Below are 57,671 nucleotides of genomic sequence, written 5' to 3' on the forward strand. Positions count from 1 at the left end.
GGCTTTACATCAAGACCCCAAACTATCGAGGCTTGGACCAACTAAACCGTCATGGCATCTTGCACGGTATTTTTGATGGATATGGCGATGTCGTGAACTTCTATCGTCTCATATCTCTACTGGATCTACTGTGCTTCGCGTTGGGGTTGTTGCACGGAGGTTCAGGTTTTGCGTCGGACGACACGCCGGCATCACGCAGGCTTGCGAGCTACTATCGAGCCGCACGAGAACATGCAACGCAGCGCCCGACGGCATGATGTACTCGCAACAGGGATGCACTCGTTAGCAACGGTCTATCGCTCACAGGCGATCAAAATCAGTGGCAGATCGGACTCTGACGGCCGAGTTGGTCCAAGATCGGTTCATGAGCGCCACTCGCACCTCCGAAGCAAGTTAGACACCGCCCTTCAAGTTAGACAATCCAATATCTGGCGAAGCCACCAAAGCCCCGCCAGATAAAGCTCCGTCACTGAAACGCCACTTCCGCAAAGCTACGTAACTTGCGGCTATGCAGACGATGCAAACCGTTCATGCGCAGCAGTTCCATCGCCTTCACGCCGATCTGCAAATGCTGATCGACCTGTGCCCGATAAAACTGATCCGCCATGCCGGGCAGCTTCAGTTCACCATGCAGAGGCTTATCCGACACGCAGAGTAAGGTGCCGTAAGGCACCCGGAAGCGGAAACCGTTCGCGGCAATCGTCGCGCTTTCCATATCCAGCGCAATGGCGCGGCTTTGCGACAACCGCTGCACGGGCTCACGATGATCGCGCAGTTCCCAGTTGCGGTTATCGACGCTCGCCACCGTCCCCGTGCGCATCACGCGCTTGAGCTCGACGCCGTCGAGCTGCGTCACCTGCGCAACCGCCCGCTCCAGCGCCACTTGCACTTCCGCCAGCGCCGGGATCGGCACCCAGAGCGGCAGATCGTCGTCGAGCACGTGGTCTTCACGCACATAGCCGTGCGCCAGCACGTAGTCCCCGAGGCGTTGCGTATTGCGCAACCCCGCGCAGTGGCCGAGCATGATCCACGCATGCGGACGCAGCACCGCAATGTGGTCGGTAATCGTCTTGGCGTTCGACGGCCCGACGCCGATGTTCACCATCGTGATACCGCTGCCATCCGCGCGCTTCAAGTGGTATGCGGGCATCTGCGGCAGACGCGGCGGCGGCGTGCCCTCGTCGGCTTGCTCGCCGAGGTTCGCGTTGTAGGTGATCACGTCACCCGGCTCCACGAACGACGTGTACTCGCTGCGATAAGCGCGCAGTTCCTCGTCGTCGGTATGGGCCATCATCGTGCGGCCGAGTTTGACGAATTCGTCAATGTAGAACTGGTAGTTCGTGTACAGCACGTAGTTCTGGCAGTGCGTGGGAGACGTCGCGGTGTAGTGCTTCAGCCGGTGCAGCGAGAAATCGACCCGCGCCGCCGTGAACAGTGCGAGCGGATGCGGCTCACCTGGCCCCGGCTCGTACGTCCCATTGACGATGCGATCGTCGAGAAAGCGCAGGTCCGGCGTATCGAACACATCGCGCATGCCGAACAGCCGCTCGCGATCGAGATCGCCTTCCAGATGGATGCCTTCCGCGAACGCGAAATGAATGGGAATGGGCTGATCCGAAACGCCCACTTCGATCTGCACATGATGGTTCTTCGCCAGCAAGCGCAACTGCTCGCGATAGTAGTTGCCGAACAGGTCGGGGCGCGTCACCGTGGTTTCGAACACACCGGGGCCGGCCACAAAGCCGTACGAGCGGCGCGAATCGATATGCGTATTGACCTCGGTGCACACCCGGACGAACGGGTAGCACGCGCGCACCCGGCGCTCAAACGGTTCATTACGCCTGTAACGTGCAAACGCATCGCGTAAGAATGAGGTGTTCGCTTCGTAGATAGCAGACAGATGAGTCACGGCGTCCGCTGCGTCGTCGAAGGCCTCGGTCGGGAAGTCATTGGCGGGTGTCTGCACCGCGCGCTGATTGGTGTTGTTGTTCATCGTCATTCGCCTCGATTGATGAGACGACATTACCACGGAACCCTACCCGATTGCTCATCGGGGCCGGACCAGCCAGGGGGCTGGCGAGTTTGCGCGCATGTCGCGCACGCGTCGCGCGAAAGCAGCGCAAAATAAGGCCAACGCGCCCGTGAGCAAGGATGGATTTGCTAGAATCGGGGCACCTTATTGGAGAATCACCATGAAGCCGCTCCTTCCGGTCGCCGTTGCGCTGGCGCTTGCCATTGCCAACTCCGCAATGGCTGCCCAGCCTGTGGACGCACCGCCGCCCGCCGACAAGCCCATGTCCGCCAATGAACGGGCCGGTCTGCCGGACCTGGCTGCGATCAATCGTCCGGCCGCTGAGGTCAGCTCGAAGGTCGAGATCAATCAGCCGCGCGTGCCGAGCTTCTATGAGAAGAGCCCGAACGGCACCGAAATCACCGAATACCGCGATAAGGGCAAGCCGGTCGAAATCAATGTGCACTCGAACCTCGGCACGCGCTATCAGATGAGCGCGCCGCTCGACACGTCACCCAGCGCGAACAGCAGCACCCATCCGAGCAATCGCCTGCCGTCGGTTAGCCTGACCTACTGATCGTTTATCCAGCAGCGGGGTGCCGACCGCGCCCCGCAGCGCGCGCGGCCCGGCGTCCGGGCCTTCAGCCTGTTTGTCCTGCTTGCCCTGATTACCCATACGTTGCCGCACTGGCCGCACCGCGCCAGCCCGACCACCTGACCCGACGTTTCCCGCATGGCTGTCTTCACCGCTGTTACCGAACCCCAACTCGCAGAATGGATGCAGCATTACGATCTCGGCGACGTCGTCGAGTTTCGCGGCATTGCTTCGGGTATTGAAAACAGCAACTTCTTTCTGACGACGACGCGCGGCGAATACGTCCTCACGATTTTCGAAAAGCTGACGGCCCAGCAACTGCCGTTCTACCTCGACCTGATGCAACATCTGGCGGCGCACCGGGTGCCGGTACCGGATCCCATGCCGCGCGAAGACCGCGCGCTGTTCGGCATGCTGCAAGGCAAGCCGGCCGCCATCGTCACCAAACTCGAAGGCGCGCCGGAAATGGCGCCGGGCGTCGAGCACTGCATCGAAGTGGGGCAGATGCTGGCGCGCATGCACCTCGCTGGGCGCGACTACGCGCACCACCAGCCGAATTTGCGCAGCCTCGCGTGGTGGCAGGAAACCGTGCCGGCCGTGCTGCCGTTCCTCGCCGATGCCCAACGCGACTTGCTGAGCGCGGAACTCGCCCACCAGCAGGAATTTTTCGCCTCGGCGGATTACGCCGCGCTGCCCGAAGGTCCGTGCCATTGCGATCTGTTCCGCGACAACGTGCTGTTCGCGCATGCGGCGCCGGATAGCGGCCACGAAGTGCGCCTGGGCGGCTTCTTCGATTTCTATTTCGCCGGCTGCGACAAATGGCTCTTCGACGTGGCGGTCACCGTCAACGACTGGTGCGTCGATCTGGCCACCGGTAAGCTGGACGAGGCCCGTGTCGAAGCAATGTTGCGCGCCTATCAGACCGTGCGTCCGTTCACGCTGGAAGAAAACCGTCACTGGGGCGACATGCTGCGCGCAGGCGCCTACCGCTTCTGGGTCTCGCGCCTGTATGATTTTTATTTGCCGCGGGCGGCCGAACTGCTCAAGCCGCACGACCCGGGCCATTTCGAGCGCATTCTGCGCGAACGCCTTTCCGGCATTGCGCTTCCAGGCATCCATACCTCATGCAACTAATTGAAGTCCCCGCGAAGACCGGCTATGTATGGTTCCGGCAGGGCATCTGGCTGTTCCGCAAGAACCCGCTCGCCTTCCTGACGCTGATCTTCGCGTACCTGCTGCTGGTGACGCTAATCGGGCAGATCCCATACGTGGGCGGCGTGCTGCCGCTCGCGCTCGTTCCTGGCGTTGCGGTCGGGTTTATGGCTGCGTGCCGCAACACCATCGCCGGCAAGCCGGTGTTTCCGACGATATTGGCAGACGGTTTCCGCTCGTACGGCGCGGTCGCCGCCAAGCGTCTGCTCGCGCTCGGGGGGCTGTACGTGATCGCCATGGCGCTTGTACTCGCCGGTTCCGCGCTAGCCGATGACGGCACACTGCTGCGATTCGCGCTGGGCACCACGGCTCAGGACCCCGAGACGCTCGCTAACACCAACATCATGTCGGGCATGCTCGCGGCGTTCGTCTTTTCCATTCCGGTCGCCATGCTGTACTGGTTCGCGCCTGTCCTCGCAGCGTGGCACGATGTGCCGCCGCTGAAAGCGATGTTCTTCAGCGTGGTCAGTTGCTGGCGCAACCGCGGCGCCTTCATTGTCTTCGGTGCATTGTGGCTTGCGCTGAGCATGGTTGTTGTGTTTGCCGTCATGGCGCTCATGGCGGCGCTCGGCGCTGCCGACTACGCTCCCGCCATGGTGTTACTCGCCAGCATCGTCTTGATGACCATGCTCTATTGTTCGTTTTACGCGACCTATCGCGGCTGCTTCGGGGTGCAGACGCCCGAGGCGCCGGATCTGCCCAGCACGCCGGCCGGCTGAAATGCGGGTTTGCCGGGACGGTGCGAGCGTACCGCCCCCGCATACGCCGCGCGCTGTTCGCTGCGCCAGCAGCGTCCAATCTGGCGCAGCGCCCTCTCCCTCCCCACGTCGCGCTCGTCAGTCCAGCGCGAATGCGGCACAATTGGTTTGCGTGCAAGCCATTTGCACGCTCTTTTCCGATCGAGCCGCATCATGACCCAACGCCCCGCCCTTCCGCTTACTCTCGACGAGCAGCTCTGCTTCGCGCTCTATTCGACCTCGCTCGCCATGACCAAGGCGTATAAGCCGTTGCTGGAAAAGCTCGGGCTGACCTATCCGCAATACCTCGCCATGCTGGTGCTGTGGGAGAGCGACGACCTGACCGTCAAGGACATCGCCACGCGGCTGAATCTCGATTCCGCCACCGTCACGCCGCTGCTCAAACGGCTCGAGGCGCAGGGTTATCTGGAACGCGTGCGCGGTGTCGACGACGAACGGCTGGTTTACATCCGCCTCACCAAGTCCGGCGTGGCGCTCAAGCGTGCGGCACGGGAAGTGCCCGCCGAAATCTTCTGCGCGACCCAGCAAGCACCGGAATTCCTGCTTCAGCTACGCGACGATCTGACCCGACTGCGCGGCACGCTCAACGACTATCTCGAGCACTGACCCGAACGGCCGGTTCAGCACCATCCGTCCGATTCGCAATTTAATTTGCACGCTAATTATTAGTACGATATGTTTACAGCATGCCGGTTCGACGATGACCTTCGCGGATCCAGGCAATTTCCCCGACCCAGACATAGGAGCAGCACAATGAACGTACTTTACAAGGCAACCGCCACCAGCACGGGCGGACGCGATGGCCGCGCGGTATCGTCGGATCAGATACTGGACGTGAAGCTTGCCGCGCCGCGTGAACTGGGCGGCAACGGCGCCGTCGGCACGAACCCCGAGCAGCTCTTCGCTGCCGGCTACTCCGCATGTTTTTTGAGCGCGATGAAATTCGTTGCCGGTCAGCACAAGCAGGCATTGCCTGCCGACACCACGGTCACGGCTGACGTTGGCGTGGGCCCGAACGACCACGGCGGCTTCGCTCTGGATATCGAGCTGCGTGTTTCCCTGCCGGGCCTGGAAGCCTCAGCGGCACGCGAACTGGTGGACACCGCGCATCAGGTCTGCCCGTACTCGAACGCTACGCGCAACAACGTCGCCGTGCGCGTTCAGATTGCCTGAACTGGGTTAGTCACACCGAGGGTGTAAAGCGCTCCGGCATCCCACACGACAGGGGTATCGTCGGGCAGCCAACCCGTTGCCGCATCCAGGCGATGCGGCAGTTAAAGCAGACGGGTTACATACACCACCGCCTCCGCATGGTGAGCGCGGGTTTTCTGGTGATGGGCCACATCAATTAAAACGCGAGCATCGCACCACAATGCTATCGACGACAACGCGATAGCGAGCACTCACATGCTCAAACCCCGGCAGTGCCGGTGGCTCTAGCGATATCAGCTTAGTGCTGGGTCATCCACGCCGGATGACGCACCGCTGCTTCGCGGTCGAGCTTGCGCATACGGAACTCGAGATCGTACAGATCCGTGGCTTCGGCCAGATAAGCGTCGCTACGCTCTTTGGCCATCTGGTCAGCGGACTTCGTGAGGAACAGGAACAAGCGGCTCAGGAGATACATGATCAACCTCGAAAAGAATCTAGGGTTTATACTTAGTGAATAACCCTAATTATAGGGAAAACCCTAGGTGATGCCAAGATATCTTTTCTGAAGTGTTGCTCTATTGCTCTGCGGACCCGCCGGAGCGCCGCTAAGCCCCGCCCGACGCGGCTCCAGCCGGGACGCCCTCGGTCTCCCGCACCTTTGCCGGGCGCCGCTGATACCTGAAAAACTCCCAGATCAGCGCGCTCGCATCCGGCCCTTTGGACGAATGGAACGGCACGGCGTCGTCGCCACCGCTCCATGCGTGACCCAGCGCCTGGACCCGGCACAGGCGCACCACGCGCCGCCCGCCACGCAAGTAGTCACGCGTGATCACGCCAGCCTTGCGCTCCTCGCGCACTTCGCCGGCAATGCGTTCGCCCTCGGCGTCGATCAATCCGTTCAGGCGCAGAAACTGAGTCGCCAACTGCTCCGCATTGGCGGGTGCGACGACGTGATCAGCGTCGCCGTGGAGGATGACGGCAGGCATGCCGGGGTAAGCCGCGACATCGACAGCCTGGTCGATCAGCATGACCGGGTCGTGCCGGGCGCCACGCCGCATCACATCCATCGCGACGATCCCCGAATGGGCCTCGCCAAAAGCCGGTCCTGAATGCATGGCAACCGCCGCAAAGCGCTCCGGATAAGAGGCGGCCAGCAAGGTCGTCAAACCGGCCCCCGCCGACAACCCCGCGACATAGACCCGCTCGCCGTCGAAGTCATGCTCGTCGACGAGCGCATCGACCAGCGATACCACCGCGCGCGCCTCGGCGCCGCCTGCGGTATCGCTGGCGTCGTACCAGTGCCAGCAGCGATGTGCATGCACATGCTTGGATTGCTCGGGATACACCACCGCAAAGCCGAAACGGTCGGCCAGCAGGTTCATGCGGGTGCCTTCGGCGAATTCGTCGATCGATTGCTTGCAGCCGTGCAGCATCACGACGAGCGGCATCGGCGCGTCGGTCACCGCAGCCGGCACATACAAGCCGTATTGCAGATGATTGACGAGACGCCCTGGCGCTGCGGGCGCGGAATGGAACGAGCGAGTCCACGTCCCGCTCGCCCACGCGGCCGCCCGCGGACGGACCCGCGATTCGCGGGCACCCGGACGCGGCGCTTCGCGTTTGCTCGGCGAACGGAGGGTGGTGGCCGGTTTGACCGGCTTGAGCTTGGCGGATACTTTGCCGGTCGGCCGCGCGGGCCGTGCGGCGGTGCGCTTGACCGAATCGCGCGCATGTTGGGCTTGAATCGAGATCAGACGCTTCAGACCGCCCAGCCAGATTTTCGTCAGACTTTTTGCCATCGGATGGTGACCTCGCAAAAAGGGACCGATACTGTCCTGTGGAACGGATAACTTTGTGCATTGCACAATAACATCAATCCCGATGCCATGCCGAACGCATCGTCCGTCCTGGTTCGCCGGCGCGCACGAACTGCGCACTCACCTGGCTACCGCCGCTCGTCCCATTGCCAAGTGTTTTTGCTCAGTGTTTCATACAAACAGAGGCGTCACCGGCGGCCTGGCGCAATGCACCAGGGTTGGCGCCATAACGTCGCGCAACAAGCTCCGTCGGGCACTCCCGTCTATACTGACAGTCAGATGCATGAAACACGTATGGCGTGTCTCACTTGCTTGTCGGCCAGATGGATGGCTGGCGCGTTAAACAACTACGGTCCTGATTCCACGCGGCGCTTTTCGCGCTTCTTTCCATGCCTGACTTGCCCTCCCACCTTTGGTATTCGATCACCAGCCTCGGCGGCGCCGGTCTGACGCTGCCGCTCGCCATTGCTATCGCGCTTTGGCTGGCGCTCGGCTACTCGTGGCGGATGGCAGCGGGCTGGCTGTTGTTGCTGGGAGCGGCTATCGGCGTCGTGACGCTCACCAAACTGGCCTTTCTCGGCTGGGGCGTCGGCGTTCGCGAACTGGATTTCACCGGCCTGAGCGGCCATGCGGTGCTCTCCACCGCCGTCTATCCGGTCGCCCTGTTCCTGATGCTGCTGCCGGCGCGTCCGGCATTTCGCGTTGTCGGTGTCGTGCTGGGTCTGGCCGCCGGCATTGCGGTCGGGTTGTCGCGGGTCGTGCTCGATGCGCACTCGCCGTCTGAAGCCATCACCGGATGCATCGTCGGCGCGGTGACTGCGCTGATGTTCGTGCGTTGGTCGTGGGATGCCGAGCCAGGCAAGCTGTCGGCCGTGCCGGTCGCCGTGAGCCTGATGATGCTGACCGTCGGACTGCACGGCGTTCATCTGCCGACACAGCGCTGGGTCACCCACATCGCTCTCAAAGTCTCCGGCCACGAACGGCCGTTCATCCGCGCGCGCTGGAAGGCGGGCCACTACGACACACCGAGCGCGGCGCCGCTGTCGCAGACCCAAAACACGCTCGCGGCGCCAATTCGGGGCGACGCTGACAGCGTGTAGCAACGCGCGCATCCGACCCGCCGCCTCTCATCAACACCCTGCAGCGCCGCCTGATATTTTGGGCTTGCGCAGTCTGCGCAGCAGGCGTTCGCCTTCCTGCGCCGTGTAGCGTTGCGACGCCTCGCACCAGCCGCGAGCGAAACCGGACTGGTAGGGCGGCGCATCGATCTGCTCGAGGTGACGCAACGCGACCGCTGCGTCGTTACCTTCGCCAAGGACGCCCTGTATCCGCGAAACGGTTTTCACGCTTTCGCTACGGGTTTTCTGTGAAGCGATCGACTCGAAAAATTCCAATGTGTAGCGCAGGTACTTTGCCTGGATTCGTTCTGCGTGGCGGGCCGCTTCATCGAGCGTGGTGAGTTTCGGTGCGCCAACCAATCGTCTGTAGTACTTGTTCACGCGCTTTCGTGCGTACGCGCGCAGCGAATGACCCGACGCCCCTGCGGGCGGTTCGTTCGATGGCAAACCGCTCAGCCATTCGAGCCACGCGAGCACAAGCCGCGCGTAACGGGACGAGCCCACCGCGCCGCGGACACGCTCACGGGCTTCGAGACGCTGCGCCTCGGCGAGCTCGCGGGTCGTGTTCCAGGCGGCGCTGTCGAGGTCCGCGGCGGCGAGACCCGGCAGCGTCGTATCGACGAACACGTCCCAGTCACGCGCTTCGCCGAGGATCTTTCCCAGCCACTTGAGGTCGGGCGCGATGCGCGTCTTCCACGTTTCGTCGGCCCAGTGCGGGAAGATCCGTAGCGCCGTCCTCAGACGCCGCTGCGCGACGCGCATCTGATGAACAAACTCAGTGCTGACGGCATCGCGGACGCCGGCGTCGTTGCCGAACCAGTGCTCCGCAAGGTTGTCGCCGATGGCGATCAGGGCCGCATGCGGAGTCGAGATGCCAACTAGATGGATCGGGGCGGCGCGCACCGGCATAGCGGGGTCATGCACGGCATCGGTTGCGTCGTCGCGTGAACTGCCAAACGCTGAATGCAGCACCGGGAAGACCGGTAAAACAGCAACCAGCTCACAGGCCGCTGCGAAAAGCGCGCTCAGCGAAGGGGCTGCGGCGTTATCCACGCAAGCTGTAGTCAGGCGCACTTCGCGGTGCGGGGGCGTTTCGTCAGACGGGGAAGCCATCGGACGCTCGAAGACGACATTGACAGCGATCCCATCCGCCGCGCGCCATTGCCAGTGATCACGCCGGCAGGCGAGCCTTGTGAGCAGCGCGAACTCGCCCGCTTCGGCAAAGGTCTGGCGCAACTTTTCCGGTGCGTCAACGAGCGCCGTGCTAAGCGGCGCGTCCGCTTCCAGCCGCGCCTCAAAAAGAACCTCGCGCAGTGTGATGCCGGGCGAATAGCGTGCTTGCTGGCAAACCACAACGCGTCGCCCGCTCGCCGAAGTGTCCAGCATGACCTGCAAGCCTGCCGCAGCCAGTTTCTCGTTGCAGTCGGGAGCGCTGCTTGTCACCTGCGCACGGACATCGGCGAACTCGGCGCTGGGTGAGCCGCCGCATTGCATGCGCTCGCTTCCTGGCAATGCCTCAAGCGCCTTTACGAGAGCCGCATCGAGCCTATCCGCAGTATGAAGGCGCTTGCTCCGTTCGCGCTGCAGCAGCCACGCCTGCGCGGCGGGCGTTGGAATATCCAGTACAAGCTCGTAGACCCGGGCCATGAACGTCTCGATGTGTGAGAGGACGAGGTCGCGCGAAGAAGAACGCGTGGCCTATTGTTCATGTTACATGGACGGTAGATTAGGGGGCACTCCCCTCGTCAAACTCAAGAGAAGACGACATACGCCGCCGCCAACAATCTGCGCGGCGCCACATTGCTTCACAACGACGGGCCGAAGAGCGGCTAGCGGCGTTGGGGCGAACACGTAGGTACGACGGAAATCGATTTATGCGCAGGCGCCTCGTTCAACGCCGCGAAACAAGCCTAGGTCGCGTGCTGCACGATCCCGTTTCCAAAAGATACACAAAATAACATCTACCCCGATTAGCCAGAAGCCTTACCAGATAGGGCTTTTGGCGATTTTCGACAGGAACGATACGGCTCGGGGTAGCGAACAAGTATCACGCCACTAGCGCTACCCCTTGGCTGCCAGAGGCAGCGATCGGACCGCATCGGAGTTCGGCCACCAACAGCCTCTCCTGCCGGTTCGCGAAGGTCCGCTGTCGAAGCGCTACGGGTGCAATGTCCAAAGACAATCAACTGATTTCCGCCGATTCGTCCGAAACCGGTTCTAAGCGATCACGGATAACGACCCGCCATAAGTCCACTCATCAAATCTAGGTGGTGGGCAACGCTCCAACGTTTGTTTGTTGCTAACGAGATAGAAGATGCGGCCGTGTTAGCGGCAAGGTACCGTTCATAGGCAACAGTCTGCCCAAACGAATCTGATGTCCGCTTAGCGGTCTCTGCTACCTTGGCGATCGCCTGACGCATTTTTACTTCCAGATCGGGACCTGCGAGTGACGTGGAGGTTGAGACGAAATGTTCTACAAAGATATCTTGCGTCGCGCGATTCACGAAGACTAGGTGGATGGCGACAGCATCCGGCCTTCTTCCACCCTCTTGAAACGTTCCCGCAAGCATCGTGAAATCACCGAAGCCGGCAAAGCCTAGTGGTTTATACCGTTTGTGCATATCAGTGAATGACTCAATGCCAGCGTAGAACGCGTTCTTGGGCTGGGTCTGGAAGCAATCCTCGATTGGTACACAACGCTTTTCGGATAGCGTTTTCAGCGTGCTGCTCTTGGGTATTTCGCCTGTCAGGAAAAACCGACAGTCTAAGGCCGCTCTGTCTACAGAAGTCGCGACGTCGGCAGGGGAGATCGACGAGTTCCGGAGCACGATTCCTATCTTTGGAACATCCCACGTCTTCAGGAAAGCACGAAGTTCTGCAATAGTCGAGTGCCTCCCGGCGAGGAACGTCGGCCGGACCACATCGTGCATTTCGATTAGATTCGATGTCTCTCCAGCCCAAGCCTTGCTTTTCCCGTTTTCTTCTTTGAACTTCCCCAGTTCGGGGTTAACTACAACATAGACAGGTTGATTTACGGATTGCGCGGCTCCAGTTGCCAAGCGCAGGCTGTCAACGTTATGCGTTACCGGCTCAATTACCGGGATGACCATCTTGTCGCTTGATAAGCGTGCAGCAATATCCCGAAACGCAAAGAGCTCGCTTTGACGGGCGTACAGGTAAGGGTGGTACACGTGGATTCCGGTTGAAGAAAGAAGGTCCTTCTGCTTGCTTAAGACTGCGGCGAAGTGTTGCTTAATTCGCGCAAAGTTTGGGCGAGTAACCACATAACTTTCACGTCGACCGCCGGTATGGGTCTCTGTAGCGGCCTCAGCATACGCAATGTCTCCAAATTTTGCACACGTGAACGAACTTGGCGCGTCGCGTACCACACAATCTTAGCTGTCGGACGAACCCTCCGTCCATGATCTCCTGTTGCAGTCGGCTGCACTCCGAAGCTGCTCACCTCCCCAATATTTCCTTCGGAGTGCTCGCTTACGGCTCCGAATGGGCGTTGCAGAGTGACAGGAAATCTCTGCTTGAGAAAAAAGTTGGATGTGATGCATTTTTCAAATGAGAGATGGGACCTCCTTGATGCATCAGAGATGGCTGCCTCGTTTCAACTCGCCCCACTATTTGGCGAATTATGCCGTCGCTTGGGGCATTGGGAAATAAGCTCGTCGTTCACAGCGAACCAATTTTAACCAACTCTGATAGGATTGTATAATTTTCGATTTCAGGATAAATTGCAAATTCAAATAAAGGTTGAGATCGATGAAAGTATACATTCGGAATCGTCGTAGTGCGCGCGTGATCAACGACGGCACGTATCCTCATCTAGTGCTCACGCGCGACAGCTGGAATGACTACTTATACTATACGCTATTTGGTGTGCAATTGCGATTGGGGCCAGATTCCTCCGAGGAGCAAATTACGCTTAAATCGACATGTATTATGCGAAGGGGACAGCGAGAGGGTTTGGAGAATCGTCCGTTCGAAGAGTTAGGCGATGGCGTCGAGGTTCCGGCATCAGTGCTCCAAGATATTTGCTCGTTATCTAGCAGTGAGGAATATTACAACTCTCTCGAAAAACTTTCTCTGGACTTGGCTCGTGACGTTCTTACCACGTTGCGGGATGCTTCGTTAATGAAAGAAATTCGCGAAGAATTCCAATCCGAGCCGTGTTTCAAAATCTCACTATTGAGAGAATCAAGTGCGCGAGAGTTGCTTGATACCGCAGGTTCTCGCTTTGGAACCGAGCGGAAATTGATAAGCCGCTTTGAGGCAGAGATTCCACTTCCCGGTGCGAGTGCACCTCATCGATTCAACTTCGATTTTCGAGAACGACAAGGCGTCCCGCATCGAATCAATTCGATTGTGGGGCTAAATGGCGTGGGAAAAACTCAGGTTATGGCCCGCTTAGCAATGCTTTTGAGTGGCTTCTCGAAAGCTGCAACAAAGGAAAAACGAGCTACCTTAGGCACAGAAGGGATGCTAGAGCCACTTCCATCAATTTACACGGTCGTTGCGGTCTCATTTAGTGCCTTCGACGAATTCGATCGACCATCGAAGACTCAGGGGGAAAATTTTAAATATAGCTACTGCGGTTTGCAAAGCAACGGAGGGAAGCTCAAAAACAAGGAAACCTTGCTGGCAGACATTATGGCGGTGCTGTCAGACACTATGGAGGACGAGAAGCGGGCCCTTCTCAAGAGTGCTCTGCGGCATCTTGTGCGAGTTGACAACATTGACGATTTTGTCGATCAACCCGAACAACATGCTGGTCTGTATGAGCGATTGAGCGCAGGGCAGCGTCTGGCCTTGAATTGTATTCTCCACATCATCTCGAAAATCGGACCGCGCACACTCGTTTTGTTTGACGAACCAGAGTTGCATCTTCACCCCCAGCTGTTGACCGGCTTGCTTAACTCATTAGCGGAAATTTTGGAAAAACAAGATTCTTTTGCAATTATTGCGACTCACTCTCCGCTAGTGATTCAGCAGTTACCCAAAGAATGCGTGCATATCGTCAAAAGAGACCGAAGTACTCCTTTAGTCTTGAAGCCAACGTTTCAAACTTTTGGAGAAAGTGTATCCGACATCACGCGCTTCGTGTTTTCGGCAACAGAGTCGGATCGTGATTATCGAAGTATTCTCGACAAGATGTTTCTCGAAAAAGGAGGAGATATTGACGCTATCCGCGAATTGTTTGACGGCCAGCTTAGCCTGAACGCCAATATATATCTCGAATCGTTGCGGCGTTCGGAGGATATTCGCTAATGAGATTTCAGCCACTAGCCGACCTCGATGAAGGGACCTATCTCGCCGCAATTTTCAGAGCAAAACACCAGCCAAGACGAGATCTGCTGATTGCTGCGCAGGATAGAGTGCTCCGACGGTGTGAAGTTTACGCGGAACAACTCGCAGTTATGCGCCCTCCATCAAGAGAAGAGTGGTCTGAGGATGTTGCCGAGTCTCTTCAATCTTGTTATAACAGCGCGACCGAACCTCTCAACGTCCTTAAAGATGATATCTTGAGAGGGCTGCAGGCAAACTCGGAAGTTAATCTGCAACGCTGTCCGTATTGCATGCTCAACGAACCCAAAACATGGGATCACTATCTTCCGAAGACACACTATCCCGAGTACTCGTCATACCACGCAAATCTCGTATACGTGTGCTTTGGTTGCAATCATCGAAAGCACGACGAGTATCACGACGCAGAGCTCGTTTATTGTCACCCCTATTACACCGTCCTCGACGAGATAGCTGTACTGCACTGCGTTGTCTCGGTGGTCAATGACCGGCTAGCAATAAACTACTACTGCGCGGGCACTGGAGAGCACAAACATTTGGCGGCGATTGCACAGGAGCATCTTTCGAGGCTCGGGTTGAACACTCGTTTCAAGGGCGAAGCCGCAAGTTTGGTGAGTGGGTTTATCGGAGACATCCGAACTGCATTTCCACGGGGGATATCCGCACCATCTATAAGCAATCTACTTCGTGCAAAGTATGCGGAGGCCAAATCTAGATTGGGAGCAAATGCTTGGGACGCTCGGTTGTGGCATGGGTTGAATCAATGCGCAGAGTTCCTCGCTTACGTCAATCGACGAATTGTCCTGGATATCGGACCATCCGCCGCTGGATTTGATGTGCCGGCACCGCCTCCCGACGTCGCATTGACAACTTAGAGATCTGGTGATCGCCAACTCGCGCCGGGATCGAGGCGAAGCTGATCAAACAACTAAAGTTTGAACGGCTCGCCTTGCCGGTTTCCTCGTGACTTGACGGAATTCCGTCCGTTGCCAGCGTGCGTTGCAGGGTCTGCGCAGTGAGGCAAATCATCCTGACCGGGACCAAACGTGGCGCATTGGCCTCGCCCGTAAAGGCACCATCACGCAGATAGCACAAAGGACTTCTTTATCGGCGTTTCAGCTTGCTGCTTATACCCGTGCAGCACGAACACGCTGACTCGCCCCACATTCTGCGTGGGCGCAAATAGCTACTGTTTGCAAACATTTCCGAACGACCAGTTCTCCTTGGGAACGTCCACGGGGTTCGCAAACACGTCTTCCGGCCGCATGCCCGGACTCTCTGCCAAACGTTCGGCGATTCGCTTGTACAGGCTTTTCTTCAGTTAGACCGTGCGCGAGTTGTTCGCGGTGATCTAAATATCAGACAGATCACCGGATGATAGACAGGCTTGCGGGGCATGGGGTTTGGCCTGCTAAGTTGACATTTTCCGCGTTGGCGTCCGACCCGTGTCAGGTAGAGCAAAGTGCAATCAATTGCACTCCGAGGGCGGAAAAAAGCCCGCACCCCAGTGAGGTAACGGGCTAACACACTTGCTGATCGGGTAGGCTATCCAACCCGGATATCATTTAACTGCCATCCGGCCCACCATGCATATCCCCAATTCCAGGGATGCCCGTCTACCGACTGGAACGGCCCCCTGAAACTGCGGACACAAACACCCAATCCATCCTCAAGCGTACTGGGCAATTCCCAAACCAAAACTCCAGTTCTCTTTCGGCACATCCACCAGATTCACAAACACGTCTTCAGGCCGCACACCTGGGCTTTTAGCCAGACTCTCGGCTATGGCAGCGTACAGTTTCTTCTTCTCCGCCGCGCCTCTAGTGTTATTCGCAGTGATCTGAATCAGCACAAGGTCGTCGCTGCGGTGGATGTCCAGGTAGTGCTTGCCGTAAAAGAAGTTGTCCTCATCGTGTTCGGTGACGACCATGAAAATATCGTCTTCCGGCACGTTGAAGATTTCCATCAAGGAACGGTGGATACCCTGCGTGATGGCTTTCCGATAAGCCGCCGGCTTGCCGGCGCGTACTGCAATACGGGTGAACGGCATGACGAAAACCTCTTTTTGAAGAAGATGGAGTACACAGCTTAGGTCGCATCATCCATAATGAACAGACATTCATGATGATTTCATCTATTTCAAATCGAAATGAAAGTCCTCGATCTCGATGCCGTGCGCGCGTTCGTTCTGGTCGCCGATCTGCATAGCTTCACGCGAGCGGCGGATGCGCTCGATACCACCCAGTCGGCCGTCAGCCTGAAGCTGAAGCGGCTGGAATCGCATCTCGGCAAGCAGTTGGTGGAGCGCACGCCGCGCGTCGTGCGTTTGTCGGCAGATGGCCATGTCTTTCTGAACGCCGCGCGCGACCTGCTAAACGCGCATGAACGGGCGCTCGGTTCGTTGTCAGTCGAGCGGCGCAGGCTCACGCTGGGCCTGAGCGAGCACGTGGCCGGGGCGGACCTGCCGGATATGCTGGCCAAGCTGGATGCTTACGATCCGGGGCTCGTGGTCGAGTTGCACCTTGGCATGTCGGCGGCGCTGCTTGCGCAGTTCGACGAACGGCGGCTCGATGCAGTGATCGTCCGCTACGAACCGGATGATGCGCCGCGCGAAGACGCCACCGTGCTGTTCACCGAACCGCTCGGCTGGCTTGCCGCGCCGCAATGGCTGCTGCGGGTCGGCGAACCGTTGCCGCTCGCGCTGCTCACCGCGCCGTGCAACGTGCGCGCGGTGGCGATTCATGCGCTGGATGAAGCGGGTATTGCGTGGCGCGAGGCGTTCGTCGGTGGCGGGGTGGCGGCAGTCGGCGCAGCGGCGGCGGCAGGACTGGCCGTAGCGCCGTTGGCGCGGCGCGTGGCGCCGCGAGGGCTGGTCGACGTCGGCGCGCGGCTCGGCTTGCCGTCATTGCCGGAGTCACGCGTGACGCTGCATTCGCGGCTGCGCGATCCACGTTCGGTGGAGACGTTGAGGTTGTTGGCGGGCGGGTTGGGGAGTGGGCTTTGAGTTGTATTGAAGCCAAGTCTTCGCTACGGTAGTACAATCTCAAAAACCTAAGCAGCTAGGGTATACAATTCGAGGCATGCCCATCATTGCCCGAATCGACGGCCTGATCGTCGTCATTTATCCACACGACCATGCACCACCCCACGTGCAAATGCTCGGCCCTGATCACCCATGAATCCGCAAGAAGAATGGCGTCTCGCTCGCGAGCGCGGAGCAGAAACTGCAAAGCGACCTGCCGCCCGCACGGCTTGCTATAAGCCCCGGACGAAGCGTCTCGAAATCACGCTCACCAACGGCATCTCGTTGCTAGTTCCGATCGCCTATATCGAAGGCCTGCATCGGGCTGCGGCGGCCGACCTTCGTGAAATCGAGATTTTCGGCTTGGGCTCCGCGCTCGTCTTCCCCAAACTGGACGAAGTAGTTTCGGTGCACGGCCTGATCGACGGCGTGTTCGGCTCCAAAGCCTGGATGCGTGACATTGGGCGCGCAGGCGGGAGCGTCCGGTCCGAGGCTAAATCGTCCGCCGCGCGCGAGAACGGCAAGAAGGGAGGCCGTCCACGCAAAGCGGCGTGAAGCAGGCGTCCGACTTCACTGCTGTTTTGCCGCGCAGCGCTTGCCGCACTCCTATTCAGCCGTCGCTTTTAGCAGCTATCCCAAGGCACCAAGTGGACCTCGACCCCCGCCAAACCACCGCCGTTCGCGCCGTCATCGAAACCGGCAGTTTCGAGCAGGCCGCCGCGCGTCTGAACATCACGCCCTCCGCGGTGTCGCAGCGCGTGCGCGCGCTCGAAACCCGGTTGGGCAATCCGTTGATCGTGCGCACCCGCCCCTGCCGGGCCACCAGCATGGGGCAACGCCTGTTGCAGTACCTGCGCCGCACCGCGTTGCTGGAAGACGACTTTGCGAGCGATCTCGCCGGCGCCAATGAAGCACTGCTTAAAGTTGCCGCAGCGGTGAATGCCGACACGCTGTCCACCTGGTTCTTCCCTGCTCTCTCCGAGATCCTGCTGCAGGAAAACGTACTGCTCGACCTGACCGTCGACGATCAGGATCACACGCATGCTTTACTCGCATCTGGCCTGGCAATCGGCTGCATTACCACCGAACCGGCCCCCATGCGCGGCTGCTTCGCCGAGCGGCTAGGCGCGATGCGTTACCGTCTGGTTGCTTCGACGGCCTTCGTCGAACGCTGGTTTCCGAACGGCCTGACGCGCGAGGCAGCGCGCCGCGCACCGGTGATTTTGTCGTCGCGCAAGGATGCCTTGCAGGCGCGCTTCCTGGAGGCACGTTTCGGCTTGCCGCCGGAGGCGTATCCCTGCCACTACGTCCCCGCCCCGGTGCCGCGTTATATGGCGATCCAGCGCGGCCTTGCCTATGGAATGGTGCCGGAGCTCGAGTTCGGCGATGCGGTGCTGCGCGGCGAGCTGTTCGATTTGGCGCCCAGGCAGCCGACCGACGTCGAATTGTACTGGCACGCCTGGAAAGTGCAGTCGCCGCGGCTCGAGAAGCTGTCGGCACGCATTGTCGAACTGGGACGCGCGGCGCTTGCCGGGCCGGGTGTATCGGGCGCGGCAAACGCCAAGGGCAAACGCAAACGCGCCGCTTGAGTTCAGTGCAGGATAGGCGGTAGATTGCCACCGCTGGCGGCGGGCTTCGCCGCCATGCTGCCCATCGCGGGAGCAGATTGAGCCGGCGCGGATGCCGCCGCTTGTGTTGCGTCTCGTGTCGCTACCGGTTTCACAGCAGGTTTCGCCTGAGCGTCCGCCATGCCGGAGCCGGTATGCCCAGCCGTACTCCGCCCCGCCACTTTCTGCGCCTTCGGATGAGCCGCCGCATGGACATGCGCGCCGTTCGACTGCGCCACCTTTAACGACTTCTTCGGTTCACCCTTCACCGCAACCTTCGCATGGGTTTTCGCCGCATGCCCGGCATGTGTTGCCGTCTTACGCTCCACATGCGACGCAGCCTTGTGATCGGCATGCGGCACCACCTTCTTCGACGCGGGCTTATGCGGCTTGTTCTTGCCCTTCGAGGCGGCGCCTTTACCCGCCACTTTCTTACCAGCAGGCGCGTGAGCTTTCTCCTTCTTCGGCGCATGCCGCGCTTCAGGCGGATTCCACACCTCGGCGTACTGCGCCGCCTGCGCGCCCACTGCCCAGCACCCTACTGCCAACGCTACCGCTACTGCTCGCACCCACAACATCACCTGCCGCTCCTCGTCGTCTCGTTCGCTCGTCGGGGCACGATTATACCCAATCCGTCCTTGCAATAATCCATATCTGGACTATTATTGAGACAAAGTACAAATTAGGACCAGCCCCATGTCTCGTGCCGCCCACGCCCCCAATGACGATCCGCCGCTGCGCCGGCCCGTCACAGAACCCTCGCTGACCGAGATGTCGGCGGCAGGCTTGCGTGCCTTCTTCAAGATCGCCAGCGACTGGGATTTGAGCACCGAGGAACAGATCGTCCTGCTCGGTTCGCCAGGCCGCTCGACCTTCTTCAAGTGGAAAGCCGAACCGCAATCGGCGCGGCTGGGCCACGACACGCTGGAACGGCTGTCGCTGCTGCTCGGCATTTACAAGGCACTGCAGATCTTGCTGCCGCAACCCGCCGCGGCCGACGGCTGGATCAAACGTCCCAACAGCGCAGCGCCGTTCGGCGGACGGCGCGCGCTCGACCGGATGCTCGGCGGCAACGTCAGCGACCTCGTCGCCGTGCGCCAGTATCTCGACGCAATGCGAGGCGGCTGGGCGTGACTGAACCGACTTGGCAAGACCGCTGGCGCGTCGCGCCGCTCGACTGGTCGCCCGCGTATCGTGTGATTCCGACGCGCTTTCCGGCGGTGAACCTGTTCGACCGGGTGGCTTCGCCCGAAGACTTCGACGCACTCTACGCGCTCGAAGCAATGACCAACGACCGCCTGCGCACCGAGGTCGGCGAAATCGATCTGGTGCCGCGCGAAGAGCGCCGCTTCGGGCCGGGCTACGGGCCGATCATGGCGGCGCTCACGCATCTGAATCCGCTCGGCAGCCGGTTTTCGGACGGCAGCTACGGCGTGTTTTATTGCGCCCGTTCGCGCGCCACCGCCATCGCCGAAACGCGCTATCACACCGGCAAATTCCTCGCGGCCACGGCCGAGGAGCCGACACGCCAGCAGATGCGGCTATACACGGTGATGGCCAGTGGCGTGGTGGTCGATTTGCGCGACGACGCGTCGCTCGACGCCGCCGTTCTGTCGCCGCACGACTACGTTGCCGGCCAGTCGCTCGGGCGGGCGGTGCGCGCAGCCGGTGCGCCGGGAATCGCGTATCCGTCGGTGCGCGATCCGGGCGGCGAATGCCTGGCGGCATTCAAAACCTTGCTGCTGCGGGACTGTCACCATGCCGCCTATCTGGAGTACAACTGGAACGGCAGCGCCATCGATATGGTGTTCGAATTGAATCAGGTGGGGTAGGCGGCGCAAGGCGCAGCGTAACGCAACTCAAGGCGAAGACGCGAGCGCTCAAGGCAAGGCCAGCGCCGCAGCCCCTTCCGCCCGCGCCATATCCACCGACACGGACCAGCGTTGCGTCCGACGGGCTTCGACCATGGTCAGCTTGCCGCCCGGCCCGAACGCGCCGGTGTCGATAAACACCTGCGCGCCGATCTGCTGGATGCTGCGCATCGGCGTATGGCCGCAGTAGGTCAGCGACAGACTGCGCTGCCGCCCCGGGTCGCCGTTGCCCATCGCGAGCTGGCGGCCCCACAGCAGTTGCTGGCGTTCGTCGGCGGTGAACTCGCCGAGATCGAGTTCGGCGTCGGTGCCGAAGTATTCCGCATGGAGCACGTTGAAGCGCTCGTTGCCGCTGCCGATCACCCGCACGAGCGGCAAGCGGCTCAAGCGCTGCGCATAGTGGCGCAGTTTTTCGTCCGACAACTGCACCGCCCACGCGCCGCCAATGCCGTACCACCACTGCCGGCGCAGGCGCCCTTCGGCAACCGCGCACAGCGTGTCCTCGTGATTGCCGAGCACCGCATAGAACCAGGGCTTGTCGAGCAGCGCGAGCGCCTCTTCGGACTGGCTGCCGCGGTCGATCAGATCACCGACTGAGAACAGCCGGTCGCGCGAAGGATCGAACGCCACCTCACGCAACAGATAGCGCAGCGCATCGACGCAGCCATGCAGATCGCCGACGACAAAGTCGCGGCCGGTGCGGTTGACAGCGTGGTGTTCGACAGTGTTAACGAGTGCGGTAACCATTCGAGCATGATAGAACGCGAACGCAAAGTGCGTATGCGCGGTTTCCATCTTTTCTCAGACGCTTGGCCGCACCGTGGCTGTCCCTTTTAGCCGGAGCGGCAGCACGCCCGGAAAACCCTGCCGGATTACATCGCGTTCCCTCGATCCCGAGCGGTCATTGTTGCTGCGCGCGCAGCTTGGCCACCTGATCGACCGTCACCACAGCTTGCGGATTGCCGAACTGCCTGGTCACGTAGTTCGTGATCGCAGCCACCTGATCGTCGGTAAGTTCGCTGCCGAACGCCGGCATCAGCACATCGGCCTGTTTCGTCGTACGACTGACGCCGTGCAGAATCACCATCGCCAGGTTGTCGGGACTGCTGGCACCGGCGGTGCTGTTGTGAATCAGCGACGGATACGCGCCCGGCGCACTCGCGCCGATGCCCTGCCCGGTCCAATTGTGGCACGTGGCGCAATTGGCCACGAACAGTTGTGCGCCGTTCACCGCGGTAATGTCGGTGCCGCGCAACGCGGTCACATCATGCGCGGGCGCGCCCCACTGGTCGCGCGGATGCGTCTCGCCGCCGCTGACCGGCGCGACCGAACGCAAATACGTGACGATCGAAGTCAGATCTTCCGGCGTCAGATACTGCGTGCTGTCCGCCACCACCTCGCCCATCGGCCCCGCAGCATTGGCGCGTCCCGGCACTACGCCGGTAGACAGATAGCTGACCAGTTCGTCGTCGCTCCAGTTGCCGACCCCGCTGTTCTTGTCGGGCGTGATGTTAAACGCATGCCAACCGGCCTGGGTCGCGCCGGAAAAACGCTCGCTCGTCTTCAGACCTTGCAGGATGTTACGCGGTGTATGGCATTCCTCGCAGTGCGCCAGCCCTTGCACCAGATAGGCGCCGCGATTCCATGCCGCGCTTTGCTTGGGATCGGGCACGAAGCGGCCCTCGTTGAAGTTGAACAGATTCCAGAACACCATCAGCCAGCGCAGGTTGAACGGAAAGCGCATGTTGTTGCGCGGCGGCACGTAATGGATCGGCGTCAGCGTGTTCAGATAGGCGCGAATCGCCTGCACGTCCCGGTCGGTGACCTTGGTGTACTCGGCATACGGGAAAGCCGGATAGAGCCGCTCGCCGCTCTTGCCGATGCCCTCGTGCATCGCGCGCTGGAAATCGGCGTCGGTCCATTGACCAATACCGGTGTCCGGATCCGGCGTGATGTTCGGCGTATAGATCGTGCCGAACGGCGTGTTGATCGGCAGACCGCCGGCGAACGGGCGGCTCTTGTCGGCCGTGTGACAGGCGACGCAGTCGCCGGCACGGGCGAGGTATTCGCCGCGCTTGACGAGATCCTGATCGGCGGAGGCAATGCCGGCTGCAGCCGGTTGTGCAGCCGGCTCCGACTGGGAAGCGTCGTCGGCGTGCGCCTGCGCAATCGGCGATTCGTCGTCCTGACGCGCGGGCGGGTCATACGCCGCCTGCCACGCAACGTACAAGGCAAACAGCGAAAAAGCAGCGGCGCAGGTGGCCACCCGGATACGGCGGCGACGCGTGGCCTGTGCGGGCGAACCGGCCGGCTGCACGCGAGACGTCTTGTTCGTCATTGTGACTCTCCGTCAAGGCACCGGTCAGATTTCACGCTTGAGCTTGTCCGCCAGCTTCAGGGACAAGGCCGCAATCGTCAGCGTGCAGTTCACCGAAGCCGCCGTGGGCATTACGCCGCTGCTCGCAATGAACAGATTCGAGTGATCGTGCGTACGGCAATCCGCATCGACGACGGAATCCGCCGGATCGCTGCCCATGATGGTGGTGCCCATGATGTGATTGTTCGGCGCGAAGGTGTCGTCAAACGAGACTTCGGCGCCGCCGAACAGCACCGCGATCTGCGCATAGAGCTCGTGTGTGTTCGCTGCGCTCTTCTTCACGTAGTCGTTGATCGAGTAGTAGATCTCCGGCTGCGGAATGCCGAGCGTATCCTTGTGATCCGCCGAAGGCATGATGCGATTCTGCGGCTCGGGCAGATGCTCGTGAAAGCTGTTGATGTTCAGCGTCCGCGCGGTGCGGTCGCGGATCTGGCGGTCCAGTTCGGCGCCGGTGAGGCCCTGCTTGATGAGATCGGCGCTCACCGACATGGTCGGCACGCCGTTGGACAAATGCAGCTTCTTCGCCGCGTAGTCGGAACGGAACGCGCCGTCGCGGAAGTTCACCACCGAGGTCATTTCCATCGGCCCGCGTCCTGGCCACAACGGCTCGTTGGCAAGAAAGGTCACGCCCGTGCCCGGATGGTCCATGAGGTTGCGGCCTACCTGGTCGGAACTGTTGCCGATGCCGTGCGGGAATTTGTCCGAGGTCGACATCAGCATCAGCTTGGGCGTTTCGATACCGTTCGCCGCGAGCACAAACAGTTTGCCGCTGACCCGTGTGCTGTTGCCGCTCGGATCCTTGTAATGGACCGCGGTAATCAGACCTTTATTGTCCGCTTCGACGCGATATACCACCGCTTGCGGAATCAGCTTCGCACCCGCCTGCTCCGCCTTCTCGGCATGCACCACGCCGTTGTACATTGCCGCGATCGGACAGATCGGCATGCAGTTGTTGTTGCCGCAGCAGGTCGGTCGTGCATCGTACGGCCGGCTGTTGCGGGCCACCGGCTCGGGCACCACCTTGAAGCCCTGGGCGTTGAGCACGTCGCTAAAGCGCTGGTCCATATACGACAGCGGCAACTGGCTCATCGGATAGGGTTTGGAGCGCGGCGAGCCGAGATCGATGCTGCTGTCGGGACCTGACACGCCGAGTTGCTGTTCCGCAGCGAAGTACCAGGGTTCGAGCGTTTCATACGGATACGGCCAGTCGCGGCCCACCCCGTACAACTTCTTCAACTGGAAGTCCGAAGGCAGCAGCCGCCATGCGGCCGCCGCCCAGTGCCACGTGGTGCCGCCCACCAGCCGGACATACTGCGAGTTGTACGGATAGTCACCCTTCTGGATCAGATAGTTGTTGGCCGGCGCATACTCGGGATGCGGCGCGTAAGGCGTGGAAGGATACGGGGTCGCAAAATCGGACTTGGCCGGCGAATTGCGGAAGTTCTCGACAATCTGCCAGCGCGGAATGCGCGGCCCGGCTTCGAGCAAGATGACCGAGACGCCTGCCAGGGCCATCTGATGCGCCACCAGGCCGCCTGCCACGCCCGAGCCGACTACGACGACATCGGCGGAATTTGAGTTTGCCATTGTTGCCCTCTTGAGCTGGCTTATCGCTGCTTGCTTGTTTATGCATGCCGCAGTCACAACCGACGCGACCGGCGACACGCGCGAGAGGCATGCCGCGCTTCAAGCGCCGGCGGGCTTTTGGGTCCAGTAGAACGGCACGTCGCGGCAATAGGACGGAATCGTCAGCACGTCCTTCACCGGATCGAACATCAGCGCACTTTCGTAGGCCACCACCTGCACGTGCGGCATCTCGCCGACCAGGCCGAGATACCAGGCGCGCATGACGGCGCCGACGGTCTTCGCGAGCACCGGCTGGTCGGCCTGCAAGGCCTGCGTGACCGTGTCCGAAGGCACGCCGCCGTGACCTTGCAGCCAGGTGTTGAGAGCCGCGACATTCTGCGTGAACTGGCTGTCGGAGCGGGCCAGCGCATCGTAGACGCGCTTGCCGAGGACCGGGTCGAAGCCGGTTCGACCGGTGAGATGCTGTGAAAGAGCGAGGAAAGCATCGAGACCGCCACCGGCGGGTGCATCGGCAAAGGCCGGCGAAATCCCGAACGATGCGCCGGATGGTATGCCGAAGCGGCCGGCGCTCGTGAACGCCAGCACGGCAGCCGCGGCGCATGTGCCTAACAACCAGCTACGGCGGCCGGCGGAATGGGCGTGCGTCACCGCGCGGCGCGCATCGTTCTCATCGTTGTCTTGAACATCTGCCATGGGGGCTCCACAGATGACGAGTCAATTCTTTTCAACCGGCCAACTTTACAGGGTGCGGCATGCCGCTCTCTGCAAGTTGTTCCGATTGTCCGCCCCAAAACCTGGTCTGTGCCGCTTCAGCGGTCTCGTATGATTGTCGCGATACGGTGTGAAAGCCCGGCGCAAGGCCGTTGCGAAAGACTATAGCCGCCTCGCGGCCATTCGACAATTGGTGCCCAAGGGTGCCCGAGGCTCGCGGTAGAATCAGCAACGCTCAATTCTGCTTAGCAGTGCTGTGCCGACCCCGACGCAGCCTCATCTTGACCGCCCATGCCAACGAGTCTTTATCCGCAGGTCCTCCGCAACCGCCCGCGCATGGTCGCGGCGCTTGTAATCGGTATCATCGTCGCGCTGGCGTTGCCTTGGCACATCAGGCCGATGGTGCGCGTGCTGGCTGCATGGGACGTCTCGATATGGACGTATCTCGTGCTGATCTGGGTGCATATGGCGGGTGCGCATGAGAACAAGGTCCGCGAATTCGCGCTGCGTGACGACGAAAACGCCGGTGTCGTGCTGGTCGTGATCTGCCTGGCCACGCTGGCGAGTATCGCCGCCATCGTGCTCGAACTGGCGTCCGCGAAAAACCTCGGCGCCGCGTCGACCCTCGCGCACTACCTGGTCACCGGCCTGACAATGTTCGGCGCATGGTTCCTGATTCCAACCATCTTCACGCTGCATTACGCGCGGCTCTACTACGGCTCGGACTCGCACGAAACCGCGCTGCTGTTCCCCGATCACAAGCTGCAGCCGAACTATTGGGACTTTCTGTACTTTTCGTTCACGATTGCGGTCGCTTCGCAAACTTCGGACGTGGTTCTCAGATCGCGCTCGATCCGGCGCGCCGCGCTGGCGCAGTCGATTCTCTCGTTCTACTTCAACGTGGCCGTGCTGGGCCTGTGCGTCAACATCGCCGCGGGACTGCTTGGCTCGTGACGTAAGCTCGTGGCCGTAGGTAGACGGCAGCGCACCCGAGGCGCCGTGTCCACGCGTGCCGGCATCGTAGATTGTTAACTAACGATGCCCCCTCTCCCTTTCGTGTAAAAACCGCGTAAGGGGCACCCGAATTACACGCCGGCAGCGCACCTCGCCCGCCCTGTCTTGCACCACACACGCGCTGCGCCTCGCGCGCGTACTCCTGCATCGCAGCACCATCTCTTGGGAGAGGTTGCCTATTCTGAGTTCGCACAATTCATCCATCGCCCATAGCCGAACAGTGAGTCCACCAGTTAGCGTGAAAGTCCAACAGGAATACAGAGGACTTTTGCATGTCACAGGTGAATGAGTCAGACGGTGTTCGCGTCGTACTGAGCGCCCCACAACTGGCGGCGGTGCTGTCCCGCCAGTCGATCGACCAGACGGAAATGCTTTCCAACCGGCTATGGGGCGGCTTGCAGGTTGTCGGCGGTGCGCTGGAAATGGTCGGGGCAGCAGCGCTCTGCGTCGTCCCAGAACCGACAATGGCTAGCAAGGCTGGATGTGTTGTGTTTGGGGTGCACGGCTCAGACATGGCAGCGGCCGGTTTGCGTCAGGTATGGACGGGCCAGGATACGGTCACACTGACCCAGCAGGGCACGGCAAAACTGGCCGAGACGATGAAGGCCAGTCCAGACATGGCAAACAATATCGGCCTGTCGCTCGATATGGTGGTGCCGTTCGGCTTCGCCGGCTCGATCAAGGCCGTGCGGGCTTCGCGGATTGTGGTGGGTCGGATCAACCTGATGGAGCACGAAGCGAAGGCTGGGAGCAAGATTGGCGGGCATACATTCGAAAAGCATGTGGGGCGCACTGAGAAACAGTTGCGCCAGAGGCTTATTGATGAACCGGATAGGAAAGTAGTTTCATCCTTTTCCAACCTGCAAATGGCGGAATGGGCGCTATCAAAGGTGATGCAATCGAATTCCATGACGATCAAGGCGTGGTCTCAGTCATCTTCGGGCGTCCCTCTGGTCTTGAGAGAAAACGTGGGAAAAAATGTCGGTTACGGAATTGTTCGTGATTCGGGAAAGCTGGTCCAGATGAGCAAAGTGAGAATCATCCTGAAATGCGCAAGATTTAACGGTATGCCTTATTATATTTTTACATCTTACTTGGAGGGGTAATGCAGGAACAGCCAAAATACCCAAACCTCGAATTGCTCTTCGGTGCCTATCTCAATCAAGATTACGATTTGCACGGTGAAACGGTCTATGATGTTTTGCTGGTCTACCGTGGGGACATAAGCGAGGACATGCGCCAAGCCGCCGTTTTGGAGATAGAAAGATTCAAGGTAGACCATCGCGGCGACTTGGAGAGCGCGTTCGAATTAGCGTATGAGCGTGAGATATCCATCAAGTCACACGGCTATACGGCTCAGTCGTTCCTTGAAGAATTACTGAGTCTCCTGAGTGCGTAACGTTCCACAATCGTGAACTACGGCACATACGACAATCTCGAACAGTTGCTCATGGGACGATTCCATGAGGACTATTCGATCTATGGAAATTCGATTCCTGAACTCGTCCACTCTTACAACACGACGCCGGACGAACGGGCAGCAATGCTGGAAGAGATAACCCGATTCCAGCAGGTCAACTCGGACTGCCTCGATATACCGTTTGACAGCCTCTTTGGGTCTGATTGCGATCCAACTCTTTGGGGCCACACGACCGCCTCATTTCTTGAGGAATTGAAGCGATTCCTGAGTGAGTAGGCACCCCCCGACCGCGCCGTCTGGTGGCACGCCTCTATGCCTCAGAGTGGTGTGTTTGCCAAGCCATTTGGCCGTGCCTTGTGCACGGCCTTTTTTTCCACCCGTTCAACCTGACTCGCGGCGCGGTTGCAGAGCCAATCTTTGGCGAGGGTGCCGCTGCCGTACAAAACCCGTCGCGGCCCGGCATATTACGGTGCCGATGAGAATCTGCACCGCGCGCGCCGCTGGCACAACGCTTGCTGCAGCCTACTTTCATCTGACCCAGAACCGCACGGCTAACCCATTGCGAGCGTACAGTGTTCGTTACTGCCCGGCGGGCGGGCGATCTTTGCACTACATTGACCAGTACGCGCGCTGAGTTCATGCAACGCGCAGCCTCCGGCTCTGGAAGCCCCAATGAGCGGTGTGATCGCATCTCGATGCATCCACATCGCGGCAGGACGAATCTGGAAACGACCGATGGAACCTTCAAAAAGGTATGCGCCGCGGATCTATTTTCTCCACTCTCTCCTCGTCGGGCCGCTCGACGCGTGGCCTGCGCACTTCAGGCACGCCGCCGGGCTCGGCTTCGATCATGTGCTGATCGGGGCGCTGTTCCAGCCCGGACAGGCCGGACACGCGCAGATTGTCAGCGATCACCGTCACCTGCACCCGGTCTTCGCAGCGCAGCAGGGCGCACCCGAGGCGCTGCGCAGCCTTGCCGCGACGGCGCGCCAGCAAGGCGTCGCGGTGCTGGCGGACCTCGTGATCGATCGTTTCGCGGCCGACAGCGCACTCTTCGCCGAACACCCGGACTGGTTCCATCCGTTCGAATCGGAAGAAGCCCGGCTCGATCCGCGCCATACACATCGCGAGGACAACGTCGCCTATGTGAATTTCGGCAACGAGAGCAGCACCGCCGCACTGCTCGACTGGTGGACCCGCGAACTCCTCACGCTCGCTGAAGCGGGGATTGCCGGCTTCCGTTTCGATTCGCCGCACCGTGTGCCTGTCCAGTTCTGGCGCCAGCTTGGTGCAGCGCTGCGGGCGCAGTATCCGGAGATACGCTTTCTCGCGGCCACGCCGGGGATCGCACGCGCCGATCTGCTGCATCTCGAGGGCGCGGGTTTCGACAGCGTGTTCTCGTCGGTGCGCTGGTGGGATTTCCGCTCCAGTTGGTTGACCGACGAGCATGCCGCGCTGACCCGCATCGGTGCGCCGATTGCGTTCCCGGAGGCGCCCTACGGCAGCCGCCTCGCCGCCGATCTCGACGGCGCCCACGACGCCTCGATGCTCGAGCGGGCCTACCGCCGCGCGCTGTTCACCGCAGCGGCAACCGGCACCGGCTGGCTGATGCCGATGGGCTTCGAATACGGCATCGCCCAGCCGATGTCATATGCGCGCGGCAACGCCGCGCAATATACCGAGCTGTGCAAGGCGGCGCGCTTCGACCTGTCGGCGTCGATCAAACATGCCAACGGCATACTGCATGAAGCCGACGCGTTGCAGAGCACCGGCGAGCTGCGCGCGCTGAGCGCCCCAGGCGCGCCCGCTGCCGTCCTGTTGCGCGGCGATCGCCTCGATCTGCGCGACAGCCGGCACGCAGCCCTGATCGTCATCAACCCCGATCTCGGCATGCCGGTCCGGGTCGACCCTGCGCGCTTTCTGGCCGGCGTGCCGGGCAACTTCACGCGCTTCGTGCCGCTCGATACCTCCGCGGAAACGCCGCCCGCCGCGCTCGCCCCGTTTACGCTCGCACCCGGCACCTGCCGGTTGTTCGGCGCACAGGCCGAGAAACCCGTGCAGCTCGCCCCGCCCATCGACAAATCGGGCAGCAAGCACAGCGGCCGCACAACTGTGCTGGAGGCGATTGCCGCGCCGCGTGTGGCGATCGAAAGCGTCACGCCGTCGGTCGACAACGGCCGCTTTATCGTCAAGCGCACGGTCGGCGAACGGGTCGACGTGACGGCGGCGATCTTTGCGGAAGGGCATGACAAGATCGCCGCCTCGGTCATGTGGCGCGCGGCTGATGAAACCGCCTGGCACGAAGTGCCGATGCTGCCTGCGCCACCCGCCGGCATCGACCTGTGGCATGCGCGCATCCCGCTGGAACGGGTGGGCCGGCACGAATTCACGGTGAACGCATGGCGCGACGACTTCGCCTCGCTGGTCGAACACGTACAAAAGAAGCTGAAGGCCGGGCAAACCGTCGAACTGGAAATCGACGAAGCCACTCATCTGTTTGCGCTGGTGCTGGCCGAAGTGGAAACGGCGGAAGGCGCCGTCACCGAGCCGCTTGAACATATCGTCAAGGCCTTCGCCAAGGCCGACCTGGACACGAAGCTCGCGGTACTACTCGCACCAGGCACCGCCAAGGCGATCACTGCGGCCCGTCACCGGCCGTTCCTGACGCGCGACCCGGTGGTCTACCGGATCGATGCCGAGCGGACCGCTGCGCGCTTCGCAAGCTGGTACGAAATCTTCCCGCGTTCGATGAGCGACGACGAAGCCCGGCACGGCACCTTCGCGGATGTCACGAAGAAACTGCCGCGCATCCGCGACATGGGTTTCGACGTACTGTACTTCCCGCCGATCCACCCGATCGGCATCGCCAACCGCAAGGGACGCAACAACGCACTGGAGGCGCTGCCGGGCGATGTCGGCAGTCCGTATGCAATCGGCGCCGTGGAAGGCGGCCACACGGCCGTCCATCCGCAACTGGGCACGCTCGACGACTTCAGGCAGATGCTCGCCGCCGCGCATGAGCATGGCCTCGAAATCGCGCTCGATTTCGCGATCCAGTGCTCGCCGGATCATCCGTGGCTCAGGGAGCACCCCACCTGGTTTGCATGGCTCCCCGACGGCACGCTGCGCTACGCGGAGAATCCGCCGAAGAAGTACCAGGACATCGTCAACCCGGACTTCTATGCGCACGACGCCAAGCCCGACCTGTGGCTCGCCTTGCGCGACGTGATCCTGTTCTGGATCGAAGCGGGCGTGCATATCTTCCGCGTCGACAATCCCCATACGAAACCGCTGCCGTTCTGGGAATGGATGATCGCCGACGTGCGCGCACGCCACCCGGAGGCGATCTTCTTCGCGGAGGCCTTTACCCGGCCACGCATGATGTACCGGCTCGGCAAGATCGGCTTCTCGCAGTCTTACACGTATTTCACCTGGCGCGAATCGAAGCGCGATTTCATCGAGTACCTGACCGAGCTCACGCAGACGAACATCCGCGAGTACTACCGGCCGAACTTCTTCGTCAACACACCGGATATCAACCCGCGCCATCTGCAAGCGTCGGGACGCTCCGGCTTCCTGATTCGCGCGGCGCTCGCCGCGACGCTCTCGGGGCTGTGGGGCGTGTATAGCGGCTTCGAACTGTGCGAAGCCGCGGCGCTGCCGAACAGCGAGGAATACCTCGATTCCGAGAAGTATCAACTGCGCGCGTGGGACTGGAACCGCCCCGGCAATATCGTCGGCGAGATCAGCGCCCTGAACCGGATTCGCCGCGCCAACCCGGCGCTGCAATCGCATCTGGGCGTCACGTTTCTGACGGCGCACAATGAACATATCCTGTTCTTCGAGAAAGCCACGGAAGCGCGCGACAACGTGCTCGTCATCGCCATCAATCTCGATCCGTTCAACGAGCAGGGCGCGGATGTCGAGCTTTCATGGGCGACCTTTGCCCATTGGCACTTGAACGATCAGGCGGCGCTCGAAGTAGTCGACCAGATGAGCGGCGCACGCTTCGAGTGGTACGGCCGCTGGCAGCACGTGCGGCTGAACCCCGGCGCGATGCCGTTCGCAATCTGGCGGATTGCGCCGGCGGGCGGCCTGCCACCCGAGCCCCCCGGCGCAGAGGACGATAGCGGCAGCCATGCAGACGCTGGCTCCCCATTCCCGACTGAAGGTGCGTATGAAACGTGACGACCCGACCGAGAGCACGTCGCAAGCCCACGCCGCCGCAGCGGCTAGCAGCCGCGCCGCCAAACCGAAGCCGGCCCGGCGCGGCAAGGCGTCGGCGCTCAGCGACGACCCGCTCTGGTACAAAGACGCGATCATCTATCAGGTGCACATCAAATCGTTCTTCGACGCGAACAACGACGGCGTGGGCGATTTCCCCGGACTGATCGCCAAGCTCGACTACATTGCCGAGCTCGGCGTCAACGCGATCTGGCTGCTGCCGTTCTATCCGTCGCCGCGCCGCGACGACGGCTACGACATTGCCGACTATCGCAATGTGCATCCGGACTACGGCCACCTTTCGGACGTGAAGCACTTCATTCAGGAAGCGCACGCCCGCGGCATTCGCGTGATTACCGAACTGGTCATCAACCATACGTCGGACCAGCACCCGTGGTTCCAGCGCGCCCGCCAGGCGAAACCCGGCTCGAATCACCGCAACTTCTACGTGTGGTCCGATACAGATCAGAAATACCAGGGGACGCGCATCATTTTCATCGATAGCGAGCCGTCGAACTGGACTCATGATCCGACGGCCGGCGCGTACTATTGGCACCGGTTCTATTCGCACCAGCCCGATCTGAACTTCGACAACCCAGCAGTGCTGAAGGAAGTGCTGCAGATCATGCGCTTCTGGCTCGATATGGGCATCGACGGTCTGCGTCTCGACGCGGTGCCGTATCTGGTCGAACGCGAAGGCACCAACAACGAGAACCTGCCGGAAACGCACGCGGTCCTGAAGAAAATTCGCGCCACCATCGACGCGGAATATCCGAACCGGATGCTGCTCGCCGAAGCGAACCAGTGGCCGGAAGACGTGAAGGAGTATTTCGGCGACGAAGACGAATGCCATATGGCGTTCCACTTCCCGCTGATGCCGCGCATCTACATGTCGATCGCCAGCGAAGACCGCTTCCCGATCACCGACATCATGCGGCAAACGCCGGACCTGGCCGAGACGAACCAGTGGGCGATTTTCCTGCGCAATCACGATGAACTGACGCTCGAAATGGTCACGGATTCGGAGCGCGACTATCTGTGGAACACCTATGCGAGCGATCGCCGCGCGCGGCTGAACCTCGGCATCCGGCGCCGGCTTGCACCGTTGATGGAGCGCGACCGGCGGCGTATCGAGCTGATCAATTCGCTGCTGCTGTCGATGCCCGGCACGCCCGTGATCTATTACGGCGACGAACTCGGCATGGGCGACAACATCCACCTGGGCGACCGCGACGGTGTGCGTACGCCGATGCAATGGTCGTCGGACCGCAACGGTGGTTTCTCGCGCGCCGATCCTGAACAACTGGTGCTGCCGCCGGTGATGGGCTCGCTCTACGGCTTCGACGCGGTCAACGTCGAAGCGCAGAGCCGCGACCCGCATTCGCTGCTGAACTGGACCCGCCGCATGCTCGCCACGCGCCGCGCAAAGCAGACCTTCGGGCGCGGCACGATCCGTTTCCTGAAGCCGGCCAACCGCAAGATTCTCGCGTATCTGCGCGAGATGCCGGGCGAGCCGGCGATTCTGTGCGTGGCGAATCTGTCGCGCGCGCCGCAGGCGGTCGAACTCGATCTGTCCGAGTTCAGCGGCACCATGCCGATCGAGATGACGGCGGATTCCATATTCCCCGCCATCGGCCAGCTCACCTATCTGCTGACGTTCCCGCCGTACGGTTTCCTGTGGTTCCTGCTGTGCCCCGGTACCCAACGCCCGGCGTGGAGCCAGGCGGCGTCCGAGCCGCTGCCCGAATTCGTCACGATTGTGATTCGCGAGGGTCAGACCGGACCGACGCCGGAGAACGTCCGGCTGCTCGAATCCGAAGTGTTGCCGTCGTGGTTGAGCCGGCGCCGCTGGTTCGCTTCGAAGGATCAGAAGATGCATGCGGTGCGACTTGCCGCGTTGACGACGATCCCGAACGGCGGCTTCGCCTTCACCGAAATCGAAGCGGACGTCGGCGATCACACCGAGCGTTATGTGTTGCCGATTGCTATCACCTGGGGCGGCGAAACCACCACGCCCTTGTTCATGCAACTGGCGTTGGCGCGCGTGCGCCGCGGCCGCAACGTCGGCCACCTGACCGACGCATTCGCACTGCCGATCTTCGCTCATAACGTCTTGCGCAAGCTGCGCGAGCGCGCGGTCGTGCCGACGGTGCAGAAAAGCGAGATCTGCTTCGTCCCGACCGAACGTTTCGACGAACTCGATCTGGACGACCGTCCGGAGATTCGCTGGCTCGCAGCCGAGCAAAGCAACAGTTCGCTGGTCATCGAGGACACGCTGGTGCTCAAGCTGGTGCGCCGCCTCGTGAGCGGCATCCATCCGGAAGCGGAAATCAGCCGCTATCTGACCAGGATAGGCTACCCGAACACCGCGCCGCTCTATGGCGAAGTGGTGCGCGTCGATCCGGCCGGCGTGCCGCATACCCTGTGTATCCTGCAAGGTTTCATCGACAACCAGGGCGACGCCTGGAACTGGGCGCTCGATTATCTGCGCCGCACGATCGACGAGCTCGCGCTCGCCGTCGACGCCGACGACGCCGCACCGGACCCCGAAAAGGAAGCGCAAGCCATCGAAGGCTACCAGGAGATGGCCGGCATCATCGGCAAGCGCCTGGGCGAGCTGCACGTCGCGCTGGCGGCGCCGTCGGACGATCCGGCTTTCTCGCCCGAGCCGGCCAGCTCCGAGGACGTGCAGGCATGGATCGACGGCACGCAAACGATGCTGGCCACCGCGCTCGACCTGCTCGCGCAACGCGTCGATCAACTGACCGACGATACGAGGGAGCTGGCCCAAAGCCTGTTCGATCGCCGCGCGGCGTTGACCGAAGCCGTCGCGAACCTCGTCCCGCTCGATGCCGGCGCATTGCGCACGCGCATTCACGGCGATTTCCACCTGGGTCAGGTATTGGTCGCCCAGGGCGATGCGTTCCTGATCGACTTCGAAGGCGAGCCGGCGCGCTCGCTCGAAGAACGCCGCCGCAAATCGAGCCCGATGCGCGATGTCGCCGGTCTGCTGCGTTCGTTCTCGTACGCCAGCGCAGCGGCGCAATCCACCACGGAAAGCGCGCCGCAGCAAACCGCCGATCGCAAGCGCGCGCTGTTCGACCGCTTCCGCGGCTACGCGGCCGAGAGCTTCCTCGACGCATACCGCGCCGCGGCCGCCCTTGCTGCGCAACCGCTCGTCGCGCCCGCTGCGGAACGGGGCCTGCTCGACCTGTTCCTGATCGAAAAGGCCGCCTACGAAGTCCGCTATGAAGCCGCCAATCGTCCGACGTGGCTCAGCCTCCCGGTGCGCGGCCTGGCTGCACTCGCGAGCCGGCTGCTCGGCGATACCGGCACGCCTCACGATACATCGGCGCCGGTTTCTGCCGGGGCCATACCGCCGAACCCGGCCGAAGGCGATTATGAGTGAATTCGATCCGACCGCCGGCCTGCAACCGCTCGATCTCGACGCGCTCGTCGAAGCACGGCACCCCGATCCGTTTGCGCAACTGGGCCTGCATCAGAGCGACGCGGGTCCGGTGGTACGCGCCCTGCTGCCGAACGCCGCGCAGGTGAGCGTGATTGCGCGCGCCGATGGCGCGACGCTCGGCGAACTGCAAAAAATCCATGCCAACGGACTGTTCGTCGGCCGCGTCAGTGCGGCCGTGCCGTACCGGCTGCGCATCGACTGGCATGGTCCGGTGCAGGAAATCGAGGATACCTATTCGTTCGGCCCAGTGCTGGGCGACGAGCCGTTGCACCGGCTCGCCCACGGCGACCCGTATGCAGTGCTCGAATGCCTCGGCTCGCGGCCGGTCGAAATCGACGGTGTGCCAGGGGTGCGCTTTGCGGTATGGGCGCCGAACGCGCGGCGCGTCTCCGTGGTCGGCGATTTCAACGCCTGGGACGGGCGCCGCCATCCGATGCGCTTGCGCCATCAGGCGGGCGTGTGGGAACTGTTCGTGCCAAGAGTGGGCGCCGGCACGCGCTACAAGTACGAGCTATTGTCGCGCGACGGCCATCCGCTGCCGCTCAAGGCCGACCCCTGCGCGATGCAAACCGAACGGCCACCTGCGACGGCGTCGGTCGTCGCGCACGTCGACGAAATCGAGCAGTTTCCGTGGACCGACAGTGCATGGATCCAGTCGCGCGGCGCCAACCAGACGCCGCGTTCGCCGATCTCCATCTACGAGGTGCACGCGGAATCCTGGCTGCGCATCGCCGAGGACGGCCACCGCGGACTCGACTGGGATGAGCTGGCAGAGCGGCTGATTCCCTACGCGCAAGGCATGGGCTTCACGCACATCGAATTCATGCCGATTGCCGAGCATCCGTTCGGCGGTTCATGGGGATACCAGCCGCTCTCGCAGTTCGCGCCGTCGGCGCGCTTCGGCAAGCCCGAGCAGTTCGCGCAGTTTGTTAACCGGGCGCACGAAGCGGGGCTCGGCGTGTTTCTCGACTGGGTGCCCGCACACTTTCCGAACGACGCGCACGGCCTCGCCGATTTCGACGGCACGCCGCTCTACGAGCACGCGGATCCGCGCGAAGGCTATCACCAGGACTGGAACACGATGATCTACAACCTCGGCCGCAACGAGGTCAGTGCGTTCCTGATCGCCTCGGCGCTGGCCTGGCTCAAGCGCTATCACGTGGACGGCCTGCGGGTGGATGCCGTGGCCTCGATGCTCTATCGCGACTACTCGCGCGCGGCCGGCGAATGGGTGCCGAACATCTACGGTGGACGCGAGAACCTCGAATCCATCGCCTTTCTCAAGCGCCTGAATCACGAAGTCGGCTATGTGCCGGGCGTGCCCGGCGCCATCACCATTGCGGAAGAATCGACCGCGTGGCCCGGTGTGACCGCACGCGTCGAAGACGGCGGCCTCGGCTTCGAGTTCAAGTGGAACATGGGCTGGATGCACGACACGCTGCACTACATGCATGAAGACCCGGTGTACCGCCGCTACCATCATCACAACATGACCTTCGGGATGGTGTACGCCTACTCGGAGTGCTTCGTACTGCCGCTCTCACACGACGAGGTGGTGCACGGCAAGGGCTCGCTGCTCGGCAAGATGCCGGGCGACCGCTGGCAGCGCTTTGCCAACCTGCGTGCGTATTTCGGCTTCATGTGGACTCACCCCGGCAAGAAGCTGCTGTTCATGGGCGGCGAGTTCGGCCAGATGGCGGAGTTCGATCACGACGGCTCGCCGCATTGGCATCTGCTCGACGATCCGCTGCATCACGGTGCGCAGAAACTGGTGCGCGACCTGAACCAGCTCTACTGCGACGAACCCGCCCTGTACACGCTCGATTGCGAACCCGGCGGCTTCGAATGGCTGATTGGCGACGATAGCGAGAACAGCGTGTTCGCCTACCGGCGTGTCGACGGCGCCGGCCGCGAACTGGTCGTGGCCTGCAATTTCACGCCGGTGCCGCGCCTCGGCTACCGCCTCGGCATGCCGGTCGCCGGACGCTGGAGCGAAATTCTCAATACGGATGCGAGCGTGTACGGCGGGTCGAACGTCGGCAATGCCGGCTTGATCTACACAGAGAACGTTGCGAGTCACGGCAAGCCGCAATCGGCCGCGCTGATCCTGCCGCCGCTCGCGACGATCGTGCTGCGCGCGGACACCTGAGACACGTGGCTCGCAGCCACCCCCGATGCATTCGTTGAGTCAACGTAAGGAAGGAACGCAGCAAGCGCCCCGCTAAGAGACGACCAATCAGAACAAGGACGGGAACCATGTCGCACGTATTACCCGACCGGCTGTTGCCGGGCTCGCCCTACCCGCTCGGGGCGAGTTGGGACGGGCTCGGCGTCAATTTCGCCGTGTTCTCGGCCCATGCCCAGCAGATTGAGTTGTGCCTGTTCGATCCGACCGGCCGCAAGGAGATGAGGCGCTTCACGCTGCCCGAGTGCACCGACGAAATCTGGCACGGCTACCTGCCTAATGCGCATCCCGGCACTGCCTACGGTTTTCGCGCCCACGGCCCCTATCAGCCGCAGCACGGGCACCGCTTCAATCCGCACAAGCTGCTGCTCGATCCGTATGCGCGCAAGCTGGTTGGACAATTCCGCTGGTCCGATGCGCTGTTTGGTTACCGGATGCATTCGAACCGGCTCGACCTGTCCGTCGACCGGCGCGATTCGGCGCCGGCCATGCCGAAGTGCGTGGTGATCGACGAGGCTTTCGACTGGTCGCACGACACCCGGCCGAATGTGCCGTGGGGCGAAACCGTCATCTACGAAACGCATGTGCGCGGCGCGTCGATGCTGCGCCCTGAACTGCGAACCCACGAGCGCGGCACGTTTGCGGCACTGGCCTCGCCGGAATTCATCGAGCATCTGCAAAAGCTCGGCGTGACCGCGGTCGAACTGCTGCCGGTGCATGCGTTCCTGAACGACCGCTTTCTGGTGGAGCGCGGCTTGCGCAACTACTGGGGTTACAACACGGCGGCATTTTTTGCGCCGGAGCCGTCGTATCTCAGCACGCACCGGCTCGACGAAATGCGCATCGCCGTGCGCCAGTTGCATGCGGCGGGAATCGAGGTGATCCTCGATGTGGTCTACAACCACACCTGCGAAGGCGGCGAGATGGGCCCGACGGTCTCGTGGCGCGGTCTCGACAACGCCAGCTACTACCGCCTCGTGCCCGGTGACGAGCGCCACCATATCAACGACACCGGCTGCGGCAATACCCTGAACCTCGCGCATCCGCGCGTACTGCAGATGGTGATGGATTCGCTGCGCTACTGGTCGACCAAATTCAACATCGACGGCTTCCGTTTCGATCTCGGCGTGACTTTGGGCCGCGAACATTCGGGCTTCGATCCCGGCTCGGGTTTCTTCGACGCGCTGCGCCAGGACCCGATCCTGTCGCAACGCAAGCTGATTTCCGAGCCATGGGATATTGGCCCCGGCGGCTATCAACTTGGCAATCATCCGCCCGGTTTCGCCGAGTGGAACGACCGCTTTCGCGATACCGTGCGCCGCTTCTGGCGCGGCGACGCCGGACTGCGTCCCGATCTCGCCGCGCGCCTCACGGGCTCTGCCGACCTGTTCAATCGCCGCTTCAGAAAGCCGTGGGCCTCGGTGAATTTCGTCACCTCGCATGACGGCTTCACGCTCGCCGATATCGTCTCCTATGAGCAAAAGCACAACGAAGCAAACAGCGAGAACAACAACGACGGGCATAACGAAAACTGTAGTTCGAACTGGGGCGCCGAAGGGCCTACCGACGATCCGGCGATTCTCGAAACCCGCGCCCGGGTGGCGCGCTCGCTCGTCACGACGCTGTTCATCGCGCTCGGCACGCCGATGTTGCTGGCCGGCGACGAAATCTGCCGCACCCAGCACGGCAACAATAATGCGTACTGCCAGGACAACGAATTATCATGGATCGACTGGGGACGCGCAGGCTCGGAGGAAGGTCGCCGGATGAGCGGGTTTGTGTCGCGCGTCATCGCTTTACGCAAGCAACATCCGCTGCTGCGCGAGACGCGTTTCCTGTTCGGCGACCGTGAAGTGCTGCCCGGCGTGTACGACATCGGCTGGTTCGACGAGCGCGGCGAGCCCTTGTCCATCGAGGCCTGGCAAGACCCGGAAGGCCGCGCGCTGACCTTGCGCCGCGCGGGTCCGGGACGCCATGGCGAAACGGAAGTATTGTTGATGATGCTCAACGCGTCGGGCGACGCCTTGCGCTTCGCGCCGCCCGCGCCGCATCTGGAATGGCACGTGCTTCTGGATACCGCAGACCCCGATTCGCCGCCCCACCTGCTCGCCGTGCCGGAGGTGGAAGTGGCTGCTCACGGCCTGGTCATGCTGGGCGCGGAGCAAAACCGAATGGTGATGAATCATGTCCGAGAGTCCGATTGATCCTCATGCGCGCCATCATGCGCATTGCTTGCCGTTCGGCGCGCAGTTGCTCGGCGCCGCAAGCGCGAGTCCGCGCACGCGCTTTCGCTTTTGGGCGCCGTCCTGCCAGTCCGTGCAGCTAGCGATCGAAGGTCCGGGCGCCCCGGTCATGCTCGAAATGACGCCGACCGGCAACGGCTGGTTCGAGACCGAGGCCGAGGGCGGCGCGGGCACCCTGTACCGCTACCGTCTCGACGGCAAGCTGACGGTGCCTGACCCCGCCTCACGTTTCCAGCCGCAGGACGTGCACGGTCCGAGCGAGGTCATCGATCCACGCGCCTACACCTGGCAGCATGCGCATTGGCATGGCCGGCCGTGGGAAGAAACCGTGTTGTACGAGTTGCATGTCGGCGCGCTCGGCGGCTATGCAGGCGTGATGAAGCGTTTGCCCGCGCTCGTCGAGCTAGGCGTGACGGCCATCGAGTTGATGCCGTTGAACGATTTCCCCGGCACGCGGAATTGGGGCTACGACGGTGTGCTGCCCTACGCGCCCGATTCGGCCTATGGCCGGCCCGATGAATTGAAGACGCTGATCGATGCCGCGCACGGCCTCGGCCTGAACGTGTTTCTCGACGTGGTCTACAACCACTTCGGCCCGGACGGCAATTATCTGCATCAGTACGCGAAACCGTTCTTTCGCGAAGATACGCATACGCCGTGGGGTCCGGCCATCGATTTCGAGCGCACCGAGGTACGCGATTTCTTCTGCGACAACGCGCTCTACTGGATCAACGAGTATCGCTTCGACGGCCTGCGTTTCGACGCGGTGCACGCGATCGACAATCACGACTGGCTGCGCGAACTCTCGGACCATATCCACGCCAAGGTGCGGCATGGGCGTCACGTGCATCTGGTGCTCGAAAACGAGCACAACTCCACTAGCCTGCTCGAAACGCATTTCGACGCCCAGTGGAACGACGATGCGCACAACACGCTGCATGTGCTGCTGACCGGCGAGACCGAAGGCTACTACCACGCCTTCGCCGATCAGCCGATCCGCAAGCTGGCGCGGGTGCTCACTGAAGGTTTTGCGTATCAGGGCGAGCCCTCGCCGATCCACGAAGGGAAGCCGCGCGGCGAACCGAGCGGGCATGTGCCGCCTACCTCGTTCGTGATGTTTCTGCAGAACCATGACCAGATCGGCAATCGGGCGTTCGGCGAGCGGCTGCGCAAGCTGTGCGCAGCGGATGCGCTGCGCGCCGCCACTGGCCTGTTGTTGCTGTCGCCACAGATTCCGTTGTTGTTCATGGACGAGGAATTCGGCTCCGACCAGCCGTTCCTGTTCTTCACCGATTACAGCGGCGACCTGGCCGAGGCCGTGCGCGAAGGACGGCGCCGCGAATTCGCCCGCTTCGCGTCCTTCAGCGACGCAACGCGCCGCGCGCAGATTCCGGATCCGAACGCACCGCAGACTTTCGCCGCATCGTCGCCGCCTGCCGATACCGCTGCGCAACCTGACGCCGAGGAACGGCTCGACTGGATGCACTTCTACAAATCCGCGCTCACGGTGCGTGCGAAGCTGATTGCCCCGCGCCTCGCCCATTCGAAGGCGCTGGGCGCCACCGTGCTTGCCGCGCAGGACGGCAGCGACGCCAACGCGCTGGTCGCGCGCTGGCGGCTCGACGACGGCGAGACGCTGGCCATTGCGCTCAACCTGGGCGCCGCCGACGTGCCGTTTCCGCAAACGCCCGCCGGAATGATCGTGTTCGAAACGCCGCCACGCGTCCGCGACCGGCTCGGCGCGCAGGTACTGCCGCCTCACACGCTGGTGGCATGGCTGACCGGCGACGTCAGCGAGTACGCCCATACGCACGATGCGCGCAAGGTCGTCGAACGGGAGTGGCACGCATGAACTCCCCGCGCCGCCCCGCCGACACGATCGACAGCCTCGCCGCCCGCGCGGGTTTCGAGGTTGAATGGCAAGACGCACACGGCGTTACCCAGCACATCCCGGAACGCACGCTGACGGTGCTGCTCGAACGCCTGGGACTGCCGTGCAACAGCGCGACCCAGATGCGCCAGAGCGCCGCCGCGCTCGAAGCGGAACTGTCCGGCCGCAAACTGCCGCCGCTGATGACCGCCGAATGCGGACGCGGTATCGCGCTATCTGCGGCTGCGGTCAAATCGGGCAGCCACTACCGGATCGAGCTCGAAAGCGGTTCGCAGATCGATGGCCGCTTTACTGCGCCCAAAGGCGAAGCGGCGCTGCTGTCGCCCATCGACGAGCCCGGCTATCACACGCTCTTCCTCAACGACCATCGCATCACGCTCGCGGTGGCGCCGCCGCGCTGCTATACCGTCGCCGATGCGTGGCGGGCCCTGCAGGACACCCCCACTCCGCCGATGTGGAGTATCGCCGCGCAGCTCTACGGCTTGCGCCGCACCGGCGATGGCGGCATTGGCGACTACTCCGCGCTCTCGCGCCTGGCGATTGAAAGCGCGCAGCGCGGCGCGCACGCGCTTGCCGTCAGCCCCACGCATGCGATGTTCAGCGCCGAGCCGGAACGCTTCAGTCCGTATTCTCCGTCGTCGCGCTTGTGGCTCAACGTCACGCATATCGATGCCGCTGCCGTGTTTGGCGCGGACGCTGCGCGCGCCGCGATCGATGCGGCCGGGGCGAGCGAAACGTGGTCGCAACTCGAAGGCCTCGCGCTGATCGACTGGCCACAGGCGGTCAGACTGAAGCTCAAGGTGTTGCGCACGTTGTTCGAACAGTTCTGCGTGCATGACCGGGCGCAGGACGCCCCCCGCGCGCTCGAATTCAACGCATTCTGCGTACGCGGTGGCCGGTCGCTGGAAGACCACGCGCGCTTCGAGGCGCTGCAGGCGGTGCAACTTGCCCAGCCGGAGCGCAACGGCCACTGGCGCAACTGGCCCGAGTCCTTGAGCGACCCGCGCAGTGCGGAAGTCGAAGCGTTTGCCAACGCGCATCGGCACGAAGTGGAGTTTCATCTGTTCCTGCAATGGCTCGCCGCCAAGGGTTTGTCCGATGCCCAGCGCGCAGCCCGCGAGGCGGGCATGGCGGTCGGCCTGATCGCCGACCTTGCAGTGGGTTGTGACAGCGCCGGCAGTCACGCGTGGTCGTATCGCGACGAGATGCTGCAAGGCGTCTCGGTCGGCGCGCCGCCGGATCTGTTCAACCAGGCTGGCCAGGCATGGGGGCTCACCACCTTTTCGCCGCGCGCCATGCGCACTCAGGGCTTCTCTGCGTTCATCGACATGCTGCGCGCAGCGTTTGCTCACGCGGGCGGCGTCCGTATCGACCATATCCTCGGTCTGCGCCGTCTGTGGCTCGTACCGGATGGCGAAAGCGCGCGCAACGGCGCCTATCTGCGCTATCCGCTCGAAGACATGCTGCGCCTGATCGCGCTCGAATCGTCGCGGCACCGCTCGATTGTGATCGGCGAGGATCTCGGCACCGTGCCGCCAGGCTTTCGCGAACGGCTCGACGAACACGGCATGGCGGGCATTCGCGTACTGTGGTTCGAAGGCAGCGAGTGGGGCAGGGGCTTCAAGCCGCCGCAACGATGGGACCGCAATGCAGTGGCGACGACTACCACGCATGACTTGCCGACCGTCACCGGCTGGTGGCGCGGCGCCGACATCACCTGGCGCAATCGCATCGGCCAGACCTTGCCGCGCGCCGATGGCCGCGATCCGGTCGAAGTGGCGCAGGCCGAGCGCGCGGAAGATCGCACCTTGCTGTGGGAAGCGTTCCAGCAAGCAGGCGTCGCCCCGAGAGATGTGCCCGCGCCGCCGCCCGAGAGCGCCCCCGTGGATGAAGCGCTTGCCTTCGTCGCCGCCACACCGGCGCCGCTCGTCACCTATCCGCTCGAGGACCTGCTCGCGCTGGAAGAGCAGCCGAATCTGCCTGGCTCGATCGACGAGCATCCGAACTGGCGGCGGCGCCTCGCGCTAACGGTCGACGAATTGTTTCAGGAGCCGGCTTTCAGCGACCGCCTGCTCGCAGTCGAACGGGCGCGCAGCGTGGCGGCTGCGTCCCGTTCTGCTGCCGATTCCGCCACCGCTTCTTCGGGGCCCGACACACCATGACCGTCCCGCGCTCCACACTCCGGCTCCAGTTCCACAAGGGCTTTACGTTCGACGACGCGCTCACGCACGTCGAATACTTCGCCGCGCTCGGCGTCAGCCATCTTTATGCATCGCCGGTGACGACGGCCGAGCCCGGTTCGAGGCACGGCTACGACACCGTCGACTACACCCAGGTCAGCGCGGAATGCGGCGGCGAAGCAGGCCTCAAGCGGCTGGCGGGGAAGCTGCGCGAACACGGCATGGGGCTGATTGTCGACGTGGTGCCGAATCACATGGGCGTAAGCGGATCGAGCAACGCGTGGTGGCTCGATATTCTCGAGTGGGGACGTCATAGCGCGTATGCGCGGCATTTCGACATTGACTGGCATTCGCCCGATCCGGCATTGCGCGGCAAGGTGCTCATGCCGTGCCTGGGCGCATCGTACGGCGACGAGCTTGCGGCTGGCCGGATCGAATTGCGCTTCGCCAAGGCAACGGGATGCTTCTACATGAGCTATGGACCTCATGTGGGCCCCATCTGTCCCATCGATTACGCGTCGATCCTGCAAAGCGCCGAGCGCGCGGATCTGAGCGCGCTCGGCGAGCGTTTCCAAGGCTTGACCACACAACCCGCGGACCAGCCACGTGCCGCCGAAGCACGCGAGTTGCTGCGCGAGTTTGTCGCGCAGAACGGCATGGCGGCCATCGAAATCGCGTTGGCAAACTATGCACCGAGTGAGCCGGTGACGCGCGACCGTCTGCATCGCCTGCTCGAACGCCAGCATTTCCGGCTTGCCTGGTGGCGCACGGCGTCGGACGAAGTGAACTGGCGGCGTTTCTTCGATATCAGCGCGCTCGCGGGCGTACGGGTCGAACGGCCCGAGGTGTTCGACTCTGTGCATGCGCTGCCGTTGCGCCTCTACGCAGAAGGTGTGATAGACGGTGTGCGCGTCGATCACGTGGACGGCCTCGCCGAGCCACGCGAATACTGCCAGCGGCTACGGCAACGGCTCAACGATCTGCGCGAAGACGAGCCGTATGTGGTGGTCGAGAAAATCCTCGGCCGCGGCGAACCGTTGCGCGACGACTGGCCGGTCCATGGCACGACCGGCTACGACTTCATGACCGACGTGGGTGCGCTGCTGCACGATCCGGCCGGCGCCGAACCGCTCGCCGCGACATGGGCCGAGTTGAGCGGACGCAGCGCGAGCTTCGCCGATGAAGCACTGCTGGCACGGCGCAAGATTCTGGCGGAAAACCTCTCGGCGGAACTCGACCGCGCAGCACGCGCGTTACACCGGATCGCACGCGATTCGATTACCACACGCGACTTTACGTTCACCGCGCTACGGCGCGTGCTGGCCGAACTGGTCGTGCATTTCCCGGTTTATCGCATCTATCCGCAGAACGGCTTGCGCACCGAAGCCGACAACGTCTATTTCAAGCAGGCGCTGGCCGGCGCGAAGCAAGCGCTCTCGCCTGCCGATCATGCCGTGCTGGAACAGGTCGACGCCTGGCTAGGCGGCAGCGCGGCCGACGACGCCACGCCGGCTCGCACAGCCGCCAGTACGCAGCCGGGTTCGAACAACATGCCGTTCAATCACGCGGGATCGTCGCGGCGCACTGCGCAAACGCTGTTTTCGCAGCTAACCGCGCCAGTGGCCGCCAAGGCGGTCGAGGACACAGCGTGCTATCGCTACGGCCGCTTGTTGTCGCGCAACGAGGTCGGTTCGGACCTAGGCGAGTTTGCGCTTTCGGTCGAGCAGTTTCATGCCGCCAATCTCGAACGGGCGCGGCGCTTCCCGCACGCGATGCTGGCGACCGCCACGCACGATCACAAACGCGGCGAAGATGTGCGCGCCCGTCTCGCCGTGCTCAGCGAAATCGCCCACGACTGGAGCGCGACGCTACGCGCATGGTCGACCTTGAACGCGCCGCAGCGCCGCGCGCTCGACGGCAGTGCGAACAGCCTCGATCATACCTGGGCGCCAGGCCCAGGCGCCGAAGCGATGCTGTATCAAACCCTGGTGGGCTGCTGGCCGCCGCCTCTCTCGCCCGATGATGAAGCCGGCGTCAAGGCACTCGCCGAGCGGGTCGCGCAATGGCAGTTGAAGGCGCTGCGCGAAGCGAAACTGCGCACCTCCTGGCTCGCCCCCGACGAAGCGTATGAGAACGCATGCCGTGATTTCCTGTTCGATATCCTCGCGCCGCAACGGCGCGACGGTTTTCTGCGTGAACTCTCGGCATTGGTTGCACGAATTTGCCGGGCCGGTGCGATCAACAGCTTGCAGCAGACCGTGCTGCGGCTCGTGTCGCCTGGCGTCCCGGATCTGTACCAAGGCACCGAGTTGTGGGACTTCAGCCTTGTCGATCCGGACAACCGTCGTCCGGTCGATTTCGCGCAGCGTCAGGCGTGGCTGGTCGAGACGCCGCCGTCGGACTTTCTGCCCGACTGGCGCAGCGGTCGTGTGAAGCTGGCGATCGTGCAGCGCCTGCTGGCGTTGCGTGCGCATCTGCCGGCGTTGTTGAGCGAAGGCGCATATGTGCCGCTCGCGGTGAAGGGCCAGCACGCGGCGCATGTGGTCGCGTTTGCGCGAAGACACGGGAACGCCTGGGCTGTCGTCATCGTCACCCGCCTTGCGGCGTGCCTGCTCGACGAGGGCAATGACTTGCCGCTCGTCGATGCGGCGCGCTGGGGCGATACAGCGGTTGAAATACCCAGCGAGCTGACATCGCGCGCGCTGTTCGACTGGATGAGCACGGCTGCGCCCAAGGTCGAAGACCACGGCGTGCTCTATCTGCGCGACGCGCTGGCGACGATGCCGGTGGCGGTGCTGGTCGAGGATGGGGTGCCGCGGGCCTGAACGCTCGTCACGAATTGGCATGCATGCGTACATGCGGCTCCGATAATCCGACGCCGGTTGCCTGGGCTGCCTGCCCGCGCCATGGCGTGCGCCATGGTTACCGCCCGGCAGCCCACAACAGCGAGAATCCCGACGACAGCATCAACCCGTCGACCACCAGTTTGAAAGTGCGCGGACTCATCCGCACCACCACATAACGTGCCGCAAACGAGCCCACCATCAGCGCCGAGCCGGTAATCAGGCCGTCGAACACCACATGCAGCGGCAACGCGCCAAAGTGCTTGAACACGGCCACCTTGGTGCCGTACACCGCGAGCGAACCTGCGGCTTCCGTTGCCAGAAACGCGCCTTTCACGAGGCCATACGACATGAAAACCGGCACCGTGATCGGCCCGGTCGAAACCACGATGCCGGTCAGAAATCCGACCACGCCGCCGATCAACGCCAGATGCAGCAGCGAGAACTGAACGGAACGGCGCGCAAGCCAGCGCCTGGTCGGCACCATCGCGAGAAAGAACACACCCAAGGCGAGTTCGACTGCATGAGGCGGCAAGGCCAGCAGGGTCCGCACGCCAAGCGCGGCGCCGGGCACCGCAGTCGAGCAATACGCTGCACAAGCCCGCCAGTCGACTTCGCGCCACCACGCGAGGATCTTGCCTAAATTGCCCATGATCGCGGCGATCGCCATGATCGGCACGGCTTGCTGCGGTCCAAACAACGTGACCAGCACAGGCATCAGCATCATTGACGAGCCCGTGCCGATCACGCCGGCCAGCATGCCCGCCAACAGCCCTACGCCCAGTACAAGCAGATAACCCATGTCGCCCCCGGATGGTGTTGGGCGAGGATTTTAACCGGGGGATATGTCTGGTGAAAGACGACGTGTGGCAGAGGTAAGCAAGCAACGCGGCCGCGTCGGCGCCGCTCAACCGCCTTCGTCGTCGAAGCGCTTCGGATACACGCGCACCAGCAGAATGCGCGGCCCCTTCATCTTCTTGACGACGATATCGAAGCGATCGAACTCGACGCGCCGGCCTTCAGTCGGCAGATCGTTGAGCGCCTGGATCACCAGCCCGCCAACCGATTCGGCCCGGCCTTCATCGATATCGATCCCGAGCGCCCGCTCCAGCGACACCACCGGCAAACTGCCCTTGCCCATCAGCGTGCCGTCGTCCATCCGGGTCCAGTCGGCATCGCCCTGGCGAAACTCGTCGTGAATCTGCCCGACCAGCGCGCCAAGCAGATTGTCGAGCGTCAGAAAGCCGATCGGCGCGGCGTTCTTGTGACCGACCAGCGCCAGGTGCGGCGCGCCCTTGCGAAAGCGCCGGAACAGTTCCAGCGCGGGCATGTCCGGCTTCACGTACTGAACCGGCCGGACATACTTCGAGAGATCGTCGAGCGTGCTGCCCGCGTGGCGCGCCAGCAGCAGATCCTTCAGGTGGATCATGCCGGCCACGCGCTCGCCTGAGCTGTCCTCAAACAGCGGATAGCGGCTGAAGCGATGCCGTGCGACCACCTGCATGTTCTCGCGCAACGGCAGATCGCGCCGCAGTCCGACCATCTCGTAGGCCGGCCGCATCAGATCGGAGACCGTCATGCGCGAGAAATCCAGCGAGTGCGCGATGGTGTTCCATTCGTCCTGGCTATAGGCGCCTTCGGTCGCGCTCATGCCGCTTGCGACGCTGGCATGGCGGCCGCGCAAGATGAGCTTCAGTTCTTCGGTGGAGTAATGCGCCTCACCGCCGTGATCGGCCGTCAGACCCGCCAGACGGAGCACCGCGTTCGCGCTGGTGTTGAGCACCCAGATCGCCGGATACATCGCCCAGTAGAACCCGTAGAGCGGCGTGGCGGCCCACAGCGACACCTTCTCCGACTGGCGAATCGCGAGCGACTTCGGCGCCAGCTCGCCCACCACGATATGCAGAAACGAGATGCACGAGAACGCGAAGAACAGCGAGACGCCGTGGATCAGCTTCTCCGATTCGATCCCCAGCACGCGGAATACCGGCGTCAACAGGTCCGCGAAGGCCGGCTCTCCGATCCAGCCGAGGCCCAGCGACGCGAGCGTGATGCCGAGCTGACAGGCGGACAGATAGGCGTCGAGATGTCCGTGGACCTTCGCCAGCAAGCGGCCGCGCACGCCGTGCTGCGCGGCCAGACTCTGCACGCGCGTTTGCCGCAGCTTCACCAGGCCGAATTCGGCCGCAACAAAAAACCCGTTGAGGGCAACGAGCAACAACGCACCAATAAGGGCGACGACCTGAATCAAGAGAAAGGGCTCCGGCAACAAAAGTTGTCAGTATAGAGGTGAAAGCAATGTGAAAGTTTTTACGGCGGCCGGTGGAATATTTCCACCGTCTGACGCGTTGCCCGTCGTGCGCGCCTTTGCCTGTTAGGGTGCGACGAGCGGGATGCGCAGCGCAAGCGTCGCCGGCTGGCGATCCTGCATCTCGCTTTGCTCGAAGGAGCCGCCGTGAGCTTCGGCCACGCGCTTGCACAGCGCCAGTACCCATGCGATCCGGCCCGCTTCGCTCGGCGTGCGCGCCTGGGTGCGCGCGAACGGTTCGAGCAGATGCGGCAAGGACGGATCGTCGAGCGCGGCAAGGGTTGCATCGAAGCTGACAACCGCGTTCCACGCGGTGGCGTCGGCGCTCGAGGCGAGCGTGACTTTCCCGGCGTCCGCGCTCGCTTCGACCGCGAACGTGAGCATCAGCCACAGAGCCGCCGCGAGACGCTCGCGGTCGCCGCCGAACTGTTCAGTGGACAGCGCCGAGTCGAACGCCACCGACACGCCGCGCGCCCTTGCGAGTCCGGCGCGAACTTCGTCTACGGAGTCCGAAAACAAGGCCTGCAAGGCAAAGGGTTCACGCGCGAGCGCCAGATTACGGGTTCCGGCGCGAGTCGTATCGACGAGTGTCTCCAGCAGCTTGACCTGTTGCTCCACGCCGCTGCGGATGCCGCCGATGGCGCGCTGCGCGGCGGGGTCGTTGGCGTCGAGCTTGCGCTCGAGCACGTACGCCCAGCTATGAATCGCGTTGAGCGGGCTGCGCAAGTCGTGCGACACCAGCGACAAGACGTGATCACGCATGAACAGCGCAGCCTCCGCGCATAGATGCGCGGTGCGTTCGGACAAGGAGGCGCCGGAAGCGAACTGCTGGCCGCCGCCGGCTCCGGTGGAAGACGTTGTCACGATCTAGGCCCTCTCAGGCAGTGCATGGATAAATGGAGTCCCCATTATAGGCATGCTCCTTCGCGAGTCAGGATGCAGGTGGGTCATCCATGCGTCGCAGTCCTTCGCTCACGCACCGGAAGGCTTGGCAGAACCCGGTGTTCTGGGCGATACAACCTCAACACGCCTACAATGTCGGTTTTTACGACTTGTCTCAAGGAGCAACTCATGTCGACCGTGACTACCGAATCCGGCCTCAAATACGAAGACCTGACCGAAGGCACCGGCGCCGAAGCGAAAGCCGGCCAGACCGTCAGCGTCCACTACACCGGCTGGTTGACCGACGGCCAGAAGTTCGACTCCAGCAAGGACCGCAACGATCCGTTCGCGTTCGTGCTGGGCGGCGGCATGGTCATCAAGGGCTGGGACGAGGGCGTGCAGGGCATGAAGGTGGGCGGCGTGCGCAAGCTGACGATTCCGCCGCAACTCGGCTATGGCGTGCGCGGCGCAGGCGGCGTGATTCCGCCGAATGCGACGCTGGTGTTCGAAGTCGAACTGCTCGACGTCTAAGGTCTGCAGGTTCGCACGTGAGCCACGCGGCCCTCACCGCCCCCTGCGTGTCGTTGCGCCGTTATGGCGCGATCGAAGCGTCGGACGTGCACGACTTTCATCAGGTCGTGCTGGGGCTCGACGGCGCAATGGTGATGACCGTGGACGGGGTCGGCCAGCAGATCGACTCCGGTTCGGCGTGGCTGATCCCCGCCGGCGCGCAGCATGACTATGCGGGCGTCGGCGAGAACCGGCAGTTGGTGCTCGATTTGCCTGCGGCGTCGCTGGCGGTGCCGGAACGTTTGTTCGACCGGGCCCGCGCGGTGAGCGTGGATGCTTCGCTGACGCAGCTTGTGCATAGCATTGCCGCCCGCGCGACGGGCGGCATGCAGGCCGCGGACGATCTCAGCAAACGGCGCTTTCACTGGGATGCGGCGGCGCGTTTGTGCGCGGCCATGCTGGCGGATGCCGGCACGACGCAATCCGCGATATTCGATGGCGCACCCGGCGCCGGTCTCGACTTCGCACGCATCGACCGCTGGCTGCGCGCGCATTTGTCGGAGCCGTTGCGCATTGCCGATCTCGCCACGCATTGTGGCTTCGGCATGCGGCGTTTTCACCAGTTGTTCATCGATGCGTTCGGCGAAACACCGCATCGCTATTTGCAGCGTCTGCGGCTCGATACTTCAATCACGCTGCTCGCCGACCCGCGGCGCTCGCTGACCGATATCGCGCTCGAAGTCGGCTTCGGCGATCAGAGCGCCTACACGCACGCTTTTACGCGACGCTTCGGCCTCGCGCCCGGTCAATGGCGCACGCTGCGCCATTGACCCAATAACCACTAGGATTCGCTGCGCCATTGACCCAATAACCACCAGGATTCGCTGCGCCATTGACCCAATAACCGCCAGGATTCGCTGCGCCATTGACCCGATAGCGGCCTAAGACTTAGCCCGCCAGACCGCGCGCCAGATCGTTGCGGATATCGGCCGCGTTCTCCAGCCCGACCGCGAGACGGATCAGCCCTTCCGTGATGCCCGCTGCCGCCCGCGCTTCCGGCGTGATGCGGCCGTGCGTCGTTGTCGCCGGATGAGTGATCGTGGTGCGCGTATCGCCGAGATTGCCGGTGATCGAGCAGATCTGCGTGCTGTCGATCACGCGCCATGCGTTCGCCCGCTGCGCTTCGGGCGTGTCGCCCTTCAGCTCGAACGAGACAATCGCGCCGCCCGCTTTCTGCTGGCGTTTCGCAATCGCGTACTGCGGATGCGACTCCAGCCCCGGATAGAACACACGATTCACAGCAGGATGCGCTTCCAGCCAGCGCGCGATTTCGAGCGCGTTACTGGACTGCTTTTCGACGCGCAACGACAACGTTTCCATGCCCTTGAGCAGCACCCACGCATTGAACGCGGACAATGTCGGACCAGCGCTGCGCACGAACGGAAACACCTTCTCCATGATGAACTGCTTCGAGCCGACGAGCGCGCCGCCGAGCACGCGACCCTGGCCGTCGAGAAACTTGGTGGCCGAATGCATCACGACATCCGCGCCGAGTTTCAGCGGCTGCTGCAGCGCCGGGCTGCAGAAACAGTTATCGACCACGAACAACGCGTTCGACGCCTTCGCAATCTTGCCGATCGCCTCGATGTCCGCGATTTCGGTCAGCGGATTCGACGGCGTTTCGAGGAAGAACATCTTCGTTTCGGGGCGCACGGCGTTTTTCCACGCGTCCAGATCGGTCGGATCGACGAAGGTGGTCGTGATGCCGAACTTGCTGAATATCTGCGAGAACATGCCGAGCGTCGAACCGAACAGGCTCTGCGAGCTCACGAGGTGATCGCCCGCCTGCAACGCCGACATCACCACCGACATGATCGCGCTCATGCCCGAGGCCGTCGCCATGCACGCCTCACCGCCTTCGAGCGCGGCCAGACGGTCCTGGAACATCGTGACCGTGGGGTTCGTGAAGCGCGAGTACGTGTAATAGTCTTCGGAATTCTTGAAGCGCTCGGCCGCATCCGCCGCGCTTGCAAACACAAAGCTCGACGTCAGGAAAATCGCTTCCGAATGCTCGTTGAAGTCGCTGCGCAGCGTGCCCGAGCGGACCGCGAGGGTGTCGAAGTTCAGGGAGTCGTCCATATCGGTTCTAGTTCCATTTTCCACGTGTCGTCACGTGTTGCCACGTTTTCCAGACCGGCGCCCGGCGTTCATCGTCAGGCTGAACGTCAAACGCGCCGGCAACAAAAAAGCCCGCTTTGCGTCGGCATAAGCGGGCTTCATGTGCGGGGGAAAGCTGGAGCGGCGGCGGACGGTTGCAACATTTCCACCGTTCGCTTTAGCTGTTTTGGGTTGCCCCGCGTCCGCAAGCTGAGATCAAATCGACGCAAGCCATCATCCTAACATGCGTGGCGCGTGGCGTGCATGGCCCGCACGCGCCATTCCCGGCGAGACTCCAGATACGCGCCAGCGTTACTCCACCGACAACTGCAGGTGCAGTTGCGAACGCGCCGCACCGCCTTCCATCGCTTCGCTGGCAGCGTCGCGGTCCGATTGCGCGGACGGCGCAAGACGGGCCATTTCGATGCGGTCGAGGTACTCGGTTGTGACGTCGCCGGTGATGTAGTTGCCGTCGAAGCACGAAGCTTCGAATTCCTTCAGCGCCGGGTTGGTGTCGCGCACGGCCTGCTTGAGTGCCTCGACGTCCTGGTACACGAGATGATCCGCGCCGATCATGCGCGCGACTTCTTCATCCGTGCGACCGTGGGCAACGAGTTCGCCGCGCGTCGGCATGTCGATGCCGTAGACGTTCGGGAATTTCACCGGCGGCGCTGCCGAAGCGAAGATCACCTTGTTCGCGCCGGCATCGCGCGCCATCTGCACGATTTCGTGCGAAGTGGTGCCGCGCACGATCGAGTCGTCCACGATCAGTACGTTTTTGCCCTTGAATTCGATCGCCATGGCGTTAAGCTTCTGGCGCACCGACTTCTTGCGCATCGCCTGGCCCGGCATGATGAAGGTGCGGCCCACGTAACGGTTCTTGAAGAAGCCTTCGCGATACTCGACGCCCAGCTTCTTGGCGACCTGCATGGCGGCGGGACGCGACGAATCGGGAATCGGCATCACCACGTCGATCGGCACATCCGGCAGTTCGCGGCGGATCTTCTCGGCCAGGTAATCGCCCATGCGCAGACGGACGTTGTAGACCGGCACGCCGTCGAGCACCGAGTCCGGACGCGCGAGGTACACGAGTTCGAAGATGCACGGGTTAAGGCTGGCGTTGGTCGCGCACTGCTGCGAGTGCAGATTGCCGTCAACGTCGATGAAAATCGCTTCGCCCGGCGCCACGTCGCGCACGAACTCGAAGCCGATACCTTCGATCGCCACGGATTCCGACGCCACCATCCACTCCACGCCATGCGCCGTTTCCTGCTTGCCGAGACACAGCGGGCGAATGCCGAACGGATCGCGGAAGGCCAGCAGGCCGTAACCGGCGATCAGCGAAACGATCGCATACGAGCCGTGCACACGGCGGTGCACACCCGAGACCGCCTTGAACACGGCGTTCGGATCGAGTTGCAGGCCGGAGCAGGAGAGTTGCAGTTCGTGCGCGAACACGTTGAGCAACACTTCGGTGTCGGAGTTGGTGTTGATGTGGCGGCGATCGACGCGGAACATCTCGTCTTTCAGTTGCTGCCAGTTGGTCAGGTTGCCGTTGTGAGCGAGGATGATGCCGAACGGCGCGTTCACATAGAACGGCTGGGCTTCTTCTTCGCTCGACGCGGAACCGGCCGTCGGGTAACGCACCTGGCCGATACCGGTGGTGCCCGGCAGGCTGCGCATGTTGCGCGTGCGGAACACGTCGCGCACCATGCCGTTGGCCTTATGCATGTGGAAATTACTGCCGTTCGCCGTCGCAATGCCGGCTGCGTCCTGACCGCGGTGCTGCAGGAGCAGCAGGCTGTCATAGATCAGCTGATTGACCGGGGATTGGGAAACTACGCCTACGATGCCGCACATGGCATGTCCTTCAAAGGTACGAGATTCTTAACGGCGGCCGGTGCCGGGGAAGCATCCGGGTCGCGCCGATGTCCTGCGTGCTTCTTATTGAGCGCCCGACTCGTCACACATGGACGTAAGCCGCGAGCGTCTCGGGAAGCAGCGGTTTCAGTTCGTGCACGCCCTGGACCGCGTAGGGCCGCAGCAAGGCGTTGCGCCAGAATTCCTGCTGGGGCAGTTCGGTCAGGCCTGCGAGGGCGACCAGAACCAGCACCAGGATGACCCCGCGGACGAGGCCGAACATCAAACCCAGCGAGCGGTCCACTCCGCTCAAACCGGATGCCTGCACGAGCCGGCTCAGCAGCGCGTTGGCCACGCCCACCACCAGCATCACGCCGACCACCAGCAGCGCAAAGGCAAGCAGCCATTGGGTCAGGGCGCCGCCCGGCCACCTGGCCGGCATATAAGGCACCACATAGCCGACGAAATAGCAGGCAATGAAAAACGCCGCCACCCAGCCGATCAGCCCGAATATCTCAGACAAGAAACCGCGCCACGTGCCCCGCAGAGCCGACAAACCGATCACCGCCATTACAGCGTAGTCGAAGGCAGTGAACATCGCTGACTTACTGCGCCGAGCCGTTGTTCGAGCCCGACGTCAGACCGGCTTCGCGAACCTTCGCGATCGCGGCCGACGCAGCGGCGCGGTCGGCGAACGGGCCCGCGCGCAGCAGCGTACGAGTCGTGCCGTCTGCCTGCTTTCTACGTTCGGTATATGCGGGTACGCCGGTCGCTTTCAACTTGGCTGCCCAGTTTTTCGCGCTGGCGTCGTCCGGGAACGAGCCCAGTTGCACCGCGAAACGGCTGCCAGGCGGCGAGGCCGGCGTGCCGGAATCGGCATCCGCGGCGGCTGCGTCGGTATTGCTCGGGGTCGCGGCCGTGTTGGCTGCGCTTTGGGTAGGCGCGGGCGTCATTTTCACGGGTTTGGCTGGAGCGGGCGCCTGGGTCGGCGCGGCAGGCGCTTTGTTCGCGGCCATAGCAGGCGCTTGCGATTTGCTGCTCTTGCCAGTCGGCGCGGGCGCAGCGGCCGGGCTCTGCTGTGCCGTGGCATTCGCCGTAGCAGGCGCTGCCGGAGCCTGGGCTACGCCGGAGGCTGCGACCGTGCTATTCGTGCTGTCTGGGGCCGGATTATCGGGCGCGACACCTGCCTGGGTGTCTTCATCCTGGGCGGCCGCTTTGGGCGCCGGACGGTTGGGGATATCGATCGAGATATCGTCAGTGACGGGCTTCGGGTGCGAGTCCAGCACCATGGGTAGGATCACCACGGCTGCGACCACCATGGCGATCGCGCCGACCAAGCGGCGACGCGCGCGCTGCTTTTCCGGCAACGTAGGGTCGAGCAGCATTGCATCAGCGTCAGGCCGTTCCGTGCGGCGGCTTCGCCGCTCCACGCGCTCGCCTCGGGCGGCCCGGGTGGAACTGGTGTTTGCGCTACGCCGGGTAGGCGTATCGTCTTTCTTGCCGAACGAGAAAATTCCCATGAATCGCTTGGTTCGAGGCTGCCGCCCGTTCAGTGTTGCTGCGATTTACGATAGGCCATCACACCGGCTACCGTATAGAAACTGCCGAAGACCACGATTCTATCATTCTCCGAGGCGCGTTTTAGCGCGTCTTGAAAAGCCTCGGCAGGCGACGCGAAGCACGTGACACTGCTATCCGGACCCTCGGTGACGCCGCACTCTCGCAAGGTCGACTCCAGAAACGCGGCGGATGCCGCGCGCGGGGTCGGCAGGTCGGTCACGCACCAGTGGGCGATCTCGCCCTTCAGGTGATCGATCACGCCGGCGATGTCCTTATCGTGCATCGCGCCAAAGACCGCGTATGTGTACGGAAAATAGCCCATGTTGCCGAGATTCTGCGCCAAAACCGCAGCGGCATGCGGGTTGTGGCCAACGTCGAGCACGATGGCCGGCTTGCCCGGCAGCACCTGGAAGCGGCCCGCCAGTTCGACGTTCGCCAGACCGAGGCGAATGTCCTGCGCAGAGACCGGCAGACGGTCGCGCAGGGCTTCGAGGCCCGCCAGCGCGGCCGAGGTATTGATCAGCTGGTTCGCGCCCCGCAGCGCCGGATACGCAAGCGCCGAGCGGCGCAGCGTGCGGCCCACGTAGCTCCACTGCTGGCGCTCGCTGCCCGCCTGGCCCTCGTAGCGGAAATCGCGGCCAAAGAGCCATAGATCGGCGCCGATCGCCGCGGCATGGTCGATCAGGGTCTGGGGCGGCACCGGGTCGGCACAGATCGCCGGTTTGCCCGGGCGGAAGATACCGGCTTTCTCAAACGCGATCTTTTCACGCGTATCGCCGAGGTATTCGGTGTGGTCGATATCGATGCTCGTGATGATCGCGCAATCGGTATCGAGGATGTTGACTGCGTCGAGGCGTCCACCGAGGCCCACCTCTAGAATCACCGCGTCCAGTCCACGGGAAGCGAACAGACGCATGATCGCCAGCGTCGTGAATTCGAAGTACGTCAGCGAAACTGGCTCGGCCAGGCTCAGACGCGCCGCTTCGACCGCTTCAAAATGCGGCAGCAGATCGGCGTCGCTCGCCACTTCGCCGTTCACCCGCGCCCGTTCGTTGAACGTGAGGAGATGCGGGGAGGTGTGGCAACCCACCCGGTAACCGGCGCGCAGCAGGATCGCTTCGAGGATCGCGCACGTCGAGCCTTTGCCGTTGGTGCCGCCCACCGTAATCACCGGGCAGTCGAACGTCAGTTGCAGTGCGTCGCGCACCTTGCCGATCCGGGTCAGTCCCATGTCGATACCAACCGGATGCGCGGATTCAAGGTGCGTGAGCCACGCGTCGAGAGTGGGGAATGTGGTCATCGGATGCGTCGGTCAGGCGGTGTGACGAGATTGCGCGAGAGACCGCGATTATCCCGGAAATGACAGCGCGCCGCTCGATGATCTCTCGCGGCGCGCTTTTTACTCTGAGTTTTTATCCTGCGATGCTCTTGCCGCGCTTTTGCCGGGCCACGAGGCACGGCATCAAGGCAAGCGCTTGCCCGGCGGTTGCGTTGGCGTTGTTAGCTTAGGCCACCGCGTCGGCCGGCTGGCGCGACATCAACGCCATCAGGCGAGCGATTTCTTCACGCAGCTTACGACGGTCGACGATCATGTCGACCGCGCCCTTCGTCAGCAGGAATTCGGCACGCTGGAAGCCTTCCGGCAGCTTTTCGCGCACGGTCTGTTCGATCACGCGCGGGCCGGCAAAGCCGATCAACGCCTTCGGTTCCGCGATCACCACGTCGCCCAGGAACGCAAAGCTCGCCGAAACACCGCCCATGGTCGGATCGGTCA

At 62.6% G+C, this 57,671-nt stretch carries 49 protein-coding genes (2 of these 49 cut by a window edge); 28 read left to right on the forward strand and 21 right to left on the reverse strand.

Annotated features, from left to right (window positions below; all coding sequences use genetic code 11):
* On the forward strand, positions 1–257 hold the final stretch of the coding sequence (locus tag AC1ECK_RS26270; protein WP_480324337.1) for a hypothetical protein. 487 nt of this gene lie to the left of the window's left edge; the window shows 257 of its 744 coding nt (coding positions 488–744); its start codon lies off the left edge, out of view; it ends in the stop codon at positions 255–257.
* Positions 258–466: 209 nt separating this feature from the next.
* Here the strand turns inward: AC1ECK_RS26270 and AC1ECK_RS26275 are convergent, their stop codons facing one another.
* Positions 467–1,993 carry an AMP nucleosidase gene (locus AC1ECK_RS26275; protein ID WP_480324338.1) on the reverse strand — a complete coding sequence of 509 codons (1,527 nt, stop codon included), beginning with the start codon at positions 1,991–1,993 and terminating at the stop codon, positions 467–469.
* Positions 1,994–2,192: 199 nt separating this feature from the next.
* Between AC1ECK_RS26275 and AC1ECK_RS26280 the strand changes: the two genes are divergently transcribed.
* The 6 genes from AC1ECK_RS26280 to AC1ECK_RS26305 all read left to right on the forward strand — a co-directional run bounded on the left by AC1ECK_RS26280 (position 2,193) and on the right by AC1ECK_RS26305 (position 5,928).
* Positions 2,193–2,588: a hypothetical protein gene (locus AC1ECK_RS26280; RefSeq protein WP_480324339.1), complete on the forward strand. Its 396-nt coding sequence runs from the start codon at positions 2,193–2,195 to the stop codon at positions 2,586–2,588.
* A gap of 156 nt (positions 2,589–2,744) precedes the next feature.
* A complete protein-coding gene (locus tag AC1ECK_RS26285; RefSeq protein ID WP_480324340.1) occupies positions 2,745–3,740 on the forward strand; it encodes a homoserine kinase in 996 nt (331 codons plus the stop codon).
* Positions 3,731–4,537, forward strand: coding sequence for a BPSS1780 family membrane protein (locus tag AC1ECK_RS26290; RefSeq protein WP_480324341.1), 807 nt, complete (start codon positions 3,731–3,733; stop codon positions 4,535–4,537). Before AC1ECK_RS26285 ends, AC1ECK_RS26290 begins: the two co-directional genes overlap by 10 nt.
* A gap of 192 nt (positions 4,538–4,729) precedes the next feature.
* On the forward strand, positions 4,730–5,182 hold the full coding sequence (locus AC1ECK_RS26295) for a MarR family winged helix-turn-helix transcriptional regulator (RefSeq protein ID WP_480324342.1): 453 nt from the start codon (positions 4,730–4,732) through the stop codon (positions 5,180–5,182).
* A gap of 147 nt (positions 5,183–5,329) precedes the next feature.
* Positions 5,330–5,749: an organic hydroperoxide resistance protein gene (locus AC1ECK_RS26300; RefSeq protein WP_480324343.1), complete on the forward strand. Its 420-nt coding sequence runs from the start codon at positions 5,330–5,332 to the stop codon at positions 5,747–5,749.
* A 92-nt stretch (positions 5,750–5,841) separates the two neighbouring features.
* Positions 5,842–5,928, forward strand: coding sequence for an FAD-binding domain-containing protein (locus tag AC1ECK_RS26305; protein WP_480324452.1), 87 nt, complete (start codon positions 5,842–5,844; stop codon positions 5,926–5,928).
* Positions 5,929–6,026: 98 nt separating this feature from the next.
* Here AC1ECK_RS26305 and AC1ECK_RS26310 read toward each other — a convergent pair whose 3' ends face one another.
* Together AC1ECK_RS26310 and AC1ECK_RS26315 are read right to left on the reverse strand one after the other, a co-directional pair.
* Complete coding sequence (locus AC1ECK_RS26310; protein ID WP_429272176.1) at positions 6,027–6,203, reverse strand: DUF3563 family protein; 177 nt, start codon at positions 6,201–6,203, stop codon at positions 6,027–6,029.
* Positions 6,204–6,333: 130 nt separating this feature from the next.
* Complete coding sequence (locus tag AC1ECK_RS26315; RefSeq protein ID WP_480324345.1) at positions 6,334–7,527, reverse strand: extracellular catalytic domain type 1 short-chain-length polyhydroxyalkanoate depolymerase; 1,194 nt, start codon at positions 7,525–7,527, stop codon at positions 6,334–6,336.
* A gap of 407 nt (positions 7,528–7,934) precedes the next feature.
* Here AC1ECK_RS26315 and AC1ECK_RS26320 point away from each other — a divergent pair, with 407 nt between their 5' ends.
* A complete protein-coding gene (locus AC1ECK_RS26320) occupies positions 7,935–8,645 on the forward strand; it encodes a phosphatase PAP2 family protein (protein ID WP_480324347.1) in 711 nt (236 codons plus the stop codon).
* Between the two features lie 30 nt (positions 8,646–8,675).
* Here the strand turns inward: AC1ECK_RS26320 and AC1ECK_RS26325 are convergent, their stop codons facing one another.
* Positions 8,676–10,310 carry a CHAD domain-containing protein gene (locus AC1ECK_RS26325; protein ID WP_480324348.1) on the reverse strand — a complete coding sequence of 545 codons (1,635 nt, stop codon included), beginning with the start codon at positions 10,308–10,310 and terminating at the stop codon, positions 8,676–8,678.
* Positions 10,311–10,888: 578 nt separating this feature from the next.
* Complete coding sequence (locus AC1ECK_RS26330) at positions 10,889–11,854, reverse strand: sce7725 family protein (protein WP_480324350.1); 966 nt, start codon at positions 11,852–11,854, stop codon at positions 10,889–10,891.
* 580 nt (positions 11,855–12,434) lie between these two features.
* Between AC1ECK_RS26330 and AC1ECK_RS26335 the strand changes: the two genes are divergently transcribed.
* Both AC1ECK_RS26335 and AC1ECK_RS26340 read left to right on the forward strand, forming a co-directional pair.
* Positions 12,435–13,940: an AAA family ATPase gene (locus AC1ECK_RS26335; RefSeq protein WP_480324352.1), complete on the forward strand. Its 1,506-nt coding sequence runs from the start codon at positions 12,435–12,437 to the stop codon at positions 13,938–13,940.
* The gene (locus tag AC1ECK_RS26340) at positions 13,940–14,851 is read left to right on the forward strand and encodes an HNH endonuclease (RefSeq protein ID WP_480324354.1); all 912 of its coding nucleotides are present in this window, start codon (positions 13,940–13,942) and stop codon (positions 14,849–14,851) included. The genes AC1ECK_RS26335 and AC1ECK_RS26340 overlap by 1 nt, the downstream gene beginning before the upstream one ends.
* Before the next feature lie 311 nt (positions 14,852–15,162).
* Here AC1ECK_RS26340 and AC1ECK_RS26345 read toward each other — a convergent pair whose 3' ends face one another.
* Both AC1ECK_RS26345 and AC1ECK_RS26350 read right to left on the reverse strand, forming a co-directional pair.
* Positions 15,163–15,297: a tautomerase family protein gene (locus AC1ECK_RS26345; protein WP_480324454.1), complete on the reverse strand. Its 135-nt coding sequence runs from the start codon at positions 15,295–15,297 to the stop codon at positions 15,163–15,165.
* A gap of 348 nt (positions 15,298–15,645) precedes the next feature.
* Entirely contained in the window at positions 15,646–16,026 is a 381-nt protein-coding gene (locus tag AC1ECK_RS26350; protein ID WP_480324356.1) for a tautomerase family protein, read from the reverse strand.
* 99 nt (positions 16,027–16,125) lie between these two features.
* On the opposite strand from AC1ECK_RS26350, the gene AC1ECK_RS26355 reads away from it, so the two are divergent.
* From AC1ECK_RS26355 to AC1ECK_RS26365, 3 genes are all read left to right on the forward strand, one after another.
* The gene (locus AC1ECK_RS26355) at positions 16,126–16,980 is read left to right on the forward strand and encodes a LysR substrate-binding domain-containing protein (RefSeq protein WP_480324358.1); all 855 of its coding nucleotides are present in this window, start codon (positions 16,126–16,128) and stop codon (positions 16,978–16,980) included.
* A 171-nt stretch (positions 16,981–17,151) separates the two neighbouring features.
* Positions 17,152–17,553: a DUF2442 domain-containing protein gene (locus tag AC1ECK_RS26360; RefSeq protein WP_480324360.1), complete on the forward strand. Its 402-nt coding sequence runs from the start codon at positions 17,152–17,154 to the stop codon at positions 17,551–17,553.
* Between the two features lie 92 nt (positions 17,554–17,645).
* Positions 17,646–18,587 (forward strand): HTH-type transcriptional regulator ArgP, encoded by a 942-nt coding sequence (locus tag AC1ECK_RS26365; RefSeq protein WP_480324362.1) that lies wholly within the window; start codon positions 17,646–17,648, stop codon positions 18,585–18,587.
* Between the two features lie 2 nt (positions 18,588–18,589).
* On the opposite strand, the gene AC1ECK_RS26370 is transcribed toward AC1ECK_RS26365, so the two are convergent.
* On the reverse strand, positions 18,590–19,183 hold the full coding sequence (locus AC1ECK_RS26370) for a hypothetical protein (protein WP_480324364.1): 594 nt from the start codon (positions 19,181–19,183) through the stop codon (positions 18,590–18,592).
* A gap of 118 nt (positions 19,184–19,301) precedes the next feature.
* Here AC1ECK_RS26370 and AC1ECK_RS26375 point away from each other — a divergent pair, with 118 nt between their 5' ends.
* Both AC1ECK_RS26375 and AC1ECK_RS26380 read left to right on the forward strand, forming a co-directional pair.
* Positions 19,302–19,739, forward strand: a complete 438-nt coding sequence (locus AC1ECK_RS26375) for an MbcA/ParS/Xre antitoxin family protein (RefSeq protein WP_480324366.1) — start codon at positions 19,302–19,304, stop codon at positions 19,737–19,739.
* Positions 19,736–20,437, forward strand: a complete 702-nt coding sequence (locus AC1ECK_RS26380; protein WP_480324368.1) for an RES family NAD+ phosphorylase — start codon at positions 19,736–19,738, stop codon at positions 20,435–20,437. Before AC1ECK_RS26375 ends, AC1ECK_RS26380 begins: the two co-directional genes overlap by 4 nt.
* 48 nt (positions 20,438–20,485) lie before the next feature.
* On the opposite strand, the gene AC1ECK_RS26385 is transcribed toward AC1ECK_RS26380, so the two are convergent.
* The 4 genes from AC1ECK_RS26385 to AC1ECK_RS26400 all read right to left on the reverse strand — a co-directional run bounded on the left by AC1ECK_RS26385 (position 20,486) and on the right by AC1ECK_RS26400 (position 25,133).
* Positions 20,486–21,223, reverse strand: coding sequence for a metallophosphoesterase (locus tag AC1ECK_RS26385; protein ID WP_480324456.1), 738 nt, complete (start codon positions 21,221–21,223; stop codon positions 20,486–20,488).
* Between the two features lie 154 nt (positions 21,224–21,377).
* Positions 21,378–22,814: a c-type cytochrome gene (locus AC1ECK_RS26390; protein WP_480324369.1), complete on the reverse strand. Its 1,437-nt coding sequence runs from the start codon at positions 22,812–22,814 to the stop codon at positions 21,378–21,380.
* Between the two features lie 24 nt (positions 22,815–22,838).
* Positions 22,839–24,440, reverse strand: a complete 1,602-nt coding sequence (locus AC1ECK_RS26395; protein ID WP_480324371.1) for a GMC family oxidoreductase — start codon at positions 24,438–24,440, stop codon at positions 22,839–22,841.
* A gap of 99 nt (positions 24,441–24,539) precedes the next feature.
* Complete coding sequence (locus AC1ECK_RS26400; protein ID WP_480324373.1) at positions 24,540–25,133, reverse strand: sugar dehydrogenase complex small subunit; 594 nt, start codon at positions 25,131–25,133, stop codon at positions 24,540–24,542.
* Positions 25,134–25,442: 309 nt separating this feature from the next.
* Between AC1ECK_RS26400 and AC1ECK_RS26405 the strand changes: the two genes are divergently transcribed.
* From AC1ECK_RS26405 to treY, 11 genes are all read left to right on the forward strand, one after another.
* Entirely contained in the window at positions 25,443–26,105 is a 663-nt protein-coding gene (locus tag AC1ECK_RS26405) for a DUF1345 domain-containing protein (protein ID WP_480324375.1), read from the forward strand.
* Positions 26,106–26,437: 332 nt separating this feature from the next.
* A complete protein-coding gene (locus tag AC1ECK_RS26410) occupies positions 26,438–27,271 on the forward strand; it encodes an RNase A-like domain-containing protein (RefSeq protein ID WP_480324377.1) in 834 nt (277 codons plus the stop codon).
* Positions 27,271–27,564, forward strand: a complete 294-nt coding sequence (locus AC1ECK_RS26415; protein WP_480324379.1) for a contact-dependent growth inhibition system immunity protein — start codon at positions 27,271–27,273, stop codon at positions 27,562–27,564. The genes AC1ECK_RS26410 and AC1ECK_RS26415 overlap by 1 nt, the downstream gene beginning before the upstream one ends.
* A gap of 12 nt (positions 27,565–27,576) precedes the next feature.
* Positions 27,577–27,861 (forward strand): contact-dependent growth inhibition system immunity protein, encoded by a 285-nt coding sequence (locus AC1ECK_RS26420; protein ID WP_480324381.1) that lies wholly within the window; start codon positions 27,577–27,579, stop codon positions 27,859–27,861.
* 459 nt (positions 27,862–28,320) lie between these two features.
* Positions 28,321–31,773 (forward strand): maltotransferase domain-containing protein, encoded by a 3,453-nt coding sequence (locus AC1ECK_RS26425; protein WP_480324383.1) that lies wholly within the window; start codon positions 28,321–28,323, stop codon positions 31,771–31,773.
* Positions 31,763–35,218 (forward strand): maltose alpha-D-glucosyltransferase, encoded by a 3,456-nt coding sequence (treS, locus tag AC1ECK_RS26430; RefSeq protein WP_480324385.1) that lies wholly within the window; start codon positions 31,763–31,765, stop codon positions 35,216–35,218. Before AC1ECK_RS26425 ends, treS begins: the two co-directional genes overlap by 11 nt.
* Positions 35,211–37,427, forward strand: a complete 2,217-nt coding sequence (gene glgB / locus AC1ECK_RS26435; RefSeq protein WP_480324387.1) for a 1,4-alpha-glucan branching protein GlgB — start codon at positions 35,211–35,213, stop codon at positions 37,425–37,427. Before treS ends, glgB begins: the two co-directional genes overlap by 8 nt.
* Before the next feature lie 107 nt (positions 37,428–37,534).
* A complete protein-coding gene (gene glgX / locus AC1ECK_RS26440) occupies positions 37,535–39,667 on the forward strand; it encodes a glycogen debranching protein GlgX (RefSeq protein ID WP_480324389.1) in 2,133 nt (710 codons plus the stop codon).
* Positions 39,648–41,558, forward strand: a complete 1,911-nt coding sequence (gene treZ / locus AC1ECK_RS26445; RefSeq protein ID WP_480324391.1) for a malto-oligosyltrehalose trehalohydrolase — start codon at positions 39,648–39,650, stop codon at positions 41,556–41,558. The genes glgX and treZ overlap by 20 nt, the downstream gene beginning before the upstream one ends.
* Positions 41,555–43,759, forward strand: coding sequence for a 4-alpha-glucanotransferase (gene malQ, locus AC1ECK_RS26450; RefSeq protein ID WP_480324393.1), 2,205 nt, complete (start codon positions 41,555–41,557; stop codon positions 43,757–43,759). Before treZ ends, malQ begins: the two co-directional genes overlap by 4 nt.
* Positions 43,756–46,602, forward strand: coding sequence for a malto-oligosyltrehalose synthase (treY, locus tag AC1ECK_RS26455; RefSeq protein WP_480324394.1), 2,847 nt, complete (start codon positions 43,756–43,758; stop codon positions 46,600–46,602). The genes malQ and treY overlap by 4 nt, the downstream gene beginning before the upstream one ends.
* Positions 46,603–46,699: 97 nt before the next feature.
* Here treY and AC1ECK_RS26460 read toward each other — a convergent pair whose 3' ends face one another.
* The 3 genes from AC1ECK_RS26460 to AC1ECK_RS26470 form a co-directional block, all read right to left on the reverse strand.
* A complete protein-coding gene (locus tag AC1ECK_RS26460) occupies positions 46,700–47,422 on the reverse strand; it encodes a sulfite exporter TauE/SafE family protein (RefSeq protein WP_480324396.1) in 723 nt (240 codons plus the stop codon).
* Between the two features lie 105 nt (positions 47,423–47,527).
* Positions 47,528–48,871, reverse strand: a complete 1,344-nt coding sequence (locus tag AC1ECK_RS26465) for a hemolysin family protein (RefSeq protein WP_480324398.1) — start codon at positions 48,869–48,871, stop codon at positions 47,528–47,530.
* Between the two features lie 123 nt (positions 48,872–48,994).
* Positions 48,995–49,792 carry a sensor histidine kinase gene (locus tag AC1ECK_RS26470; RefSeq protein ID WP_480324400.1) on the reverse strand — a complete coding sequence of 266 codons (798 nt, stop codon included), beginning with the start codon at positions 49,790–49,792 and terminating at the stop codon, positions 48,995–48,997.
* A 207-nt stretch (positions 49,793–49,999) separates the two neighbouring features.
* Here AC1ECK_RS26470 and AC1ECK_RS26475 point away from each other — a divergent pair, with 207 nt between their 5' ends.
* Entirely contained in the window at positions 50,000–50,341 is a 342-nt protein-coding gene (locus tag AC1ECK_RS26475; RefSeq protein WP_090693236.1) for an FKBP-type peptidyl-prolyl cis-trans isomerase, read from the forward strand.
* A gap of 17 nt (positions 50,342–50,358) precedes the next feature.
* Positions 50,359–51,150 carry a helix-turn-helix domain-containing protein gene (locus tag AC1ECK_RS26480; protein WP_480324402.1) on the forward strand — a complete coding sequence of 264 codons (792 nt, stop codon included), beginning with the start codon at positions 50,359–50,361 and terminating at the stop codon, positions 51,148–51,150.
* A 118-nt stretch (positions 51,151–51,268) separates the two neighbouring features.
* Here AC1ECK_RS26480 and AC1ECK_RS26485 read toward each other — a convergent pair whose 3' ends face one another.
* The 6 genes from AC1ECK_RS26485 to accD all read right to left on the reverse strand — a co-directional run.
* Positions 51,269–52,459: an O-succinylhomoserine sulfhydrylase gene (locus AC1ECK_RS26485; protein WP_480324404.1), complete on the reverse strand. Its 1,191-nt coding sequence runs from the start codon at positions 52,457–52,459 to the stop codon at positions 51,269–51,271.
* Between the two features lie 330 nt (positions 52,460–52,789).
* Entirely contained in the window at positions 52,790–54,337 is a 1,548-nt protein-coding gene (gene purF / locus AC1ECK_RS26490; RefSeq protein WP_480324406.1) for an amidophosphoribosyltransferase, read from the reverse strand.
* A 103-nt stretch (positions 54,338–54,440) separates the two neighbouring features.
* Positions 54,441–54,935, reverse strand: coding sequence for a CvpA family protein (locus AC1ECK_RS26495; protein WP_480324408.1), 495 nt, complete (start codon positions 54,933–54,935; stop codon positions 54,441–54,443).
* Positions 54,936–54,942: 7 nt separating this feature from the next.
* Entirely contained in the window at positions 54,943–55,857 is a 915-nt protein-coding gene (locus AC1ECK_RS26500) for an SPOR domain-containing protein (RefSeq protein ID WP_480324410.1), read from the reverse strand.
* A gap of 29 nt (positions 55,858–55,886) precedes the next feature.
* Complete coding sequence (gene folC / locus AC1ECK_RS26505) at positions 55,887–57,197, reverse strand: bifunctional tetrahydrofolate synthase/dihydrofolate synthase (RefSeq protein ID WP_480324412.1); 1,311 nt, start codon at positions 57,195–57,197, stop codon at positions 55,887–55,889.
* A gap of 205 nt (positions 57,198–57,402) precedes the next feature.
* On the reverse strand, positions 57,403–57,671 hold the end of the coding sequence (gene accD / locus AC1ECK_RS26510; RefSeq protein ID WP_480324414.1) for an acetyl-CoA carboxylase, carboxyltransferase subunit beta. 604 nt of this gene lie beyond the right edge of the window; the window shows 269 of its 873 coding nt (coding positions 605–873); the start codon falls outside the window, past its right edge; it ends in the stop codon at positions 57,403–57,405.

The organism is Paraburkholderia sp. SSBN10T, from assembly GCF_056619545.1.

Bases quoted from the DNA above. Each gene is read 5' to 3' on its own strand.
- AC1ECK_RS26335 (WP_480324352.1), top strand. From the start codon at position 12,435: ATGAAAGTATACATTCGGAATCGTCGTAGTGCGCGCGTGATCAACGAC.
- AC1ECK_RS26285 (WP_480324340.1), top strand. From the start codon at position 2,745: ATGGCTGTCTTCACCGCTGTTACCGAACCCCAACTCGCAGAATGGATG.
- folC (WP_480324412.1), bottom strand. From the start codon at position 57,197: ATGACCACATTCCCCACTCTCGACGCGTGGCTCACGCACCTTGAATCC.
- glgB (WP_480324387.1), top strand. From the start codon at position 35,211: ATGAGTGAATTCGATCCGACCGCCGGCCTGCAACCGCTCGATCTCGAC.
- AC1ECK_RS26375 (WP_480324366.1), top strand. From the start codon at position 19,302: ATGTCTCGTGCCGCCCACGCCCCCAATGACGATCCGCCGCTGCGCCGG.
- treY (WP_480324394.1), top strand. From the start codon at position 43,756: ATGACCGTCCCGCGCTCCACACTCCGGCTCCAGTTCCACAAGGGCTTT.
- AC1ECK_RS26385 (WP_480324456.1), bottom strand. From the start codon at position 21,223: ATGGTTACCGCACTCGTTAACACTGTCGAACACCACGCTGTCAACCGC.
- purF (WP_480324406.1), bottom strand. From the start codon at position 54,337: ATGTGCGGCATCGTAGGCGTAGTTTCCCAATCCCCGGTCAATCAGCTG.
- AC1ECK_RS26275 (WP_480324338.1), bottom strand. From the start codon at position 1,993: ATGAACAACAACACCAATCAGCGCGCGGTGCAGACACCCGCCAATGAC.
- AC1ECK_RS26425 (WP_480324383.1), top strand. From the start codon at position 28,321: ATGGAACCTTCAAAAAGGTATGCGCCGCGGATCTATTTTCTCCACTCT.
- AC1ECK_RS26410 (WP_480324377.1), top strand. From the start codon at position 26,438: ATGTCACAGGTGAATGAGTCAGACGGTGTTCGCGTCGTACTGAGCGCC.
- AC1ECK_RS26360 (WP_480324360.1), top strand. From the start codon at position 17,152: ATGAATCCGCAAGAAGAATGGCGTCTCGCTCGCGAGCGCGGAGCAGAA.
- AC1ECK_RS26495 (WP_480324408.1), bottom strand. From the start codon at position 54,935: ATGTTCACTGCCTTCGACTACGCTGTAATGGCGGTGATCGGTTTGTCG.
- AC1ECK_RS26355 (WP_480324358.1), top strand. From the start codon at position 16,126: ATGAAAGTCCTCGATCTCGATGCCGTGCGCGCGTTCGTTCTGGTCGCC.
- AC1ECK_RS26325 (WP_480324348.1), bottom strand. From the start codon at position 10,310: ATGGCCCGGGTCTACGAGCTTGTACTGGATATTCCAACGCCCGCCGCG.
- AC1ECK_RS26295 (WP_480324342.1), top strand. From the start codon at position 4,730: ATGACCCAACGCCCCGCCCTTCCGCTTACTCTCGACGAGCAGCTCTGC.
- AC1ECK_RS26500 (WP_480324410.1), bottom strand. From the start codon at position 55,857: ATGGGAATTTTCTCGTTCGGCAAGAAAGACGATACGCCTACCCGGCGT.
- AC1ECK_RS26415 (WP_480324379.1), top strand. From the start codon at position 27,271: ATGCAGGAACAGCCAAAATACCCAAACCTCGAATTGCTCTTCGGTGCC.
- treS (WP_480324385.1), top strand. From the start codon at position 31,763: ATGAAACGTGACGACCCGACCGAGAGCACGTCGCAAGCCCACGCCGCC.
- AC1ECK_RS26475 (WP_090693236.1), top strand. From the start codon at position 50,000: ATGTCGACCGTGACTACCGAATCCGGCCTCAAATACGAAGACCTGACC.
- AC1ECK_RS26315 (WP_480324345.1), bottom strand. From the start codon at position 7,527: ATGGCAAAAAGTCTGACGAAAATCTGGCTGGGCGGTCTGAAGCGTCTG.
- malQ (WP_480324393.1), top strand. From the start codon at position 41,555: ATGAACTCCCCGCGCCGCCCCGCCGACACGATCGACAGCCTCGCCGCC.
- AC1ECK_RS26370 (WP_480324364.1), bottom strand. From the start codon at position 19,183: ATGTTGTGGGTGCGAGCAGTAGCGGTAGCGTTGGCAGTAGGGTGCTGG.
- AC1ECK_RS26310 (WP_429272176.1), bottom strand. From the start codon at position 6,203: ATGTATCTCCTGAGCCGCTTGTTCCTGTTCCTCACGAAGTCCGCTGAC.
- AC1ECK_RS26485 (WP_480324404.1), bottom strand. From the start codon at position 52,459: ATGGACGACTCCCTGAACTTCGACACCCTCGCGGTCCGCTCGGGCACG.
- treZ (WP_480324391.1), top strand. From the start codon at position 39,648: ATGTCCGAGAGTCCGATTGATCCTCATGCGCGCCATCATGCGCATTGC.
- AC1ECK_RS26290 (WP_480324341.1), top strand. From the start codon at position 3,731: ATGCAACTAATTGAAGTCCCCGCGAAGACCGGCTATGTATGGTTCCGG.
- AC1ECK_RS26300 (WP_480324343.1), top strand. From the start codon at position 5,330: ATGAACGTACTTTACAAGGCAACCGCCACCAGCACGGGCGGACGCGAT.
- AC1ECK_RS26280 (WP_480324339.1), top strand. From the start codon at position 2,193: ATGAAGCCGCTCCTTCCGGTCGCCGTTGCGCTGGCGCTTGCCATTGCC.
- AC1ECK_RS26305 (WP_480324452.1), top strand. From the start codon at position 5,842: ATGCGGCAGTTAAAGCAGACGGGTTACATACACCACCGCCTCCGCATG.
- AC1ECK_RS26390 (WP_480324369.1), bottom strand. From the start codon at position 22,814: ATGACGAACAAGACGTCTCGCGTGCAGCCGGCCGGTTCGCCCGCACAG.
- AC1ECK_RS26320 (WP_480324347.1), top strand. From the start codon at position 7,935: ATGCCTGACTTGCCCTCCCACCTTTGGTATTCGATCACCAGCCTCGGC.
- AC1ECK_RS26405 (WP_480324375.1), top strand. From the start codon at position 25,443: ATGCCAACGAGTCTTTATCCGCAGGTCCTCCGCAACCGCCCGCGCATG.
- AC1ECK_RS26395 (WP_480324371.1), bottom strand. From the start codon at position 24,440: ATGGCAAACTCAAATTCCGCCGATGTCGTCGTAGTCGGCTCGGGCGTG.
- AC1ECK_RS26350 (WP_480324356.1), bottom strand. From the start codon at position 16,026: ATGCCGTTCACCCGTATTGCAGTACGCGCCGGCAAGCCGGCGGCTTAT.
- AC1ECK_RS26340 (WP_480324354.1), top strand. From the start codon at position 13,940: ATGAGATTTCAGCCACTAGCCGACCTCGATGAAGGGACCTATCTCGCC.
- glgX (WP_480324389.1), top strand. From the start codon at position 37,535: ATGTCGCACGTATTACCCGACCGGCTGTTGCCGGGCTCGCCCTACCCG.
- AC1ECK_RS26400 (WP_480324373.1), bottom strand. From the start codon at position 25,133: ATGGCAGATGTTCAAGACAACGATGAGAACGATGCGCGCCGCGCGGTG.
- AC1ECK_RS26460 (WP_480324396.1), bottom strand. From the start codon at position 47,422: ATGGGTTATCTGCTTGTACTGGGCGTAGGGCTGTTGGCGGGCATGCTG.